Raw genomic sequence first — 57671 nt, 5'->3', positions numbered from 1 at the left:
TCTTGTCTTGTTCAAAGAAAAATTTTGCATCAGACAAACGAGGGCGTACGACGCGCTCATTGCCTTGGATGATGTGTTCTGGTGTATCAGTCGCTAAGTTAGAGACGATCAAAAAGCGTGAGCGCAATTTACCAGCAGCGTCGGTGACGGCAAAATATTTCTGATTGGTCTGCATGGTCAGAATCAGACACTCTTGCGGCACTGCCAAAAATTCTTCTTCGAAATGACACTCGTAGACGACGGGCCATTCTACCAAAGCGGCTACTTCATCCAGCAAGGATTCAGGCATCAGAACTTGATCGCCATTGGCTTTCGCTTGTAATGCGGCACGAATTTTTTCTTTACGTTCGCTGACGTTAGCAATCACTTTGCCTTGCTCAGCTAAGTCTTGGCTATAGTTGTCAGCGTGAGCAATGGAAACTTCGCCAGCGGATAAGAAACGATGGCCGAGTGTGATACGACCAGCAGTTAAGCCCAGTGCCGCTAAAGGTAAAACATTCGCGCCATGCAAGGCGATGATGCTATGTACCGGACGCACAAAATGCACGGTTTCCCCATCAGGACGCTGGTAGCTCATGACTTTAGGAATCGGTAATTTGCTAATCGATTCTTCGAGTGCTAATTGCAAGCTGTCAAGCAAGGCCGTGCCAGGTGCGGTGTAGCTGTAGAAAAAACTTTCAGCTTTGCCATCTACTGCGCGTTCCAGATCTGCTACTTGCAAATTGGGGAAGCCGAGTGCAGCAAGTTTTTTTGCCAATGGTGGTGTGGCATTACCGCTTGCATCTAAAGCGACCGATACCGGCAATACTTTTTCGCGCATTTGTTTGTCGGGAGAAGTCGCTCGCACTTTCGTAATGCTGACCGCCAATCGACGCGGTGAGGCAAAGCTGGTAGCGACAGAATCCGCCTCCAAAAAGTCACGTGACTTTAAGCCGTTGATGATGCCAGCGGCGAAGGCTTCACCGAGTTTGGCGAGTGCTTTTGGTGGTAGTTCTTCTGTAAATAATTCTAGTAAAAGTGTTTGATTCATTTCGATCTCGATTCTGTTCTTTTATTCTGGCTTAAACGGCTTCTGCTGCAGCGATTGCAGGCTTATGCTTGTCATCCGCGGCGCACATCGGGAAGCCGAGTTTTTCGCGGGAAGCATAGTAAGCAGCGGCGACAGCGCGCGATAAATTACGAATGCGACCGATATAGGCCGCACGTTCCGTCACAGAGATCGCACCACGCGCATCGAGCAAGTTGAAGGTGTGCGCAGCTTTTAGAATCATTTCGTAAGCAGGTAGAGCTAAAGATTTTTCTTCGACGTTTTCTGTAATTTCCAATAAACGCTTCGCTTCGGATTCGTAGTTGGTGAACAAAGAAAACAAGAAATCGGTATTCGAATATTCAAAGTTGAAAGTCGATTGCTCAACTTCGTTTTGATGGAACACATCGCCGTAAGATAAACGAACGGTTTTGCCGTTTTCTTCGCGCTCAGTCCAAACCAGATCGTAGACGTTTTCAACGCCTTGCAAATACATCGCCAGACGTTCGATACCGTAGGTGATTTCACCGAGGATAGGTTTGCAATCGAGACCGCCGACTTGTTGGAAATAAGTGAACTGAGTCACTTCCATGCCGTTCAACCAGACTTCCCAGCCCAGACCCCATGCGCCAAGTGTTGGATTTTCCCAATCGTCTTCGACGAAGCGGATATCATTTTGTTGCAGATCCAAGCCCAAGGCTTTTAAAGAGCCGAGGTAGAGATCCAAAATATTTTCTGGTGCTGGTTTCAATACGACTTGATATTGATAATAGTGCTGTAAACGATTCGGATTTTCACCATAGCGGCCATCTTTTGGACGGCGTGACGGTTGTACATAGGCCGCGCGCCAAGGCTCTGGTCCAATTGCACGTAAAAAAGTACCTGTGTGCGAAGTGCCCGCACCCACTTCCATATCAATCGGTTGTAACAGGGCGCAACCTTGTTTGTCCCAATAGTCTTGCAATGTCAAAATAATTTGTTGAAAAGTGAGCATAGCTCTTCTGCCTTTTTTGCTGGATTTTAGATTAGGTGCTAACTTAAGTTCGCTCGATCAATTTAGAAAATTGCTCTTAGGAACTAAGGATTTTATAAACCTTAGATTTTAACCTTTTTTTGGGGGGCTTCGACCGCTTTAGCTTTGCTTTTCACTCTAAATTGATGGTTTTTGTGGGTTTCGCCTTATTCCAAACAGAAGGCGCTAAATTTTCAATCACTTCCTCTATACTTTCGAGCAAATTTGTCTGCCTGAGGTTTGTGTTTGGCAGTAACACTGCAGGCTTTAATTTCATTTCTTGTATAAAATTTTTAGTGAGACTTCTTATGTTATCGCCACGTGATTTTCTTGGGAAAACGACAGTGCTCATGTTGATGAGTGTGATATGTGCGGGTTTCACCGCTGCGCAGGAGCCAGTTTTGGAGGTCAAGAATGGCGATCAGATACAAAGCTGGACTCGTTCTGCGCTGTTAGCGCAAGCTAAGGAAGTTCAGATATCAAAGGATTCTGCGTATCAACGCAGCATGACCTATCGTGCGGTATCCGTCGCACAGCTATTGCCGCAAGCGGACAAGTATCAGTCCGTGCAATTCGTCGCCTCCGATGGCTTTGTTGCTAATATCGCAGGCAAGGATCTTGCCGGTAAAGGTCAGCCTTATTTGGCAATTGAGCCTGAGAATCAAAGTTGGCCAGCGCTTAATCCAGATAATCCGGCAAAAACTGCCAGCGCGGGGCCGTTTTATCTGGTCTGGCTAGCGCCCGAAGCGGGCAATATCAGTAATGAACAATGGCCTTACCAGGTCGCAAAAATCAGTGTCGAGGCGCCTTTGCCTCAACGCTACCCGCAGATAATCCCTGTTGCAGCCGTGGGCGGAAATACTCAACAGGCCTTGCGTGGCATGCATATTTACATCAAAAATTGTGCTGTTTGCCATACAATAAATGGCGGCGGCGATGCGGCTATAGGTCCTGATTTGAACCTGCCATTTAGTCCTACTGAGTATTTTCAGGAAAAGTTTTTACGACAATTGATACGCCAGCCTGCCTCAGTGCGTAGCTGGAAGCAATCGCTGATGCCTGGTTTTGATGAAAAGACTATTTCTGCTGCGGACTTGGATGACCTCATCGTCTATTTGAAGAAAATGAAGCAAACACGTAAGTCTTCTGGCGGCGTAAAAGCAAGCAAACAATAAATCCGGTAGGAACTGACGCTCTAAACCCCTTTTTTTGCATTCTGTCGCAATCCGCTGGTGAGCTTGAATCGACTTGCTTACACTGCAGCCATCAGAGAAGCACATCTTGTTGAAACAAAGTTAAACACGCACTTAAACTCAAACTTAAGCTCACAAAGGGGAACAAAATGAAAACGAATACACGAAATATCTTTATTGCGATCGCCATTATCTTCAGCCTGTTATTGATCAGCTTTTTTTCTATGGATCCTTCACATATCGTGATCGATGGTGAAGAGATTGGTGATATCGGTGGCTTTACTGGTTTTGTGCTGGCATGCCTGATCGGTTTTGTGGCCCTATTCTTCGCCTTGAGCGTCACTGGCTTAGTGTTGGCGATGGTTGCTGTGGTGCTGGTCGTAGTTTTAGGCGCGGTCTTGGGTTCATTCGCGATCGCTTTGTTGCCGCTCATGATTCCATTCTTAATTTTGTACGGTTTGTTTGCCCTGTTCTCACGCAAAAAAACAGCCTAAGTCAGCAGTAAGAATTTATAAATTTACTATTGCTGTATTAAATCGGAGACTATCATGAACAAACAAACAATACGTCGCAGCTTGCTCGCCACTGCCTTAGTTCTTACTGCGCTACCAGCGTGTGCTGATTGGGGAAACTGGTTTGGAAAAAGCGTAGAAGGTTCTGGCAAAATCCAGAAACAAGATCGTGCTGCGAAGGATTTCCGTGCAGTGCAGGTCTCTGTCTCAGGCAAGGTAGAATTGAAGCAAGGCACGCAAGAGGGTGTTTGGATAGAAACTGACGACAATATTCAAGCGATGCTGGAAGTCGTGGTTGAAGGTAATACCTTGAAAATACGCTCCAAAGAAAAAAATGTTTATCCTAAAACACGCACTTTAAATATTGTGGTCAATTTTAAGAACATCGACGATATCGCCTTAGAAGGTTCTGGCAGCCTGAAAAGTGATAAATTACAAAGTACGGATTTGAAATTGCGGATTGGTGGCTCTGGCGATCTGGAGATTGCTGATTTAAAAGCAGATACTTTGAAAGTTACTATAGGCGGTAGCGGCAGCTTTACTGCACGTGGTACCGTACCTCAAGTATCTGGTGCTATCGGTGGCTCTGGTGAACTCGATATGGCAAAACTGGCGGCAAAAGATGTGCGTATCAGTATCGGTGGTTCTGGCACAGCAAGTACCTGGGTCACTGAGAATTTAAATGTCAGTATCGGTGGTTCTGGTAATGTGAATTACTATGGTGACCCGCGCGTCACCAAGTCGATTGGTGGTTCTGGTAGTGTCAATCGTAAGGGCAGTGCTCCATAAGTTTTAACAATTAGTGAATAATCAAGGCGGCCAACGGGTCGCCTTTTTTTATGTTCATCCTGATTTAGGTATCCTTCACAGAAACGACCGATTAATTTACCTCGTTGCGCTTTCTGCAATGCCTCACTATCATGGCGGCTATGCACCTACTTTTCCCAAATTCACGACACGCTTCATTGCACGCAATTATTCTCCCATTAAGTGAAACGGAATCGTCATGAATTTGCTGGATAATTTTTGGCATGCCCTTCGACTCTTGCTCACGGCAGATGCTGATTTGTGGCAAATCATTGGCTTGTCGCTGCGAACCGCCATGCTCGCTTTAATGATCGCGACACCAATTGCACTATTTTGTGGTTACCAATTGGCGACTTATCGTTTTTACGGCCGTCGTTTTGTCATTTGGCTGATTCAGGCCAGCCTATCTTTTCCTACTGTATTGATCGGACTTTTGCTCTATCTGCTATTGTCACGCCAGGGTTATCTTGGCACTTGGCATTGGTTATTCAGTAGTAAGGCGCTGGTATTTGGACAAGCTTTGATCGCGTTGCCAATTTTGATTGCATTCATTTTTACCGCGGTGCAGGCTTGCGATCAACGCATAGCAGAAACTGCCATTAGCTTGGGTGCTTCTCCTTGGCAAGTTATGTGGACGGTATTACGCGAAGCGCGTTTTGCGGTGATTGCGGCGGTGATTCATGCTTTTGGCCGTGTCATTTCGGAAGTGGGGTGCGCCATGATGGTTGGTGGCAATATCGCCGGTGAAACGCGTACTATGACGACAGCGATCGCCTTGGAAACCAGCAAGGGTGAATTCGCACAAGGCATTGCTTTAGGGCTAGTCTTGCTCGTGACCGCCTTAGTGATGAACGCGATTTTATTGGTTCTGCAAGGCGATGCAGGGCAATCTGGGCGGGCCCTATGAAATCAGAATCCTTGGTTTTAACGCCTTTATTGACGATTGATATACTAAGTAAATCGTTCGGCGATAGGCCATTGTTGGCGATAGAAAATTTCCAATTACAGCAATCCAGCGCTTACGTTTTGACTGGCATGAATGGCGTGGGAAAAACAGTGCTTTTGCGTATTTTGGCTGGCTTGGAAAAAGCAGACATTTTGGCGTGGCATTTTATGGGACAGCCTCAAGTGACCCGAGCTTATCCTGCTGTCATGCGAGAAGCCATTGTGTATGTGCATCAGCATCCCATTATGTTAAACATGAGTGTTGCCCAAAATGTTTCTTATGGATTGCGGGTGCGACGTTATGCTAAAGCAGAGGTCGCCGAGCGCACTGAACAGGCTTTGTTATGGGCTGGGCTGTGGGACTTGCGAAATCGTATGCCGCAGGGACTTTCGGGTGGTGAGAAACAGAAAATCGCGCTGGCGCGCGCCAAGATCTTGCAGCCGAAATTATTGCTGTTGGATGAACCCAGTGCCAATTTGGACGGCCAGGCGAGAGAGCAGATTATCGCCTTGATACCGACACTAGTGGCGGCAGAGACGAGTGTAGTGATGGCTTGCCATGACAGAGATTTGATTAACTTACCATCGGTACATCATGTGAAATTGCGCGATGGTCGCATAGAAGAACGAACCGCAAACATAAGTAGGAGGAACTCATGACATCATTGAAAATTAGTACCCGATTCATACGTAGTGCTGGGCTCAGTTTATTGACTAGCGTATTGTTTTTAAGTTTGACTGCAGGTGCGCAAGAAACCATCAAGATGTCGACGACGACTAGCACTGAAAATTCAGGTTTGTTGAAAGTCCTGTTACCTGCTTTTGAAGCCGATACGAAAATCAAAGTACAAGTGATCGCCGTGGGTACTGGCAAGGCCTTGGAGTTAGCAAAGAATGGTGATGTGGATGTGGCCTTGGTACACGCGCGTGAGGCAGAGGATCAGTTCGTCGCAGTCGGACATGGCGTGCAGCGACGTGATGTGATGTTCAATGATTTTGTGATTGTCGGACCGGAAAATGATCCTGCTGGCGTCAAAAAAGAGAAAGATTTGGTCGCCGCACTAAAACGTATAGTAGATAGTAAGGTTCGTTTCATTTCACGAGGCGACAATTCAGGCACCGATGTGATGGAGCAAAAATATTGGAAGCAACTAGGTGACAAACCAAAAGCCGCTGCCTATGTGTCAGCCGGCTTAGGCATGGGTGAAGTATTGACGATGGCGGCAGAAATGCAAGCCTACACGCTCAGTGATCGCGCTACCTACGCCGCCTATAAAGCCAAAACAGGCTTGCAAATAGTATTGGAAGGCGATAAGCGCATGCTGAATCCTTACGGCATTATTGCAGTCAATCCTGCCAAGTTTCCAGAAGTACATTACGCCGCAGCCATGAAATTAATCGAGTGGATAAGCTCCGAACCAGGTAAGAAAAAAATCGCTGCGTTTAAGGTAAATGGTGAACAAGTGTTCTTTCCGTATTAAGGCCTGTTTTAAGGCCTGTTAACATTGAAATCGAGCGAAAGCTTGAAGCCTGAGATTGATTGGAAAACATGAACGATGATTTGGACGTGAGTCAGGATTTGCCCGCATATCCCGGCATCGATATGGAGAAAATATGCCTAGTCCAAACGACTAGTCAATTGGCATTTGCCGAAGAGCAGTTATTGCAGGCGAGGGTACTTGGTTTTGATACGGAGTCCAAACCTATTTTTAAAATTGGACAAAGCTCGGATGGGCCGCATTTGATTCAATTAGCGACGACCGAATATGCATTTTTGTTTCCCATTTTGAATGGTGCGCAAGTGGAATTTGCTACACCGGTATTGAAAGCCGCCTTAGAGTCGAAAACTATTTTGAAAGTTGGCTTTGGTTTGGGTGATGACAATCAGAGACTGCTGCATAAACTAGGTGTGAAGATTGCTCATGTTCTGGATTTGTCGCGGGCGCTTAGTGATAATCGCAAAAAGCAAATGGGCGCCAAACGTGCGGTGGAAAAATATTTTGGGCAGGTTTTACAAAAATCAAAACGCGTATCCACTTCTAATTGGGCAGCGGAAAGCCTAAATGAGCGCCAGCTCAAATATGCAGCTGATGATGCGCAATCCGCTCTCCTGGTGTATCAGGCTTCACCTTTGGCAGGTAAAGAGAAGTCCTAACATGAACATGTCCTACGTGAGCTTCATTATCTATTGAGATCGATTTTAGTGAATCGTGGAACTAGATATCAAAAATTGGGTCTGAGCAAATTACGCATCAGATTCACCTTGGGCTGTATTGCTCATTAAATAAAAGGAATTCTATGCAAAATGCTAAACAATTGATCCAGCGCAGTATGAATCGAGCACTAGCTCCTGTGATCGGCTTGGGCTTGGCTATTTCACTTGTTCTGATTAGTGGTGCGGCGCATGCTGATGGTTTAAGCGATTTGAAAGCGGCATTAGCGCGGCTGCAAGGGCAGACTCCTCTTAAAGCCGTGGTCGAGGCAAGAACCTGGAATCGGCAGGGCGAGGGTAAAGAGTTGGAAGAAACACACGGTGCCGCCAGTGTGTCGGTAGAAGATAGTGGGCGTGGCTTGCATGTCTTGTACAGCAAAGAAATGCTGGCAAAGTTGGAAGCAGAAGAACGGTCAAAGGAAAAAGATAGCAAGGCCAAGACGCCGACTCTATCTGCTTTAAATGAAGTGAATTCGTCTGCGCTTAGACCTATGATTTCTGCTACTGGTAGCTTGACGCGTAGCATCGAAAAAGCCACGTATAAAAGCGAGAAGCTAGACAGCTTCAATGGCAAACCGGCACGATTGTTGAATTTTGAATTGTCGATTGATAAGTTGTCAGAAAAAGATCGTAAGTATATGAAGAAGTTTGATGGCAATCTAGATATCTGGATCGCTGCTGATGGCACACCACTGGCTAGCCGTCAGACACAAGCCATATCAGGGCGCGCTTTCATCGTGATTAGTTTTGAAATGAAAAATGAAGAAGAGTGGGTCTATAGCACTTTGGGCGATCGTTTGATCGCGCTAAAAAAAGAGAGTAAGAATAGCGGTTCCGGTATGGGTGAAAAAGGTGAAGGTAAGGTCACAAAGACCTTGCAGGTTCAAGCCCTATAAGACTAAATAAGACAAAAAATAAAGGAAGCAAGATGAAGCGTACTATGCAAAATTCAGTGCAAGTTGCAGGAAACTTTTTAAACTCAAATTGGGTGTTGCGTCCAGCGACTGCCTTGGTGTTGGTGCTAGGCTTGCATGCTGTCAGTGTGCCGCAAAGTGCCTTGGCACAGAATGCCAACGATAAAGCGGTGACTAGCTCGAATGCGACTCAAGCAAGCAAAAAATTAATTACGCATGATGTATATGCGAACTGGCGCAGCATACAAAATAGCATCTTGAGCCGCGATGGCCAGTGGGCTGCTTATGCGTTGGTAGGTCAAGAATCGGATGGCGAAATTGTTGTTAAGAACTTGCGCGATGGCCGCGAGTGGCGTGCGCCGCGTGGTAATGCACCGGTGTTTAGTTTCGATGGTAAGTATTTAGCCTTTGCTGTTGCACCGACTCGTGCTGATTTAGAAAAGGCGAAGAAAGCGAAAACCAAGGCAGAAGATGCGCCAAAACCGGGCGTGGGCGTGATTGATCTGGCGAGCGGTAAAGTGGAAAGCATAGAACGCGTCAAACGTTTTAGCTTTGCAGAAGAAGGATCGAGTCTTTTGGCAGTGCTATTGGAGCCGCCAAAAGAGGTGAAAAAAGAGGTTAAGAAAGACGAAGCACCAAAAACTGACGCTATCACAGAAGATGGAATCGCTACGTCATTTGATGCCAACGACGAAGATCAGCAAGTTGCGCCTGGTGCATTAGCAGCGGCTGCAAAAAAGAAAGAGCCTGGCACTGAACTGATCGTTTGGGACTTGGCAAAAAATAAAAAGACTTCGATCAAAGAAGTAGCTGATTTAAGCTGGAATAAATCAGGAAGTTTGTTGGCGTATGCGGTTTCTGTGAAAGAAGTCGCAAAGGATGCAACTAAGGACGCAACTAAGGACGCCGTCAAAGAACCAATAAAAGCTGATCAAAAGGAAGTGGCGCAAGAGCAAGTGAAGGAGCAAGCAAAAGAAGCTAAACCAAATGCTAAATTAATCGCTGCGGCTGCGGCGCCAAGTGCGACAGAGGGTGTGTATTTGTGGTCCGCTGAAACAAGTGAATCCAAAGCAATCTTGCAAGGTGCAGGTAGCTACAAACATTTGCGCTTCGACGAGGACGGTAAACAATTTGCGATGCTCAGTAATCGCGATGAAGTCGCAAAGAAAAAAGACGCAGCTAAGGATGCCAATAACGAGACCAATGTTTATAGTCTGTTCTTTTGGCGTGCAGGCGATGATTATGCACGCTTGTTAGTCAACGCAGACTCTAATGGTATGGCGAAAGGCTGGACGCCTAGCGAACATGCGGACTTAAGCTTCAGTAAAGATGGCCAACGCTTGTTTTTGAGTACGGCCGAATTGCCTAAACCTGCTGTGAAAAATGCGCCAGAGCCGATGAAGGTAGATCTTTGGCATTGGAAAGATCCAGAGCTGCAGTCAGTGCAGAAAGTCAATCTAGAACGTGATAAACAAAAATCCTATCGCGCGGTTGTTCACCTAGCGGATGCTAAATTTGTTCAATTAGCCAATAAACTCATCCCACAAGTGATGGTCAATGACAACGCTCAATTTGCGATGGGTATTAGTACTTTACCGTATCGTCATTTGATGTCATGGGATAGTTTGTACTACGACGCCTACGCCGTCGATTTACAAAATGGTCAGGCTAAGATGTTGATCGAAAAGACGCGCTTTATGCCGCAATTTTCGCCTGCGGGTAAATACATCATTAACTTTGATGCGGACAAGAGTGTGTGGTGGTCTTACGCAACGGCTGATGGTAAGAAAACCAATTTAACTGGACACATCAAAACTCATTTTGAAGATCAACAACGTGATACACCGGAACCCAAAAATGCGTTTGGTGTGGCAGGCTGGTCAGCCGATGATGCGAATGTGGTCTTGTATGATCAATTCGATTTGTGGGAAGTCAATTTGCAAAGCAAAGCTACTCGTAATTTGACTGCAGGTTTTGGACGTAAGAACCTATTGGAATTGCGTTACGTGCATTTAGGCGATAGCCGATACTCACCGCAAACAAAAGCACTGCCAAGCGACAAACCGTGGATACTTTCGGCGACTCACGACATCAATCAATCGACTGGTTATTACAGCTTGAATCCACAAGTGCAAACACCGGTCGAGCCCAAGCGTCTGGTACATGCCGATAAATTGATTTCCGGATTGGTTAAGGCGAAAGATAGCGACACGACCTTATTCACGCAGCAGACTTTTACAGAGTTCCCTGATTTGTGGAGCGCGGATTTGAGTTTTGCCAATGCCAAGAAAATCAGTTATGCCAATCCTCAGCAAGCCCAATACAACTGGGGTACGCAAGAGATGATTGAGTATACCAATGGCGATGGTAAAAAAATGAAAGCTCTGGTTGCAAAACCAGAAAATTTTGATCCTAAGAAAAAGTATCCGATGATGGTCTACATCTACGAAAAGATGACTGACAATATGCATCGTTTCGTATCTCCATCGCCCGCGCAAAATATTAACGTCACTCGTTACGTCAGTAATGGTTATATCGTCTTGCGCCCAGATATCGTGTACAAAACAGGCTATCCAGGCAAGAGTGCGTTAAATGCGGTAGTGCCTGCAGTGCAGCAGGTGATTTCAAATGGTTATGTCGATGCAAAACGAGTCGGTATTCAGGGGCATAGCTGGGGCGCTTACCAGATCAACTACATCATCACGCGTACTAATATGTTCCGTGCTGCGGAAGCGGGCGCGTCAATGGCAAACATGGTTAGCGGCTATGGTGGTATTCGGTGGGGCGCGGGTGTCAGTCGTGCTTTCCAATATGAACATGGTCAAAGCCGTATGGGCGGTACACCGTGGAATAGTACGGCAAAATATGTAGAGAACTCTCCGATATTTGCCATCGATAAAGTGCAGACTCCGTTCTTAACTGTGCATAACGATGACGATGATGCGGTACCTTGGTATCAGGCGATTGAGTTCTTCTCCGCTTTACGTCGTTTAAATAAAGAAGCTTACTGGTTTAACTACAACGGCGAAAAACACGGTCTTCGTGATCGCGATAATATCAAGCATTTCACCGTCCATATGAGCGAGTTTTTTGACCATTATTTGTTGAATAAACCGCGTCCAGAATGGATGGAAAAACCGATTCCTTATCTGGAGCGTGGTCAGCGTGATGTGATGGGACAGTTTGTGCCTGCCAAAGTGACAGAAGACAAGAAGTGATCTTTATTTGATTTTTTGAGTGATGAGTAAAAAAGCTCGCAAGTTTGCACTTGCGAGCTTTTTTTCTTTCAACATAAAGAGCAGTTTTTCCTCTCAGATTTTTAGAGACGAATTAGCTTCGTAATATCTTTAAAGGGGCAGCCAGTAATTCATCACCACTATGCGCGAAATACCACATGATTGCAATCAATGCTGCGGCAGTAAAGACGTACCAAACACTGGAAAAAATTTGTCCATAGCGATCGAGTGGCAGTAAGTGGCTTTGATGACGCATACGCCATTCGAACACAATTTCCATACTGCCTATCAGTAGGAAGAATGCCATGAAACTCAAACCCATCGCGTAACAACCGAGAATGCCTAGAACGGAACCCGTGACCATGGCGAATAAGCCAAATTTACCATTGGCTGAGAAACCAATACTCTTCAAAATATGCCCGCCGTCGAGAGGTAAGATAGGCAATAAGTTAATCAGATTAAGTAGCGCATTAAAATTGGCGAGGCCGGCGAAGAAAATATTTCCTGTGACCCAGTACAGCACCAATAAAATTAAAGACAAGAAAAGGCCGAAAGTGGGGCCCATAATTGAAATCACGACATCCTGCCAGCGTGTATTAATCTTGTCGTCACTCAGTGCCAAACCTCCCAAAAAAGGAATCAGGTAAATACCCTTGGTTTTTAAGCCAAAGTACTTCATAGCGCGGATGTGCCCATACTCGTGGATCACCAGACAAGCGATCAGTGCCGCAGCAAATTTAAATGAAAATAGCCATGAATAGGTTGCGAGCGTGGCGGTGGCCAAAATAACTTTGATAGCCTTTGCACTTTTGAGTAATTTGAAGGCCAGCGACGCCAAGCCGATTAGGCTAGGTTTTTCATTGTTACTTACCGCAACTTCGGGTACCTGGCGCTCTATATCTTTGGTATTACGTTGACCTTGCGTGACTTCTTCATTATTGATCAATAAGCGGTATTGAATCAAAAATGGTTGCCATTGCAATTGGGTCTCGAGGCGGATGGTGAAAAGTTGTACCGGCTCAATCACCGATCCCAAACTAGTCTCTGCGTTTGTGCCTGAAGTCGTAATGCCTTGATCCGCGGATTGCGTGTTGGCGGGCACTGGACTAAATTTCAGTTCGAATTCATGCGTGTGGGCACCTTCATTGTCCGCACTGGCGTTTTTTTGTGATACCAGATTATTGTCCCAGAAAAGTTGCTGCCAACCCGCAAGTGAGCCTTCTAAACGTAGTGCTTTGCCTAGGCAATCGATGTTAAGTAGTTCCAATGTCGTTCCAGTTGATTTTCAAGATGGGATGAAATATTTTGACGTCAGTTTTTGTCTTTGGTAAGTGATTTTAATCAGCTTGTGCTGTATTGATAATGCCGCCGCCTAAGCATACATCGCCATCATATAGAACTGCTGACTGCCCCGGTGTGACCGCCCATTGCGCTTCATCGAAATGCAGTTGGAACAGTTCATTATTGCCACTGAAGTGACAGGCCATGTCAGGCTGGCGATAGCGGGTTTTGGCAGATAATTTTTCTAGATCAGGTGCATGACCTGCGACCCAACTGACTTGTGCTGCTTCCAATGAATTTGAAAGTAACCATGGGTGATCATGGCCTTGCACCGCATACACGCGATTATTCTCTACATCTTTCCGTGCTACATACCAGGCATCACTGCTGCCGTCTGCATTTTGATGTGACTTGATGCCGCCTATACCTATGCCTTTGCGTTGGCCTAAGGTATAAAAACTTAGGCCAACATGCTTGCCTATAATCTCTTCATCCGGAGTACGAATTTCTCCAGGCGCATAGGATAAGTAGCGATTTAAGAATTCGCGGAAAGGACGCTCGCCGATAAAGCAAATGCCGGTTGAATCTTTCTTTTTTGCATTCGGTAAATTGATTTGTTCAGCGATTTTACGCACTTCGGTTTTATTGATTTCACCGAGCGGAAATAAAGTATTCTTGAGTTGCGCCTGATTTAATCGATGTAAGAAATAGCTTTGGTCCTTGCTGGCGTCAAGCGCCTTCATCAACTGGAATTCACCATTCATTTCGCGCACGCGTGCATAGTGACCAGTGGCGATATAGTCGGCCCCAAGTTTCATTGCATGGTCTAAGAAGGCTTTGAACTTAATTTCTGCATTGCACAGTACATCGGGATTTGGGGTACGTCCGGCTTGGTATTCGCGCAAGAATTCCGCAAATACACGATCTTTGTACTCGCTGGCGAAATTGACCGTTTCGATATCTACACCGACCACATCGGCTACACTCACGGCGTCGATTAAATCTTCGCGGGTTGAACAATACTCGGAGTTGTCATCGTCTTCCCAATTCTTCATGAAAAGGCCGATCACCTCGTAACCTTGTTCCTTTAAGAGCCAGGCAGAGACCGAAGAATCTACACCACCAGACATTCCGATGACTACGCGTTTTTTACTCATGAATATTCCTGCTTATTTTTAAATAGCCTCGTTACCGTCATGCCGGATCAATACCGGTATGGCGAGCAATGGGACTTGTGTTGCCCAATATTTCAACATTTCAAATATGTGCGCATAGAACAGTTAGCTTGTGGGAGAGATCCAGGACGAGCTATTGAAAACTGACTTTAGCGCTTTAAACATCCGTCACACTAGGATGCGTATACATCAATCCCAAAGGCGCTCTTTGCCCCGCCAAATAATCCTGTAAACACTTCAAAATCAAAGGGCTGCGGTGCATGTCTTGACACGCCAGGATCTCTTCATACGTCATCCATAAAGCACGCAAAATGCCATGATCCAAAGGTCTGTCATGCTGGGCAATTGCTTTGCCACAAAAGGCAAAACGCAAATAAGTCACTTCTTTACCTGAACTCGGTGAAATAAACTTCGACATATAGGTACCGACCAAGGCCTCCGGCACAAATTCATGTGCGGTTTCTTCCATGGTTTCTCGAATCACTGCTTGCTCTAAGCTTTCATTGGGATCGAGATGGCCTGCGGCTTGATTCAAACGCACGCCATCGGGCGTTGTTTCTTCTATCATCAAAAATTCTAAGCGTTCGCCGTTTTGGCGCGGGACGATAGCAGCGACAGTGACCGAAGGTTTCCAAATGTCAGACATAGGTTTTGATCAATGATAGTGGAGAGTGGAAGCTAAAAAACGAAACCGGGCGTCATTTTACCTCTTTAGCGCAGATTTCACCGTCATCGCGGCCTAATCACGATTCGAATTTACTAATAAAGATTCTATCTATAAGAAAATCTATCAATCTTGTTGGTATTTTGAAATGAAAATTGTAGCTTGGCCAATGTTGGTTTAGACCCAGTTTGTTCTTGGGAAAGCCTTATGCCATCAGGGTTTGAGATAGAAATGTGTCTGTGTGAGTAAGAATGTTCTTGCTTTATGCTGGTGCAGTGGTATTAGATAAGTGGCACTTTAGAGTGCTTAACACGTGCCAGTATGGTGCATTTTTCGTGTAATATCGTTGTCGAATATCAAATGTAATATAGGAAGCGCCTCTCAATTCTTCCCAAAAAGGAAGTTTTGGAGGATTTCTAACCTCCAGTTCGATTTAAGTGTTTTGAACGCCGTGGTGAGATAAATCGAAATATCAATCATCTTGTTTGTCTTTTACCCAAGGACATGCAATTCGCGCAACATGAAATACCTGAAGTAATCGCTTTAGAAATTGAACCCAAGGGTATCAAAAATAAAAAGGAGTATCTTTATGAAAATCGGCATTCCCGCCGAAACACGGTTGGGCGAGACGCGCGTTGCGGCGACCCCAGAAACAATTAAGAAATATGTGAGTGCCAAGCACGAGGTCATCGTGCAAGCTGGTGCTGGTATTGCTTCCTCGATTACCGATGAAGCCTATCAAGCGGCTGGCGCGACGATAGCTTCCGCGGCAGACGTTTTTGCCGCAGATTTGATTTTGAAGGTGCGTGCACCGTCTGCGGAAGAACGCAGTTTGATCAAATCAGGCACAGTGATCGTCGGCATGCTCAACCCTTTTGATGCGGAGAATATTGCAGCGATGGCAGCACATGGCATCACCGCATTTTCGCTAGAAGCTGCGCCGCGTATCACACGTGCTCAGTCATTGGACGTACTATCTTCACAAGCCAACATCGCTGGTTATAAAGCAGTGATGCTGGCGGCGAATACTTATCAGCGTTTCATGCCTATGTTGATGACGGCAGCTGGTACGGTCAAAGCTGCGCGCGTCTTGATTATGGGTGTTGGTGTCGCAGGTTTGCAAGCGATCGCCACCGCGAAACGTCTAGGCGCAGTGATTGAAGCGTCTGACGTCCGTCCTCCTGTCAAAGAACAAGTTGAATCTTTGGGTGCGAAGTTTATCGATGTGCCCTACGAAACCGAAGAAGAACGTGAAATCGCCAAAGGTGTGGGCGGCTACGCACGTCCTATGCCGGCTGCATGGATGGCACGTCAAGCGGCTTTGGTACATGAACGCGCTAAACAAGCGGACATTATCATTACCACGGCTTTGATACCTGGACGTAAAGCGCCGATTTTGATCTCTGAAGAAACGGTCAAAGCGATGAAACCGGGTTCTGTGATCGTCGATATGGCGGTTGAACAAGGTGGAAATTGCCCTTTGTCTGAACTGAACAAAACTGTCACCAAATACGGCGTCCATATTATCGGCGAACCGAATCTGGCAACGCTGGTTGCTGCCGATGCATCGGCTTTGTATTCACGCAATATTCTCGATTTCTTGAAATTGATCATCGACAAAGATGCAAATCTGGCGATCAATAAAGAAGATGAAATCGTCGTCGCTACCATGATGTGTTCTGGCGGCGAAGTGTTAAAGAAATAAATTTGAAAACGATGAAGATCACTTGAATCGCAGAAGCGCAGCGACTCTATAGTTTTAAAGAGAGAAATCTCAGCGATCCCTGCGCCTCTGTTACGAAAGTAGATTTTGATTCGTTTTTAATCAGTAAGTTTTTGAATATCAAGTAGTTGAGGAAATTATGCAAAGAAATATGTTACGCGCCAAGATTCACCGTGTTTCAGTTACCCAATGTGATTTGAACTATGAAGGTTCATGTGGCATCGACCAAGATTTACTCGATGCTGCCGACATTAAGGAACATGAACGCATTGAACTCTACAACATCAATAATGGAGAGCGTTTTGCAACCTACGCGATTAAAGGTAAGCGCGGCAGTGGTGAAATTTCATTAAACGGTGCTGCAGCACGTCGCGTACAACTGGGTGATTTAATGATTATTTGCACTTACGCACCGATGGATGATGAAGTCGCGGAAAATTTCAAGCCAAAAGTAGTGTTTGTCGATGCAAAGAACAAAATCACTAGTTTGAAAGAATATTGAACTGTGTAGTTTCTTAGACGTGATGAATAAAGAACTACGGACGTCTGATGCTACTCAGTGAAGCCCAACACTTTGATGTGTCATTCCCGCGAAGGCGGGAATCCAGTGGTGTAGAAGCCCAAAGCTACTGGATCCCTGCCTTCGCAGGGATGACGATTAAAAGAACTAAGCTTACCTGCACAGCATCACTACTGAAGTCCCTTTTAACGTAAATAAAGAGAGAACGTCATGGATGTAGTAAGTCATACACTCACTAACCTGATCATTTTTGTACTGGCAATTTATGTCGGTTATCACGTGGTCTGGACCGTAACACCCGCATTGCATACGCCTTTAATGGCGGTGACCAATGCGATCTCCGCCATCATCATCGTCGGTGCGATGTTAGCGGCAGGTTTGACCGAAGGTGTCCTCGCGCAAGTGATGGGCACGCTGGCAGTCGCACTGGCGGCGGTCAATGTCTTTGGCGGCTTCTTAGTCACGCAAAGGATGTTAGAGATGTTTAAGAAAAAAGAGCCCAAAGCCAAAGTTGAACAGAAGGAGGCGCAATAATGAGTATGAATCTCGTGACGATGCTATACCTGATTGCATCGGTCTGCTTTATTCAAGCGCTAAAAGGCTTGTCCCATCCATCGACTGCACGCAAGGGTAATACCTTCGGCATGATCGGTATGGCGATTGCCGCTTTCACGACAGTCGCTCTGATCGTTAAGTTGAAAAACGAGGCGGGTGGTGCGGGTCTTGGTTATGGCTTAGTGATACTTGGTATCGTGGTGGGTGGCGGTATTGGTGCCACATTAGCTAAACGCGTAGAAATGACTAAGATGCCAGAATTGGTGGCAGCGATGCATTCACTGATTGGTTTGGCCGCGGTATGTATTGCGGTTGCAGTGGTTGCTGAACCATGGATCTTTAGTATTACTACACGTGATGCGGCGATTCCATTTGGTAACCGTATCGAGTTATTTATCGGTACTTTCGTTGGTGCGATTACGTTCTCTGGTTCGGTGATCGCGTTCGGTAAATTATCGGGCAAATACAAATTCCGATTATTCCAAGGCGCGCCAGTGAGTTTTGCTGGTCAACACATGTTGAACTTGGTCTTGGCCATCGCAATGATAGGTTTGGGTTTGGTATTCTGTTTTGATGGTGGCGTCGCTCCTGCTTGGACACCGTTCATCCTGATGACGGCGATTGCATTCGTGTTGGGTGTACTGATCATCATCCCTATCGGTGGCGCGGATATGCCAGTGGTGGTGTCGATGTTGAACAGCTATTCCGGGTGGGCGGCGGCAGGGATTGGCTTCTCACTCAATAACTCCATGTTGATTATTGCCGGTTCCTTAGTTGGTTCTTCTGGCGCGATTCTTTCATACATCATGTGTAAGGCAATGAATCGTTCTTTCTTCAACGTGATTTTGGGCGGTTTCGGTGGCGCTCCGGCAGAAGCCGCAGCAGCGGGTGGCGCGCAACGCACGGTCAAATCGGGTTCACCTGATGACGTCGCTTTCTTGTTGGGTAATGCGGAAACGGTCATCATCGTTCCAGGCTATGGCTTAGCGGTAGCACGTGCTCAGCATGCGTTGAAAGAGTTGACTGAGAAACTTACGCACAAAGGCATCACTGTTAAGTACGCGATTCATCCAGTGGCAGGTCGTATGCCGGGACACATGAACGTGTTGCTGGCCGAAGCGGAAGTGCCGTACGACCAAGTGTTTGAGATGGAAGATATCAATAGCGAATTCGGACAAGCTGATGTGGTCTTAGTTCTCGGTGCAAACGACGTTGTTAATCCGGCCGCTAAAGATCCAAAATCGCCTATCGCTGGTATGCCGATTCTGGAAGCCTACAAAGCTAAAACGATTATCGTGAACAAACGTTCTATGGCGTCTGGTTATGCTGGTTTGGACAATGAGTTGTTCTACATGGATAAGACCATGATGGTGTTTGGGGATGCTAAGAAGGTGATTGAGGATATGGTTAAAGCTGTGGAATAGACGGTTTTTCTATGTTTTGATTGCTTGTGAAAAAGCCCGCAAATCTTTGGATTTTGCGGGCTTTTTTTGTTGCTTAGTATTCTAAGAGTTTGAAGGTGCGATTAGCATCAGAATATTCCAACTATGTTGAATGTTGCTTTCTTCGAGTGTCGATTAATTTACTGCAATGATGTGACAATTTTGGAAAATCGTTAGCGATTCTGTTGAGTACATTCTCCATCTGAAGTTGGTCTTCGAACGGAAAAATTTCATTCATTAACAATGCAATTTCAATCTTCTCGCTATCATTCCCAAGTAGCCAAGCCTCTATTGTTTCCATGATTTGTCTATCGTTCTCATCCAAAATCCATATTAAACGATCAAAAATTTCTGCAAGAGCTATAGCTGGTAGGTTTTTAGCTCTATGTTCATAGAGATATTCAGCGAGGTTTTTCATTCTCGTTTCTCGTTAGTTTGATTGGCGAATTATGTTTGTACAACCTATGGTTTTTTTTCTCTGTTGTATCGTAGTGTGTAGGTCGGGTGTGGCCTGACAGCCACTCACTTTCTTTGCTTCGCCAAAGAAAGTAAGCAAAGAAAGGCGATCACGCTGCCACTGCCCTTCGGGTTCCCAATTGTGCAAGACAAAAATGGGGAGAGTCAGAAACTCGCTACGCTCAAACATCTGACTCTCTTTTACCCATTTCTGCCTAGCACAATTGGCAGTGTCAGAAGTGGAACAGCGTTAAAGTCAAAAGCAACGGCAACTTCAAAACAATCAATACCGAAGGACACTCAATTTTCTAATAGCTGTTGTAGGTCGTTGCTTTTGAATTTGCTTTTGAATTTGCTTTTGACCTACCCCCGTTTGAGACCATGTAATTTGTGCTTCACAGAAAATGGATAAGAAAGTGTTGTTGTCTGAGCGTAGCGAGTTCCAACACTTTCCCATTTTTTGTGATGCACAAATTATGCTGAAGCGAAGCGTAAGCACCCCGAAGGGGCGAGTCTACGGTCGCCTTTTTTTGCGAAGCAAAAAAGGTAATTGGCTGTCGGGCCACACCCGACCAACAGAAGCTTGAGAAAACGAAAAGGTCGAATCTGCAAGATCGCAAACACGCACCAATTTATATCAAAAACTTCCCAACCTTATCCTTCAAAATCGTAACCAACGCAGAATCCATGTATTCGTTATACATCAGCTTACAAGACGTCAGTCATAATGTAACGGAAGAAGGATTTTCAAATTCTAGTTCAATAAAATTGAGCACATACACAACAATAACATTAGACATCCATCTTGAAATGCAACCAATCAAATTATGCTTGCTTTGCGCCAAATTTAGTGGGTTAGACCGCTTGTGTCTGTACAACTCAGTTGAATAAAAATGATGATTAGCCATCGACGTTTCCAAAATGAAGACGTGTCTAGTCTAAATCTTGTTTAGCTGCACGGAGGGCTGCCATTGTTCTGTGAATTGAGTTTGTGATTTAACGGATGTACTTCGCTCAATTTTACAATTTCAAAATTGGACTCCTTGGCTGAAAAATCCCATTGCTCTATGTGGCAGCCGCCCATCTTGGCGTGGACTCCCCAGCGTAAAATATTTACTGAATTCGGCACACCGGATCGCACTCGCGATGAGACTGCGGTGCCAGCCTGTACTGCCCACGTTGGTCTAGCTAGACCAGCAAGTGGCAGCACGTAAGGTAGATGGATGTGCCCACCCATGACAAGATCGGCACCAGCGGCAGACCAAGCGGGTAAGGCTTCAGAATGACCGCGAAGTAGATGGACTTTATGTTTAGCGCGCGTCACAGCGATTGGTTGGTGGACGACGATAATGCGTAATTGCTCGGCACTTGCTTGTGACAATAAGTCGGTAACGCGCGCGATTTGTTGTGCGGATAATTCACCGTGTTTATGACGCCATGCGCGTGTGGTGTTGACGCAGATAATCATCATGTCGGGCGATGAATAGAACGGTTCCAACTCCGATCCAAAAGCGGCGATATGGCGAGCGTAGGGATTGCTTAGGCGCGACCATATATTTAGTAGCGGGATGTCGTGGTTGCCCGGAATTGCCAGGAAGGGGACGTGCAGGCTATCCATAAAGCGACGTGCTGCGTGGAATTGTGCTGGCCTCGCGCGTTGCGTGATATCGCCGGATAGTACTAAGAGATTCGGTTTCTGCTGTTTCACCAAAGACGTGAGCCCCGCCATCACTTGTGGCTGTTCGGTGCCAAAGTGAGGATCGGAAATCTGCATGATGACGCTCATGCGTCGTGACTTTCGTTTGACACCTCGGCGCTGGCAGCATTGCTTGTCGGCGCTGGTTTCAACAGATACAAAGGTTTCGATAGCACTTGAAAGTGAAGTGGCGCGCGCAGGCGGGTGACTTCGCCATCGAACGCGACCTTGACCCCGCGACGACCGGGACTTAGTGTGGGGCGAACCACTAAGTGGTTGAAGCTAAAGTGTTCGATATCCTCGGCTGTACCAAGATTACCCATTGCACCATGCCACATCAGTCGCAACATCGCTAAGGTGCCGATGGGGCGTAACATGACCGCGGTCAAATGGCCTGGTGTATCGGGAAGTGTTAGGCGCGGCGGTACGCCCAATTGTTCTAGCTGTAAGCGATTGTTACCAACAAAGAGCGTCAGGGCTTTGACATTGCGCACGGCGCTTTCTTGTTCGATGCGCATGCGCAGTCGTCGTTGTGCGCGCAGTAGGGTGGCGCTTGCGGCCCAGAATGCGACCCAGCGACTGCGTCCAAAACGCGCTTTGTAAGCTTCGCGATCTTCGAGTAAATCGGGGTAAAGTCCGAGACTGGCATTGACCAGAAACACATGCTCATTCACAGCGGCGACTTGCACAGGCCAAGGCGACCATTCCAGAAGTTGTCGAGCAGCGATGGCTGGATCGTCTGGAATTTCATGGGTACGGGCAAAGTAATTGAAGGTGCCTTGTGGTATGACTCCCATCGGGCAGCCTAACGCGTGCGCGGCTTGTGCCACGGTATTGATCGTGCCATCGCCGCCAACTGCAATGACCGCGCTGTGATTGGCGATTGCCAAGTCGGCGGCTTGTCGCGCCACTTGTGCCAAGTTGGCGGGGCCACTAAAAATTAAATTGCCCTGACGTTGTGTTGCCTGTAGCGCGTCTTCGATGAGTTGACGTTTGGCGTCTGCTGCACTACTACCTGCCGCCGCATTGATCACAAACTGAAGCGGCGCTTCAGGGGCGATGTGCGGGGCAGGCCAGTTCGATTTCACTTAACGCTGCCGTAATAAGTCGCCAAACACGGTATGCTCACCCTCTTTGCGATCAGCACCTGGCGCGTCGTATAGTACCAACCAACTTGCTTTACCATCCGACAGCTCAACTGGTAAATTACAGATGGCTTCAGCGCGATTGGTACCGCGTCCATGTGGCAGCGAGATGGATTCAGTCAGACTAGATTCAAAACGAGCTGGTTCGCGGTTGGCCGTTAAAAATGGGCGCGCGGCAGGCCATTTAAAAATACGGATGTCGCCATTGAGTACCATGGTCGGGCCAGCCAAAATATAGAGATCCTCGCCAGAAAAATGCAGGTCACGCACACCTAAACCGTCAAGCTGTAAAAAGTGCTTGCGCATCATTGCACCGGTTTCATCCAATGGCGCTATGCGGAGTTGATCACCGCGTGCTTCGACGGCAATTTCGATTAAGGCTGACCAACCGCGCAGCACGGGGCCACGCAAGCCGAGCAGTAAGCGATTACCGTCAATCGCCAGACCCTCAATGTCAAAGCCATTGTCTTTGCCCGGGATCGCCATGTAAGGACCAAAGTGCGGATCGTCTGCTAACAAGCGGGTCAATTGATTGTGCTCGGCATCGCCTTTGAGGCGTTTGGCACGGCGCCCATCTTTCGCCTCTTTGACCAAACAAGGTTCACCTTTGGCATCTGGCTCGATGGGAAAGCAAGCCAGCAAGCGACGATTGCCATCCAAGGCGACCTTTGCTAGTCGCTTGGCGTTGTCCGCATGACTGCGTTCCGGTTTCGCATTTTTTCGTTTGAGTCCATGCGAACCAACTACCCAGAGATAGTCGCCAGCAACGGCCATGCCTTCAAGATCCGCTTCTTCGTCAGCAGCGCCAGGGAGGTCCAATAAGTCGGCTAATGGAAAATCGCGTACCTCACCAAAACGCAGAGATTCTCCACCGACCGAATCAAGCTTGCGCAAGCGATCCAAGCCGCAGGCTTCATCGCCCGCCACCCACAGCCAATTGTCTGTAAAAGCGGCCCCCGATAAGTTGGATTGCACTAAGGAGCCGGGTGTGAATTCCAGTCTGACAGCATTTGCAGATCGATTATTTGGCATTTTGGTGCTCTTCCTAAGTCGAGATGGGGCGAACGCTTATGTTTTGTCGTGGGTGAGTCGTTCTGCAAACGAGATACCGATGGCCGACAAGACAAACAAGAAGTGGATGACGGCAATCAAGGTCACCATTTGAATGTTCTCCAAACTGAGATCACTACTCAAATACGTCTTCAACGCGTGCACGCCAGAGATAGAGATGATGGCAAACGCGAGTTTCAATTTCAGGTTATAGGTGTTGACGTGATCCAGCCAGTCGGGTTTTTTCATATCGGTGTTGTCAAAGTGCCCGGTGGTCACGAACAGCGATACACCTGCCAAAGCAACGACCCATACTAGCTGTGCCACCATGGTCATGTCGACCAATTCGAGTACCTTAATGATCAAGCCAATTTTTTCGAGATTGCCAAACAGCAAGGTGTTCATCAGCTTGTATGTCTCGTACAAAAATTTACCCAAAATCCCAACAATGATGCCTACCAGTCCCATATAAAACAATAACATCATGATCCGCATGCCATATAGCATTGAACCTACGCTTGCCAGTAGCTTTTCCATTTTTTTCCTTACAAAATTTAAACCCAAAGGGCGATTAAAAAGATTCCTAGCATCATAAACGCAATCACAATCTTGGCAATCATTCCCAACATAATACCCAACCAAGTTGCAAAGGCCACCCGGGCTGCGCGCTGGTGGTTTTTTTGCGCCCAATACTCGCCAATTGCCGCCCCAACGAGCGGCATAAACAGCACGCCAATTAGACCCATAAATATCCCCACAACGGTGCCCACCGCTGCGCCAACTAAGGCTAGCTTGCTCGCTTGCGCACGCTTTGCCCCCAGTAGACCAGCCACAAAATCAAGTGACGAAGCGAATACCGCTAAGAAAGTGATGAACACCATGGTGCCAACACTGACACGAGAAAAATCCTCGCTCCAAGCACCCAAAAGCAAACCTAGCCACACCAGTAAAGTACCTGGCAGCAAAGGCAGCACCGAGCCCGCTAGCCCCAAAAACACCAACACCGCGCTAACAATCCACAAATAATGACTATCCATAGTTCGCTTTCGAGATGATTAAAGACCTTATTTAGCAGGGCGTGCAACGCTTCTCTATTGCTATGTGCTTTCACCAAAATGTTACTCACCACTAAGTGGTGACTGCTAAAAAAATTTCAATATTATTATTTTAGTTCCCGCAGTGTACCTTCAACCTAGAAAAGAATTTTCACTCGGTTCGACTCAGGTTTACATCAAAAACTTCCCAACTTTCGCTTTCAAAATCGTAATCAATAACGGATCCATGTATTCGTAATCATCCGGAATATCCAAACAAATAATCCGTTTATTGCTGAGATAAGGTCGAAATTTTTTGGATAATTTTGTGCGATGCGCTTTCTCCATCACGAAGATAATCGTCGCCCATGCGATTTGTTCGGAGGAGAGTGGGGTTGTGGCATCATTACCTAAACCCGCTGAGTCAGTTTCGACGTCAGGCCACGAGGCAAAAATTTGTTCTGCGGTTGGGCTGCGCAGCCGGTTTTGGGTGCAGATGAAGAGCGCGCGTTTCATTTTGATATGTGGGTTTTCAATTGTGTTCTTTAATATCGGTTATTGCTGGGTTGATGACCGTGAATTAGCGACTGTAAGCTTGTTCTTTTACATAGGCGTGGGCATCAGCATAAAGTTGGTCCGGTGATGTGGATTGTTCGTCTTTATCTTTAACTTTGACTTGATCTAACTTTATTTCGAAGTGCTAGAAGTGCCTGAGCCGCGTATAGTTTTTAATTGTTCCAGCAACCAAGTTTTACTTTCCATTGCTGGATTATTACCGCATTTGACTTGATAGGCCTTGCCGCTAGTACTACTTACGGAGGCCGCATGTGTAATGAAATCCTCTGTGTTTTTGATCATATTCTTATTCTCGAAATATTCTAATTTCTTGGTTAAATGTGACTGTGCTTCAGCCCCTGAATACCAAGTGCCATTGCGATTGAATTGGCAACCTGAGGCTTGTAGTTGTTTGAACAGCATGTCAATTTCTCCGCGCGTTGCGCTTGGCGCTTGCGTTGCTAAGCTGTTGTGGCAGAAGCTGACCAAAAGGACTGAGATAAAGAAACGCTGAAACTTCATATGAAAATTCCTGAGGTTTGTTTGCAAAAGCGGTGGAAAATCATGTGTGGCGAAATAGATTTTTGACTCTAAATTTCTAGTATGCGCACTTGTAAGACATTGCCTTCTGGGTCGTGTCCATCGCAGGCTCGAACACCTCTAGCTACCCATTCGTGCTCTGTTGGCTTGATTAGACCGCCTAGTTCGCTCGCGGTTTGGCGGGATGCAGCGATATTTACGACTGGCAAGCAGAGTTTAGTGTAAGAATCTTCGCGTACTAGAACGGTGCCTGCTGAGGGAATTCGAGGTGATGGCTCTCCATATAAAGCATGAATGACTAATTCGAAGCCTGCTATGTTTAAGATGGCGTAGGAAGCTTCTTCATGCAGAATCTGCATCGCGGCGATAGTCCTATAGAAATTCGTCATGCGTGCAACATCGGTGACAAAAAGAACCATGCAAACGCTAGGTGAGGATGCCATTGTAGTTTCCTAGTTTCTCGATTTGTTATGAATACCGGATGTAGCCGCTTAAGTAATGTATAAAGGATAAATTCTATCTCACATTATCCCATGTCTTTTTCTAGCACTTCGGTTATAAACTCGCGGGTCACAGAAGCCAGTTTGAACTGTATAGTAAAGAATCGAACTACAATACTTAGTACATCAACCTGGAACATAAACCGGAGATTCAGTATGCTACGTCAAGTCTGGACTTTTCGAAAATGCTTACAGCGCAGCGCAGTGGGTCTGATCTTGTTTGGTGTCGCTGCATCGCCTTCAATCGCCGCTGATCGTTATGTCATCGATCCTACCCACACGTATTCTATTTTTGAATATTCACATTGGGGACTGAGTTTGCAGCAAGGTCGTTTCGAAAAAAATAGCGGTTTCATTGAACTTGATTTGGAAAAGAAAACGGGTAGCGTGCAACTTGATATTGACGCTGCTTCTGTGAGTACTGGAAATAGTATGTTTGACAGCGCGTTACGTTCTGGTAATTTTTTTGATACAGAGATATACCCAAAGATCAGTTTTAAATCAACTTCTGTACAGTATGATGAAAAGGATAATCTGATTGGATTGGAAGGTGATTTGACGATTAAAAATATCACAAAGCGAGTCAAGTTTACTTTGACGCAATTCCGTTGCCGATTTATGCCTTTGTATTTTAAAACGGCCTGCGGTGCGAATGGTAATGCAAAGATCTTGCGTAGCGACTTTGATGTCGGTCGTTACACACCATTTGTTAGCGATGAAGTGACGTTGTATTTTAGCGTTGAAGCGATTAAGGAGTAGGTTAGGGTCACAGATCCTAGTGAGCTAACTTGATTTTTATCGCATTCAGCGCCGTGGATATCAAATTGCGGTAAGGGTCTGTATTGGCTAGTTCTTCAGCGCTGAGCTGACATGCAGTGACGGGGATACGTAGACATGCTTCTATAATGAGTTGCGCATTCATGGTGTGCAGAATTTCTTTAAGCGCCGCATCAGCGTGTTCTGCGCGATGTGATGGATTAAATACGGCAACTGGTTTTCCGGTAAAGGGCATGTAGCCTACCAGCCAGTCTAAGGCATTTTTTATTGTGCCTGTAATGCCATGCGCATATTCGGGGCTAGCAATGATGATTGCATCCGCATCATCTATCGCTCGCCACAAAGCTTGTACCTGAGCAGGTATATCGTGTTCTAAATCTGGATTGAATAAGGGCAGATGGCCTAGACTGCTGAAGATGGAGAATTCAATTTTGGACTCTCCTAAGATCGCACTCGCCTGAAGCAAAGCAAGGCTCCTGGAGTGTTGGCGTAAGCTACCGCAGAGGGCGAGTACTTTCATCGATGTTTAAATTTTCTTAGTGAAATGGGGGCTTATCTTAACTCTTTGCGAATAACCAGTTTTAAACCCGACCTGATTTCCTTGACCGAGCAAACCTTGATGTCGACTAAGCCCAGCGGCAATGCTAATTCCCGTACCGTATCTTATGTGATGTCGGTGGGGATCTTGGACGCCTTTTGGGGCCATGAAACCTATATCACGCCCTTGGTCTTAATGGCACTTCTCAGCGCTATCAATTCCGCATGTAGGGGTATCTTTTGTTCGGCAAAAACATGCACGATATCGGTGGATGAATCAGGCTTCACTTTGAATAGAACACCGCTAGGAATTGGCGCAAGTAGTTCCAAGTAATCATTAGGTGCATGCAAGGCACATACCTCGCAGTTTTCTGTAAGGCCTAGTTTTTTTGCAAGTGATGCACCTGAATAACCGGAGCTTTGTGTATTCATGTCAGCCTCAAACTCTATTAATTCGCCTAGGCTGATGTTTTAACATGGGCAAGATAGGCATGCAGTGAGCTCGCTTATACCTACTTTCTGCGTCTGACCTTATGGCTATCTAAAAAATACAGCGTGTCTAAGGGAGTATGCTAGAGCCAGCGCGGACTTAATGATACTGCTTAAGGGATTGATTGGTTTTCAGACGCTGTATGATTTTTTCTACATTGCCAGCAATGCTGCCAGCTTCGCATACAAAATCCCACGCCAAACTGCTGTGCTGTTTATTGACGCCTTTGTTGCTGATTTCATCCCATTCATTGCGACGGGAGGGCGACCAAGTACCATCGGTACGACCAAATGCGAACAGACGTTTTTCGTAACTATCACAACGTATGCCTTCGTAACTGACGTTCTTGGCACCTGATTGGCTGGTGGATACGATGGTGTAGCGTAAGCTACCGTCCGCTACGATACTGAGGGATTTACTATCGATGAAGAAGCTTTGGCTTTCGTTACTATAAAAACCTAGCAGATTTTCTGTCACAGGTGCGGCGGGGAACTGTATTGGGCTATCCACCCAAGTTTTTGTCGGTTTGTCGCTGGTCTCTTGTGCCGTAGCTACAAGAATAAAGCACAAGCTCAGACCGCAGGCACGCAGGACTTGTTGCGCTGTGCATGAGAATGAATGAAGCGGTGTGAGCTGGTGCATGGTCAAGTTTCCTTATCTGGCGTCGATGTGCTGGTACTAGTATCCGCAGCTTCCCTGGTGCTGTTCTGCGCGCTGTCCGGCGGCACTTCTGGCGCTCGCCGCGGCCCACGTTGATGGTAAGTTTTACGTTGACTATCGGGGCGATTAATGAAGCGCGATAACTCTTGCAAAGCCATTTGGTATACACCGCGCTTAAATTCGATCACGGTATCAAGCGGCACCCAATAATCATGCCAACGCCAAGCGTCGAATTCTGGATGCGTACTAGCACGTAAATTCACGTCGCAATCGCGTCCAACCATACGCAGCAAAAACCAGATCTGTTTTTGACCACGGTAATGGCCACGGATTTCACGTTTGATGAAATGATCCGGCACTTCATAGCGCAACCAATCGCGAGTGCGACCGATAATTTTGACATGCTCAGGGAGCAGGCCAGTTTCTTCTTCGAGCTCGCGGAACATCGCTTGTTCCGGCGATTCGCCGTATTTAATGCCGCCTTGTGGAAACTGCCATGAGTGCTCGCGCACCCGCTTGCCCCACCAGACTTCATTATTGGCGTTCAGCATAATAATGCCTACGTTAGGCCTGAAGCCTTCACGATCCAACATGGTATAACCCCAATTATTTCTTGGGAATTCATTCACTATCGTTCAGGTGGGTGCTCTAAGTTTCTTTGTAAATTACTAAAACTAGTCGCGCCAAAAAATCCCCGCACGAATATAAATCGGCGAGAATTTATCTGTCCCTAAACGAATTGTTAATTATTCCCAAACGTGGTCAGGGCTCATTCTTTATTTTAACAGGCGAAGTTTTTAACGCTGAAAACTGGGAATTTTGCGGAAATAACCGTCAAAAATCCGAATTCGGTCGGAAAAAATGCAATTAAGCAGTCGAAACCATCATCAAAAATGCAAAGAGTGAGCGCATGAGCCAGCATATCCTTTAAAATTGAGTTGATTATAACCTAGGACTTCAACAAAAAAGTTCAAGCGTTGTTGTTTCATAAATCATGGCACTCAATGTCTAAGTTCTGCCTGAGTATTCATGCAATGCGCTGGCAACATTTTGATGTCATTCCAAACCTTCATTATTGAAAAGAAATAAGTTATGCGCGCTACACGTTTTTTCATTTCCACTTTAAAAGAAGCTCCAGCTGATGCCGAAATCGTCAGCCATAAATTAATGATGCGCGCTGGGATGATCAAGCGTCTCGGCTCTGGTATTTATAATTACATGCCTATGGGTTTGCGCGTCATCCGTAAAGTTGAAAAAATTGTACGTGAAGAGATGGATCGTTCTGGCGCAATCGAGATGTTGATGCCTGTTGTGCAGCCTGCTGAATTATGGCAAGAAACGGGTCGCTGGCAAAAATACGGCGCAGAACTGATGCGCGTAAAAGACCGTCATGGTCGTGATTTCATTATTCAACCGACTTCGGAAGAAGCGATTACTGACGTTGCGCGACAAGAAATCAAGTCTTATCGCCAGTTGCCGCTGAACTTTTACCATATTCAAACCAAGTTTCGCGACGAGCGTCGTCCACGCTTTGGTCTGATGCGTGGTCGTGAATTTACGATGAAAGATGCTTATTCCTTTGATCGTGACTTAGATGGTCTAAAGAAGTCCTATCAAAACATGTATGACGCCTACGTGCGTATCTTCAATCGCTTTGGTTTGCAGTTCCGCGCGGTGGCAGCTGACAACGGCGCCATCGGCGGCACTGGTTCGCATGAATTCCACGTGATCGCCGAAACCGGTGAAGACGCTTTGGTATATTGCCCGACTTCTGATTACGCCGCCAACATGGAAGCAGCGGAAGCCTTGTCTTTATTTGATGCACGCCAAGCAGCAACACAAGCATTGACGAAAACCGCAACGCCAGGCAAAGCCAAGTGCGAAGATGTGGCTGAGCTCTTGAATATTCCTTTGCAAAACACGGTGAAGTCGATTGTGCTGACGGTAGAAACCGAAGAAAAAGAAAAGATTAGCAAGCAAGTCTGGTTGTTATTATTGCGCGGCGATCACGAATTAAATGAGATCAAAGCGAGTAAAGTACCAGGATTAGCAAACTACCGTTTCGCAACAGAAGATGAAATCGTCGAACACTTTGGCACTAAGCCAGGTTACCTCGGCCCAATTAATACTAAGCTGCCGGTCAAAGTAGTCGCAGATCGCACCGTCGCGATGATGGGCGACTTTGTCTGCGGCGCGAACGAAGAAGATTTCCACTTTACCGGTGCCAACTGGGGACGTGATGTGGCGGAACCACTGGTTGCTGATCTGCGCAATGTGGTCGCTGGTGATCCATCACCAGATGGCAAAGGTGTATTGGCAATCCAACGCGGTATTGAAGTTGGTCACGTATTCCAATTGGGTACCAGTTACTCGGAAGCGATGAAAGCGACTTTCCTCGATGAAAATGGCAAACCACAGACCTTGCAAATGGGCTGCTACGGTATCGGCATTACCCGTATCTTGGGTGCGGCAATTGAGCAAAATTTCGATGACAAAGGCATCATTTGGCCTACCGCGATTGCGCCGTTTGAAGTCGTGATTTGTCCTATGGGCATGGAGAAAAGTCCAGCGGTGAAAGAGCAGGCAGAAAAACTGTATGCAGATCTATTGGCTGCTGGTGTCGACGTGTTGTTGGATGACCGTGACTTACGTCCAGGTTCGATGTTTGCTGATTGGGAATTGATTGGCGTCCCACATCGCGTCGTGATCGGTGATCGTGGCTTAAAAGAAGGCAATCTGGAATACAAAGGTCGCCGCGACGCGGAAGCTAGTAATGTCGCGGTCGCTGATATGTTCAGTTTCCTCACCGCTAAATTGCAGGCGAAGTAATCCCAAGAATGAAGTTCATTTTGAACGCAATAGCGCGAGTTTGTTTCTTTAAAAAACGAGCTCGCGTTTGTCTTCTCGCGCTGCTACTCACTGCACCATCAGTCACGAATGCTGGCAACCAAAAGGAAGAAGCGATAGCCGATTCCGTCAGACTGGCGTTAGCCAAGCTGGTTGCTGACCCACGCCCACCGAAACCGACTTTCGACAAAATAGAAGAGCGTATTAAGTATTTGCATTGGCTTGGTGAAATGTCAGACCGCTTAAAGCGCCGAATTCCCGACAAACAAACCCGCATAGAATTTTTAGAAACAGTGTGGTATGAGTCCAAACGTGCGGGTTTAGATACCGGATTGGTGCTCGGCTTGATGCAAGTCGAATCAGGTTTTAAAAAATACGCAGTATCCATAGTTGGCGCACGAGGCTTCATGCAAGTCATGCCATTCTGGTCGCGCGTGATTGGTGATGGCGATCCGAAGAAGCTATTTCAAATGCAAACGAATCTGCGCTATGGCTGTTCGATTTTGCGCATGTATATCGATATGGAAGGCGGCAATTTGTATTTGGCTTTGGGGCGCTATAACGGTAGTCGCGGCCGGCCGGAATATCCTAATGCGGTACTTGCCAATTGGAAGAATTGGGAATTCAAAGGGTAATCAGGTGTGCTGAATTATTCGCATACAAAAGATTTGATCGCGACCAATAATAAATTGATGACGTATGACTTTCACTGAGGATACTTTATGCCAAACTTCGTAGTGCGTTTGATGATCATGCTTGCACTCTTGCTTCCTTTTTGCAATGTATTTGCAGCAGATAAAGATGTAGAAGCTAAGATAGGGGCAAAGGCTATAGCCATCCCAGTTCCCAAAGATTTTTCCGACCCGTCTTTGATGTTTCCCAAATTGCGTCAATTAGGCGAAGCTATGACGCCGCCCTCAAATCGTCTGCTTGCGTTCTTTATCAGCGATGATGATGCGAAAGCGATGCTGGCACAGGCGGAGCCGCAATTGCATCGTTATTTCCTGGTACAGACTTTGCGTGCTAAAGAAGATTCAACCATGTCAGCACAAGTATTCGCTGGTGTTCGGGATCAACTAAAGAATCAATATAAGAAGATACTAGATGATAATGCTGCGCGCATGCAGTCAGAAATGAATAAGGCGGTTGAGCGTTTAGATCAAAACGGACAAGTCAAGAATATTTCTATGAAATTGGGTGAGTTGCAAGTGCGCGAGGTGATCGATGATGAGAGATTTGTTGCCTTAATCGCCAAGACCTTGGTGCAAGTGATGGTGAGCGGTGAAGCAAAAGAAATTCCTATGGTGCTGGGTTTAACCACCACCATGATAGAAGGAAAAATTGTTTATTTTTTCTCTTATTCTAGGTTCGATTCAGATGAAGATATGAATTGGATTAAGACAAAAAATTTAGAATGGCTAACTTTGTTTTTTTACGCGAATAAAGCGAAATAGAAAACGAGTGCTTTATGTAAGCATTAACTATACTTTACCAACGCATCTTCGCCCAAGCCGCTTGTTGAACTGGATTGAGAAAATTCCAGGCAATAAAGCGGCTTTGTTTTTGTCCTTGCTGCATATCGATCGTTTTGCTTTGTTGAACGTGCGCGCGTTTTAATGCGGCATTGATGGCGGGCAAATTGCTCGCTTTGGATACCAGGCTAGTGAACCAGAAACAGCGCGTCGCAAACAATTGGCTTTCCTGAATCATCTTTTGAATAAAAGCGAGCTCGCCGCCATCGCACCAAAGCTCCGCATGTTGTCCACCGAAATTGAGCTTGCCGGTGTTCTGTGATTGCCCTAAATTCTCCCATTTTCGCTTAGAGCCTTCTCGTGCCTCGTCGGGTGAACTGTGAAAAGGTGGGTTACACATGCTGAAATCAAACCAGTCATCTTCTCCAATAATATTGCGGAAAATAGCGTCATGATTGGTTTGTAGACGTGTTTGAATCCTGCTGGTTAGCTGTGGATTGGCGAGCAAAATGCGATTCAGGTTGGCGATTGATTCAGGGTTGATGTCGGTAGCAGTAAACTTCCAATGATAACAACTGGCACCGATTAAGGGATAAATGCCATTGGCACCCGTGCCGATATCAAGTGCTTGTAAATTGGATTTTTTTGGAATCCTTCCTTGATTGCTAGCGGCCAATAAGTCTGCTAGACAGTGAATATAATCAGCACGACCCGGTACTGGTGGACACAAGTAATCGTCGGGAATACCCCAGGCATTGATTCCATATTGATGCTTAAGCAGGGCCCGGTTCAGCGCTTTGACCGCTTTTGGATTGGCGAAGTCGATACTCAGATCACCGTAAGGATTGGTGTTGACAAAATGGCCCAGCGCGACAGCGCCAGCATCCCGGTCTGCATCGATTAGTGCGGTGAAATCATATTGTCCCTGATGTCGGTTGCGTGGATGGAATTCCGCTTGCGTAGGCTTTTTTTGAGGGTTGTGGCGAGGACTAGACATAAGGGAAATTTGTATAATGCGAGGCAAGTGAGAGAAGCTTGATCGGTTTTAAGATCTTAGCAAACAAAAACGCCCGCGCGATGCGGGCGTTTTTGTTTGGGGTTTGAGTAGTAAAATTTACGACCCAAGAATTGCCCAAAGCAATATAGACATCTGATCCGATTAAGACAGATGACCTGAAATGAGTTTCGTCATTTCAAACATGGAGACTTGTGCTTTTCCACCGAAAACGGCTTTCAACTTGTCATCCGCATTGATATTGCGTTTGTTAGCTTCATCTTGCAGTTTGTGCTTTTTGATGTATTCCCAGATCTTCTTCGTCACTTCAGTACGTGGAATTGGTGCTGCACCGATTACGGCTGCCAATACTGGAGACAAAGTCATAGGCTTCATGAAAGCTGCATTTGGCTTACGCGCTGCTGCTGGCTTTGCTGCTGCTTTAGCTGGTTTTGCGGCAGGTTTAGCTGCTGCTTTTGCTACTGGTTTTTTTGCTGCCGCTGGTTTAGCTGCTGCTTTCGCGGCAGGCTTTGCTGCTGGTTTTGCTGCTGCTTTTTTTGGTGCTGTTGCCATATCGAGGCTCCTTCACAATTGTCTTGGAAAATGCGCCATTTCACGCAGTGCTTATAGTGGTGCTGTTTAGAGAGTGATGCAAGTGTTTTTTTTTGCTTTTTACGAAAAAAGTGTGAGAAATCATGAGAGACGTGGTTTTCAGAGGGAAAAATGTCGTTTTTCCTCTGCAGAGCGGGGGAAATGATGGGTTTGTTGCTGATGAAAATGCTTGGAGAAAAACATAAAAACTAAACCTCTCAACGCGGAGATGCGGAGATGTACAGGAAAAACAGAGGGTGTTTTTTGTGGTAAGTGACGTGGTGTTTGAAGAAGAATTTAGGACTCGATGTAAGCGAGTCAATCAAACTATTTTGGGCTTCACTTCGTTCAGCACCAACCTACAATCTCGGAAGACACTGTGAACATGGTTTTGTTTTGTTCGAAAAAACAGCAAAGCGATTTGCCTGCAGAAATTCAATTATAGGGATACAGCGCTAGGCGCCAAGCAAAGCAATACATTGATATCGAGAGGATGTTGATAAGTCGATTGGACATCCTGGGGAAATAGGCGGCTTTAGAAATTCAATTATGGGGATGCAGTGCAAGGCGCGGTCCACAGCAATACCTATGTATTGCGAGGAGGCGCAACGCCGCAATGCGCCCCAAAATTGGATTTATATGACGCCTATCGCATCATGCCTTTTAAGCCCCGCATCATTTTCATCATACCGCCACCCTTGAGCTTTTTCATCATACTTTGCATTTGATCAAACTGTGCCAGCATGCGATTGACTTCTTGGATCTGCACGCCCGCGCCAGTTGCAATACGACGTTTGCGCGAGGCTTTGATCAGATCAGGTTTGGCGCGTTCTAGTGGTGTCATAGAGTTGATGATGCCTTCCATACGGCGCATTTGTTTCTCGGCGTTGTCCATATTCGCGCCGCTGGCAGCTTGTTGGAACTGTGCTGGGAGTTTATCCATCAGACTGGATAGACTACCCATATTTTTCATTTGAGCTAGTTGGGCTTTGAAGTCGTTCATATCGAACTTACCGCCAACCTTGATCTTTTCTGCCAGCCCTTTGGCGGCTTCAATATCCATGCCTTTTTGCGCGGATTCAACTAAGGCGAGAATATCACCCATGCCAAGAATACGATTCGCCATACGGGTGGCGTCAAAGGCTTCGAGGCCATCAAGCTTCTCTGATACACCGGCAAACTTAATGGGTTTGCCTGTGACATGGCGTACGGATAAAGCCGCGCCACCGCGTGAGTCGCCATCGAGTTTGGTCAGTACCACACCAGTTAATGGCAAGGCATCGTTAAAGGCTTTGGCCGTATTAACCGCATCTTGACCTAACATCGCATCGACGACGAATAAGGTTTCGATAGGTTTGACTGCCGCATGTACAGCCGCGATTTCCTGCATCATAGCTTCATCAATACCAAGGCGACCGGCGGTATCGATAATCAAGACTTCATGATGGTGTTTCTTGGCCCAATCAAGTGCGGCTAAGGCGATGTCGACAGGTTTATCATTTATGGTGCTTGGAAAGAAATCTGCGCCTGCTTGCGCGGTGACAGTTTCTAATTGACCAATCGCTGCAGGACGGTAAACGTCAGCGGAAACAGTCAAGACCTTTTTCTTTTTCTTTTCGCGAAGATATAAAGCCAGCTTACCAACGGTAGTCGTTTTACCTGCACCTTGCAGACCTGCCATCAAAATGATCGCTGGCGGTTGCGTCGCGAAATTTAATTCAGAGGCGCTGTCACCTAAATCTGCTCCGATTAAGGACGCCAATTCTTTTTGTACCACCCCAACCAAAGCTTGACCTGGTGTCAAAGAGCCAATGACATCTTCGCCCATTGCTTTTTCTTTGACGCGGGCAATCAATTCGCGCACAGCAGGTAAAGCGACGTCGGCTTCTAACAGAGCCATACGTACTTCGCGCAGCATCTCGGCGGTATTCGATTCAGTTAAACGCGCTTCGCCGCGCATGGTCTTGACGACTTTGGCGAGACGTTGGGTTAAATTGTCGAGCATAGTAAACCTTCTATTTGTCTTCTTTTTGAGAATGAGTGTGATGCAGAACTACAGCACCAAAGAATTTTTTGTAATCGGATCGCATGGGTTGATCCGATTTAGATAAGCCCGTATTTTACTCGAAATGAGGGCGTTTCCTCAGGTGTATAGCGGGATTTAACGCCAGATTGCCCACTTTTATGGTGCTTGTGTAAAGAAAAAAGCCACGTTGAACTTAATCAACGTGGCTAGTTTACAGCTTTAAACTGACTTGCCGACTTGGAACTGGACAGTTTACTCCGCGCCCATTTCCTTCAACAGGTTGTCTGCCTTATCGACATGTTTCATTTGCCATAACATGTAGCGCAAATCGACTTGGATAGAACGGCTAGACGCTTTGTTGTAATCCCAGTCAGCGATGATGGAATCTAAAGTGCCGTCAAATGCTAGGCCAATGAATTCGCCCTTAGCATTGAGGGCAGCAGAACCAGAATTACCGCCAGTAATATCCAAAGTGGCTAAATAGTTGACTGGTACAGTCTTCAAGATAGGATCAACATATTTACCGAAGTCTTTAGTTTTGATCGCAGCCAATTGATTAGCAGGGGCATTGAATTCACCCGTACCAGTTGCTTTGGCTGTAATGCCCTTAACTGTCGTAAACGCAGTCCAAGTCGTACCATCCGCGCCGAATGGACGACTTGCGACTTTACCGAAAGTCACACGCAAAGTGCTGTTGGCATCTGGGTAGACCGCTTGACCTTTGCTCTTCATGTAAGCGATTTTCGCTTTCATGTAGCTGGCATAGGCTTTTTGCATGTCGCCAGCTGACTCTTGATCCGCGACTTCACGTTTCATGCCTTCGTCAAACATGCCAACAGCCGCTTTAATAAAACTATCGTTGCTGGCTTTGAAATCATCTACAGATTTTTCTAACCAGGAAGCGCGGAAAGCTTTGTCGCCAAACTGGCTGCCAGCATACATTTGATCTAGCAATGCTTTCAGTTGATCCTTGCTCATGCCGTCTTTGATGCCTAAGGCGCTATCGAAGTTGGCATTGCGTTCTGCAGCTGGCGCTGCAGCGTACTTCACCAGACTATTTAAGACCAATGCTTTATCGACTTTTTCATCGTAGCTGCGTTCTACGCCATCAACTGTGGCTTTGAAGCGTGGCAAATCACGATTTTGGAAACCCGCGCGACGTTCTGCGTCTGGTTTGGCTTTTTCATGTGCCAAGCGATACAAAGTACGTGCTGTGCCAAGGAAGCGAGGATATGAGGAAGCTAAAAAGGATTCTTTTTTCGCCGTTGCATCACGCTTTGCGTAAATGGCTTCGATCTTGTCGATGTCCGCAGCGTATTCTGCTTTCGTCTTAGGATTTGAATTGACCCAAGCTTTCAAGTCAGCGTGTTCTTTAGTTTTGCGCTCTAAAATATTGCTACCCGCATAGCTATCCAACATACCTTGACGGTTTTTGTAATAGTTATTGATGCCTGCAACCATGCCAGCGTATTTCAAGTTGGCATCCTTATTGTCTTTAGTTTCATTGGCAATAATTGCCAATGATTCAGCAGAGCCTTTGACGAAATTGGGATACTCAAAATCAAAGGTATAGGAAATTTCAGATGGCAGACGATGACGGTTTGTGCGGCCTGGGTAGCCGAGGACCATCACGAAGTCGCCTTCTTTCAAACCATCTTTCGCCAATTTCAATACATGCTTAGGCACGTAAGGGACATTGTCTTTGCTGTATTCCGCCGGTTTGCCGTCTTTGCTGACATAGGCGCGATAGAAACCGTAATCACCTGTGTGGCGTGGCCACATCCAGTTGTCCGTGTCGCCGCCGAATTTGCCGACGCCTTCCGCTGGTGCATGGACCAAGCGCACGTCTTTGATTTCCATTTGCTTAATCAAATAAAATTCTAGGCCACCGTAAAAGGAAGGAATGCTGCAACGGAAGCCAGCTTCTTTTTCACAAGCGGCGATGATTGTTTTTTGGTTTTTTTCTATGGCATCGACGCGCGCTTTGCCGGTCAACTTGGCAGTATTACTATCAATAATCTTGTCGCTGACATTGGTCACCTCAGTCGTAACGAAGATGCGTGAGCCAGGACCTGCAGGCAATTCTTCTGCCAAGTTTTTGGCCAAGAAGCCGTCCGCGAGTAGATTGCGTTGTGGCGTGGAGTTGCGGGCTACGCTGTCATAGACGCAGTGGTGATTAGTCGCCACCAAGCCTTGTGGGGAAACGAAAGAGGCGGAACAACCACCTAAGCTGACAATCGCTCCCATAGGGAATTCGGTCAATTTAGTCAGCGAATTCGGATCTAATTTAAGACCTGCTGCTTTGAGTTGTTTAGCTACTTGTGGCAACTGTTGTGGCATCCACATACCTTCATCGGCTTGCGCATAGCCGCCGATAAGTGTGAGTGCGGCTAAAGCGAAAAGTGATTTTTTCATTTTAATTCCTGCGAAAAGATAATCTGATTGCCCGGATACAGTTTGCTTAATTTATTTTGCAAATTGAAATGACTGACGGTATTTTGATAAACATTGTGTTTGCAAGTAAGCGGACTGATTCCGAGTGTTTCGCAGTATCCAGAAGCCAATACGCTTAGTCAAGCGCTTGACCCTGTGATTTTGGGTCAAATTTCTTTCTTGTTGTAATTGTGCTTATCTTTGCAAATTATGCCGTCCTCCTAGCACGCCAGATGTTTCTTTGGAGGATTTATTGCTTCGTTAGTGAGTGCTTTGCTTAGATTTTGACTTGTCTCAGAAACTCGACGAAAGCAGGAAAAGAATAGCTGACTTAGTGTAAACTTAATGTATGTTAATGAACTTCTCTTTGGCGGCAGCGTTACTATATGTGATCTGCCCATTTATCCCTGCTAGTCGGCATCTCTTAGGTTTGGGCTTGACTGCGTTGGCTTGGTGTTTGCACGGCTTGGCTCTGGCTTTAAGTGTGCATGAACCCGGTGCGCTACGCATTGGTTTTGCCGTTATGTGGTCATCGGCGATCTGGATTTCAGTTTTGGTCTATCTGGTCGAGAACCGTAATTTTTCTCTGGATGGCTTACGTATTTTGGTATTGCCACAGGCCGCGATCACAGCGGTCATGCCCTTGTTTTTCCCAGGTAGCATAATTGCGCTGGCGTATAAACCCGCTATGTTTCCTTGGCATATCGGCATCGCCTTGCTTGCGTACGGCACGCTGACGGTAGCCGCATTTCATGCCTTAGTCATGTATGTACAAGATTTTCATCTGCATCGCAGACGCGGTGCGCAACGTGGCGCACAAACCCAATCGTGGTTAGAAAAAGCGTTAGATAGGCTGCCCGCTTTGTTGAAGATGGAGCACATATTGTTCTTACTCGTGTCGCTTGGTTTTGTATTCCTGAGTCTGACCGTATTGTCGGGGGTTATTTTTTCTGAGCAATTTCTCGGCGTCGCATTTAAATGGGATCATAAAACTATCTTATCCTTATTGTCTTGGTTGTTGTTTGCCATTTTGCTGATAGGGCGGCATTGGCGCGGTTGGCGCGGTAAGTCAGTATTAAGAATGACGCTGTTTGGTTTCCTGAGTTTATTATTAGCTTATGTCGGTAGCCGTTTTGTGTTGGAAGTATTGTTGCATCGGAGTGTGTTATGAGGCTATTGATGTGGTTGATATTGGCCGCTCTGGTCTATTTCGCGGTCAAGAAAAATCTGCGCGCCAGATCGAACAAGATGAGGTCCGAACAGACTGCTTCAAATGATTGGGCTGACGCGAGCTCGACTTATAGCGCAAACCGGAAAGAGAGCGAAGCGATGCTTAGCTGCGCACATTGCCAGGTTTATTTCCCAGCATCGGAAGTCGTTGTACGCCATCAGAAAAATTTCTGTTGTATCGAACACGCCGATCAGGCGTCCGGCAGTTCTTCAAGCTAAATGATTACATCACAGCATCAAGCTAGTGTTAGCGCGACATTGTGGCGCTCATTGCAGACCCTAAATGCCTCACGTGTTCTGATGGCGCTGGTTTTGTTGATGTTGTTGAATTTTAAGTCACTGCAAGATAGCTGGTCATTTGATGTTAGTTCTTTACGTATTTTGGGTGGTAGTTATCTCTTTATTGCAGTGTTGTTTGTAGTACTCAAAGTGCGTTGGCCGGTGCATTTTTTCTTCCACTTGGTCGCCCAAATTGCGATTGATCTTATCGTTATTTCTACTTTATATGTAGGCACTGGTGGTAGCAAGAGTGGCTTGGTCATTTTGTATTTGTTCCCATTAGCTGGCGCAGGCATTTTGGCACCCATGCTGCTGGCATTGTTTTTTGTGTCCGCGGTCTCTTTATTCATGTTATTAGTGAATACCTATCAAGTCTTACAAAACGATGATAGTCAGTTAATTTCGCGTGCGGGCTTGTATGGCGCTGCTTATTTTGCGGTGGTGTATGTTTTGAACCGCTTGGCAAAAAATTTGATCGGGCAAGAAGAACTGGCAATGCAACGTGGTTTTGAATTAGCCCTGCAGCAGGCCATTAATCGCACGGTGATCGCGGATATGGATGATGGCGTTCTGGTGATAGATCAAGAAGGGCAATTATTTGAATCTAATCCTGCCGCTGACCGTATGCTTGGGGTCAATCCAGAGAATTTTGCTGCTGGGAGTAAGATTCGTTTGGAACAAATCCCCGGTTTGGAACCCATCGCATCAGCTCTCGAGCTTTGGAGTGCTGGTCGTCGCCCTGATAGTACAACCTGGTTGAGAAATGAAGGTGCGTCCTTCGTTGTCCTGAGAAATTTTACCGATGATAAGCACCGGTCATCTGAATATTCATCGTCAGAAGAGGCGCATGAGGCGGTTACCCATCTTAAGTTACGTTTTATTCGTATCGAAGAATATGATTTCGAACATCTCGGTGGCGAGGTCGCTCCCTGTACGATTATTTTTATCCAGAATGTGTCGGATATAGAGAATCAGGCGCAACAATTAAAGTTGGCGTCGATGGGGCGCCTGACCGCGAGTATCGCGCATGAAGTACGTAATCCCTTATCTTCGATTTCTTATGCTGCCTCATTATTAGGTGAAGACGTGCATAACGAAGTTCAATCGAAACGTCTACTGAAGATTGTGGATGATAATGTCACGCGTTTAAATCAATTGATTGAAGATATTTTAAAGCTGTCGCGCAAAGCGCAAATGAACTTGCGACCTATTTTGTTGATGGACGCGTTACGCGAAATTGTGCAGGAGTTTGTTGAAACGCGCGGTATTTCCGATCAAATTATTCATGTCACTGATACAGGTCGGTTTCATATCGTGTTTGATCCAGGTCATTTGCACGAGGTTGTCACGAATTTATTATCTAACGCACTGCGTTACGCCAGCAATAAACCGGGCAGTATTCGCCTGATTATCAAGATATCGTCTGGCAACCGGCGAGAGTTACACATACAAGATGATGGACCGGGTATTTCTTCATCAGTCCGGGCGCATTTATTTGAACCATTTTACACGACGTCGAGTAAGGGCACGGGTTTAGGGCTCTATATGGCTCGCGAACTTTGCTTGAATAATCACGCTTTATTGGACTATGAATATAGAAATGATGAAACAGCGAGCTTTGGCATTGAACCCGGCGGCCGTTTTGTGATTAACTTTTCGTCTAATGAAAAATCATGAATGAGAAAGTAAGAGTGTAGTCATGGATAATTCCGGTAACGCAGGTTCGGCAAGAATTCTGGTCATCGATGACGAAGCGCATTTGCGTGAGCTATTAGAGATCACTTTGATAAAGATGGGATTGGAGGTTGATAGTGCGGAGTCACTGGAAGCTGCTCGTCGTTACTTAAACAAGCATAGTTATTCTTTGATTTTGACAGATATGCGACTACCGGACGGCTCTGGCCTGGAAATGGTAGAAGAAGTTAATGTACGTTATAAGAATACACCAATCGCAGTGATTACTGCATTTGGCAGTACTGATAATGCGGTGGTCGCCTTGAAAGCCGGCGCATTTGATTACGTATCTAAGCCTGTCGCCTTAGATCAATTACGCAAATTAGTCCGTTCGGCCTTACAAATACAAAATGTGAAGCCAGTCGAAGAGGTGGCTATCGTGGCTACCAAGCCTTCCAGTCCTTCTTTCTTAATTGGTCAATCGAGTGAGATTCAGCAGGTCAGGTCTCAAATAAGTCGTTTGGCGCGCAGTATGGCACCCGTCATTATTACCGGCGAGTCAGGCAGTGGTAAAGAATTGGCCGCCCGCGAGATTCACAGAAGTAGCCCTCGTGCTGAAAGAGCTTTTGTTGCAGTCAATTGTGGTGCGATCCCAGAAATGTTAATGGAGGCCGAATTTTTCGGCTACCGTAAAGGTGCTTTTACAGGCGCGAACGACGACAGAGATGGTTTCTTTCAAGCAGCGAATGGCGGTACTCTGATGCTTGATGAGGTTGCGGATTTGCCACTAGCGATGCAGGTAAAATTATTGCGCGCAATTCAAGAACGTAGAGTGCGTAAAGTGGGTGCAACTTCCGAGGAACCTGTGGATGTCAGGATTTTGAGTGCAACCCACCAGAATTTGGAAAGCTGCGTCAGTGCAGGAAAATTCCGGCAAGATCTTTATTATCGTTTGAACGTTATTGAGTTGGTCTTGCCGCCACTGCGCCAGCGTTTGAGCGACGTGCCCGAGCTGGCAAAAAGTATTTTATTGAAGCTGGCCAGTCCTGGATATCTGATCACATTGAACCAACAGGCAATGGCTGCGCTCCAGCAATATGATTTTCCGGGCAATGTACGTGAGTTAGAAAATATTTTGGAACGTGCAGCCGCTTTTGCCAATGATGGTTGTATCGATGTGATAGACCTTGGATTACGATCTGTCGCGCGTCACGAAATGAAACCGACAGCAACGCCAGTAGCTGAAGTGCAGGAATTACAAGAACACTCGTCAATCGAACGGCATCCAGAACTGAGTAACTTAGATGAAATTGCATTAGTAGATACTGCTAACTTCGTCGACGAACACAATTCGGATTTGCCTGCGCCGACAGCTGAATCGGTATTTCTGGCGCCAGCTTTGCCATGTAGTTTGCCGCAATATCTTGAGCGAATAGAGTCCGAAGTTATTCGCAGCGCTTTAAAGCAAACGAGAAATAATCGCACTCAGGCCGCCGAATTGTTGGGTGTCAGCTTCCGCCAATTACGTTACTCAATTCAAAAATTGAAGATTAATGATGTTGAGCCGGATTAATCCATTCGTATTGCCGCCGACTCAAGCAGATGCTTGGGAAATGGATGGACAGGGTTGGTGCTTGCAAGTTCAGCAGCTAGTTTCCCCCAATTTTGGTAAGCGTCCAGAGCAGATGGCGATTTCCATGCTGGTGATTCATAATATTAGTCTGCCTGTCGGGCAATTCGGTAATAACTATATAGAAGAGCTGTTTCAAAACACGCTCAATTGTGACGCCCATACAAGTTTTGCTAGCCTAAGAGACTTGCGTGTTTCTAGCCATTTTTTAATATTGCGTGATGGGCGCGTACAACAGTTTGTGTCTGTACTCGATCGTGCGTGGCATGCAGGCCTATCTCATTTTCAAGGACGAGACGGATGCAATGATTTTTCTATAGGCATAGAGTTGGAAGGTTGCGATAGTCAACCGTTCGAGGATGCTCAATACATGAGCCTGCTTAAACTTAGTCAGGCTTTGTTACGTCATTCCCCGATTGAACATATCGTTGGACACGAAGAGATTGCACCGGGACGCAAAACAGATCCAGGCCCTTATTTTGATTGGGCTCGTTTTCAGCAGGCCTTGGGTGCATGGCGTATTACGTAATTGATATAAATGCTAGTGTCGATTCGTGCTGTTCTTATGATGTTTGAAAATCGAGGTCTTTGGTTTTCTCCAACCACACTTCCTACAATTTAACTTCGTCAGCCAAATTATTTTCATTAGTCTTGGCCCTAGCGTTCTTCTCCGTATTTTTTCGTTAAAGAATAAATACTCTTCAAAAAATTTCCGCTGAGATCACATGTGCACAAAGAATTAGCAAGCCATGTTAGTAGTCACTCACGTGCAAATCCGCATTCTTTTGTCGACTGTGTAATGTCAAACAGAACTGCACAAAATCAATGAAATAAAACTAGTCTAACTTTTAAAAAGCGGTTGCGTACTTGCAGTCGAGACACTAGAATTAGTGCAAATAAAAATAAACGCACTAGATATAGTGTTTTTTGGAAAGTTTCCGAAAATTATTTTTTTAGCGTTTTACCGTTTGATACGCTTGAATGACTGAGAAAAATAAATGGTTTGGCGCTTTTAAAGGCGCTCAGACCGAACTGTAGGATTCACTTACTTTGCTCATATCAAATTGGTCGTTCAAGTTTTGTGCATCATCAATGAATTGCAGCACCGCATTAAACCAGCATCAGCATCGCATTACATGATCAGCAGCAAAATCAGCAGAAAAAATCGCAAATTTATATTTAATTTACATTAATAAGACCCTGAACCTGGAGGCGAAATGCACTCTTCACTAGAAATATCCCCAGCAACACCTTTTGACTCAAATTTTGCTCATGCCGGCACATCTGCACAAGTGCAGGCGCAGCCTACGGCTGGATTTGGCGATTATCGTATTATTCGCCGCAACGGTGCGGTTGTTGGGTTTGAACCATCAAAAATTTCTATCGCGGTAACGAAGGCATTTTTAGCCGTGAACGGTGGTCAAGGTGCTGCATCTGCGAGAATTCGTGAGTTGGTAGAGCAGCTCACATCTACTGTGGTGAATGCATTGATGCGCCGTCAACCGAATGGTGGCACGTTTCACATTGAAGATATTCAAGACCAGGTTGAATTGGCGTTGATGCGTTCAGGTGAACATGATGTGGCACGCGCCTATGTTTTGTACCGTGCCAAACGTATGGAAGAGCGTCGTCAACAGTTGGAAGCGCAGGCTGCTGGCAAGCCAGACGCCGCTGTGCCACAAATTCATGTGATCGTTGATGGCCGTCCGCAGGTGTTGGAGATCGCACAAGTTCGTGCCTTAATTAAAGCAGCTTGTGTAGGTTTAGAAAAATTAGTCGATTCAGAAGCGATCCTGATCGAGACGCTCAAAAATCTGTACGACGGCGTACCCGTCGAAGAATTACATAAGTCTGCTATTTTGGCAGCACGTGCGATGATGGAAAAAGAGCCAGCGTATAGTCAGGTGACTGCACGTTTGCTGTTGCATACAGTGCGTAAAGAAGTGTTCGGTAAAGAAGTCGCGCAAAAAGACGCCGCTGAAGAATATGGTGAATACTTCCCTAAATTTGTCAAAAAAGGCATTGAAGCTGGATTGCTGGACGCCAAATTAGCGCAATTTGATTTGAAGAAAATGGCAAATGCGTTGGTCGCAGACCGCGATTTGCAATTTGGTTACATCGGTTTGCAAACTTTATATGACCGTTATTTCTTGCACATCCGCGATATCCGCATCGAAATGCCGCAGGCTTTCTACATGCGTGTGGCTATGGGTTTGGCCTTGAATGAAATCGACCGCGAAGCGCGCGCGATTGAATTCTACAATTTGTTGTCTTCATTTGATTTCATGAGTTCCACGCCTACCCTATTTAATAGTGGTACACAGCGTTCGCAATTATCTTCTTGCTACCTGACGACAGTGGCGGATGACCTCGACGGCATCTATGAAGCGATCAAAGAAAACGCGCTGTTAGCGAAATATGCGGGTGGCTTGGGTAACGATTGGACGCCAGTTCGTTCTTTGGGTGCGCATATCAAGGGCACGAACGGTAAATCACAAGGTGTGGTGCCATTCTTGAAAGTAGTCAACGATACCGCAGTTGCAGTCAATCAGGGCGGTAAACGTAAAGGCGCGGTCTGCGCTTACCTCGAAACTTGGCACATGGACGTCGAAGAGTTCTTGGAACTCCGTAAGAACACTGGTGATGATCGCCGCCGCACGCACGATATGAATACGTCCAACTGGATTCCAGATTTATTCATGAAGCGCGTGATGGAGAAGGGTGACTGGACTTTGTTCTCGCCATCAGATGTACCTGATCTGCACGACAAGTTTGGTAAATCGTTTGAAGAAGCCTACACCGCATACGAAGCAAAAGCGGCGAGTGGCGAAATCAAGCTGTCCAAAAAGGTTGCGGCCCTAGATTTATGGCGCAAGATGCTGTCTATGTTGTTTGAAACAGGTCATCCATGGATCACATTTAAAGATCCTTGTAACATTCGCTCGCCACAACAACACGTGGGCGTAGTTCATAGTTCCAACTTGTGTACAGAAATTACACTCAATACGAATGACAGCGAGATCGCCGTATGTAATTTGGGTTCTGTGAACATGCCAGCGCATATGAAAGATGGCAAGTTGGATCACGACAAACTCAAGCGTACCATCACGACAGCGATGCGCATGCTCGATAACGTGATTGATATTAATTACTACGCGGTGAAAAAAGCACGTGATTCGAACTTGCGCCACCGTCCGGTTGGTCTCGGTATTATGGGCTTCCAAGATTGTTTGCACATGATGCGTATTCCATATGCATCGATGGATGCAGTGCAGTTTGCCGACACGTCTATGGAAGCAGTGTGCTATTACGCTTATCTGGCATCGAGTGAATTGGCGAAAGAACGCGGCCGTTATAGTTCTTACACTGGCTCATTATGGGATCGCGGCATTCTGCCACAAGATTCTGTGAAGTTGTTAGCAGAAGAGCGTGGTGGTTATTTAGAAGTTGATAGTTCGGAAACGATGAATTGGTCTATCGTGCGTGATCATATTAAGCAATATGGCATGCGTAACTCCAACTGCGTAGCGATCGCACCGACCGCGACTATCTCGAATATTATTGGTGTTGCCGCTTGTATTGAACCTACTTACCAAAACTTGTACGTGAAATCGAACTTGTCCGGTGAGTTCACGGAGATCAATGAGCATTTGGTGCGTGATTTGAAAGACTATGGTTTGTGGGATGACGTCATGATCTCCGACTTGAAATACTTCGATGGTAGTTTAGCGAAGATCGATCGCATTCCTGAGGATTTGCGCGAACTGTATGCAACTGCATTTGAAGTTAGCCCGACCTGGTTGGTGGAAGCAGCTTCCCGTCGTCAAAAATGGATAGATCAGGCTCAGTCTTTGAATATCTATATGGCAGGTGCATCCGGTAAGAAATTGGATGAAACTTATAAGTTGGCGTGGTTGCGTGGTTTGAAAACGACCTACTACCTGCGTACAATAGGTGCGACCCATACCGAGAAATCGACTAGTAAGACAGGCGCATTGAATGCCGTAGCTGTTGACGGTGGCAATAGTGGATATTCTGCCGGCCCAGAAGTGGCAGCAGCATCTGCTATCGAGGCAGACGGCGCAGCTTGCTATTTGCGTCCAGGCGATCAAGGTTTCGAAGAGTGCGAAGCTTGCCAATAAATGTAATGTTTGGTCTCTGTGCTGTACCTGCGCAGAGATCGAATCTGTTTAATTTATTCAGCTTGTTCATTTTCTTGGCGCTTTTTTCGTTTTACGCTTAAACGTATTAACTAATAAGCGCCAACTCATCAACAGTACATAGTAAGGAAAATCACATGCTTTCATGGGATGATGAAGTAGCTCCAGCCGCGCCAGCACCACGACCAGTTGCGCAGCCCAGTGCACAAACACAAACCGCGTTTGACCAGTATCAAACGCGTATGCAAACCCAAGACGTCGCTTTGAATCCTGCTTTGGTGACCAAACCAACGGTCGTGACACCAGAAGAAATTGGTCGTCGTGTGAATGCAGCGGACAAGCGTATCATCAACGGCCAAACGGACGTGAATCAGTTAGTCCCATTCAAATATAAATGGGCTTGGGATAAATATTTGGCAGGTTGCGCGAATCATTGGATGCCACAAGAGATTAATATGCAGCGCGATATCGAGCTCTGGAAAAATCCAAATGGCTTGACTGAAGACGAACGTCGTTTGGTTAAACGTAATCTTGGATTCTTCGTTACTGCTGATTCTTTGGCAGCAAATAATATTGTGCTCGGTACCTATCGTCACATCACAGCGCCAGAATGCCGTCAGTATTTACTGCGTCAGGCGTTTGAAGAAGCCATCCATACGCATGCATACCAGTATATCGTTGAGTCACTCGGTTTGGATGAAGCTGAGATTTTTAATGCGTATAACGAAGTCGAGTCGATACGTGATAAAGATCAGTTCTTGATTCCATTTATCGATGTGCTGACAAACCCGGAATTCAAGACGGGCACTATCGAAGCGGATCAAACGCTATTGCGCTCGCTGATCGTTTTTGCATGTTTGATGGAAGGACTTTTCTTCTACGTCGGCTTCACACAAATTCTTGCGCTCGGTCGTCAGAATAAAATGATGGGTGCTGCTGAACAATACCAGTACATCTTGCGTGATGAATCGATGCACTGCAATTTCGGAATCGATTTGATCAACACAATCAAAATGGAGAACCCACATTTGTGGACCGCAGAATTTCGCGATGAAATTAAATCGTTGTTTTTACGTGCGGTAGAGTTGGAATATCGTTACGCAGAGGATACAATGCCGCGAGGAGTACTAGGCTTGAATGCGCCAATGTTTAAAGGTTATTTGCGATTCATCGCAAATCGACGCGCACAACAAATCGGTCTCGATGTTTTGTTCCCACATGAAGAAAATCCTTTCCCGTGGATGAGCGAAATGATCGATCTGAAAAAAGAGCGGAACTTCTTTGAGACCCGTGTCATCGAATATCAAACAGGTGGTGCTCTCAACTGGGAATAAATTTTTTGTAGTCGAAAGTGTTCAAGACAAGAAATCGTAAAGACAGTAAAATGCGACCAAAGTGATTGAACAAGAAAGGCTTCACAAAACTGAATGAACTTTTTTAGACTCATTCGATGTGGTAGGTTTAAATAGCGCGACCCCGGCGAGGCTGGGTGTTGCGCTTTTGTGTTTGGAAATTTTGCAAACTGGATTTCTAGTCCGAATATCACGTGTAAGCTGATTTAAGCATTAAATAGTAGAGAATTCCGACGCTAGTTTTTACAAGTAGCGTTTTGGCTGTTGTCATAAATCGTTAAGGTCTGCCTGTCATTAAGAATAAAAAGGGGCAAACGACAAAGCCATATGACCATCTTATTAGCCTGTGGGAGTTAATATGAGGTCGGTGCCGAATTCATTAGCGCAACCAGAATTCATGTTTGTGCCGATGAATAATCCGCTTACCAGAAAGCGAGCGGATTTTAACTTTAATCTGATTTTTTTCCGACTAACGTGAAGGAGAAACAAAATGGCAACAGCACCAGAAGCCAAGAAAGCAGCAGCTAAGCCTGCGGCGAAACCGGCGGCAAAGAAAGCAGCAGCGAAACCTGCAGCGAAAAAAGTAGCAGCTAAACCAGCAGCTAAACCAGCGGCTAAACCAGCAGCTAAACCAGCGGCTAAACCAGCAGCAAAGCCAGCAGCTAAAAAAGCAGCAGCTAAACCAGCGGCAAAGCCAGCAGCTAAAAAAGCAGCGGCTAAGCCAGCAGCTAAAAAAGCAGCAGCTAAGCCAGCAGCTAAACCAGCGGCAAAGCCAGCAGCTAAAAAAGTAGCAGCTAAACCAGCGGCAAAGCCAGCAGCTAAAAAAGCAGCAGCTAAACCAGCGGCAAAGCCAGCAGCTAAAAAAGCAGCAGCTAAACCAGCGGCAAAGCCAGCAGCTAAAAAAGCAGCGGCTAAACCAGCGGCAAAGCCAGCAGTTAAAAAAGCAGCAGCTAAGCCAGCGGCAAAGCCAGCAGCTAAAAAAGTAGCAGCTAAACCAGCGGCAAAGCCAGCAGCTAAAAAAGCAGCAGCTAAGCCAGCAGCTAAACCAGCAGCTAAAAAGGTAGCAGTTAAGCCAGCGGCTAAACCAGCAGCGAAGCCAGCGGCAAAACCAGCAGCCAAGCCAGCGGCAAAACCAGCAGCGAAGCCAGTAGCGAAGCCAGCGGCAAAACCAGCAGCGAAGCCAGCAGCAAAAAAAGCGGCGGCTAAGCCAGCCGCAAAAAAGGCCGCAGCAAAACCAGCAGCGAAAAAAGCAGCAGCTAAACCAGCGGCAGCTAAACCAGCCGCAGTAGCAGCACCGGCTCCAGCAGAAGCAAAGACAGTTGTCAGCCCAACGGCAGCTTGGCCTTTCCCAACTGGAACTCGTCCAGCGTAATATTCTTACTTGGACGCCTGGTTTTATTCAGGCACAATACCCACTGTGTGTTAATCACCCAGTGGGTTTTTTTTTGAGGACATATACATGTTGTTTGAAATGTTTAGCTTCGTTATCGAAATCGTCGCCGGTATTTTCGCTGGATTCTTGTTGTTACGGTTTTGGATGCAAGCCTTAAGAATTCGTCCTCCTAGTTCGCTAGGGCAGGCCATTTTTCAAATAACTGATTGGTTGGTAAAACCGATTCGACGTCTCGTACCTGGATTTCTTGGATTAGATTGGGCAAGTTTAATTGCGGCCTTCCTTGTATCCGTTTTGTCTTTTATGCTGGAGTCGCTCTTTAGTGGACAATTTAATGTCGCATTAATACTGTTATTGTCGGTGGTTCGTCTACTGCAATGGATTATCTATGGCTTGATGGCGCTCTTGGTGTTTGAGGCTATATTGAGTTTCGTTAACCCTTACGCACCATTGGCACCTGTTATTAGAGCTTTGAATCAGCCCTTATTAGCGCCTTTACGCCGTCTTATTCCTCCTGTCGGGAACATAGATTTCTCCCCATTAGTCGCTTTAATCGTATTACAGCTATTGAGTCGTCTACTTATTTCCTTGGTGCCGCGTTTATATATGTATGTGGTGTAGTTGCGAATTATTGCCGAGCTAGCACCGTCTTTGTCGTGAACTCTCAGTAAGGATTTCTATGTATTGTCCATCTTCTTGTATTTCTCTATTGCTCGCTATGAGCGCAGCCACTAGCCTCCCACTGTATGCACAGGAAGTCGAGCAACGAACAGGCTTAGCTGATCAGCGTGAAGTTGCGGTGACTATCTATAACGAGAATCTGGCCTTGGTTAAAGATACTCGTAAGCTAAGTTTAAAGCGTGGCGTGTCGAGCCTGGCGTTTCGTGATGTCAGTGCCAGAATGCGCCCAGAGACAGCCTTATTGCGTAGCATTTCAGCGCCTGGTAGTTTGTCGGTGCAAGAGCAAAATTTCGATTTCGATCTGCTGACCCCTCAGAAGTTATTGGAAAAGTATGTAGGTCAGAGCGTCAATATTATTCGCACGAATCCTGCTACCGGTGTCGAAACAAGCGAAGTCGCTCAGGTACTGGCAGCGAACGATGGCGTGGTTTTGAAGATAGGCAATCGTATAGAAACTGGCTTACCTGGCCGGATTGTTTATAACGATGTGCCAAGCAATTTACGTGACCGACCGACGCTGGTCATGTCGCTTAACAACACCAACAATGCGCCGCAAGACGTCGAATTGAGTTATCTGACTGGCGGCTTGGCTTGGAAAGCCGACTATGTGGTTGAGCTCAATTCTGCTGAAGATAAGTTGGATATTTCAGGCTGGGTCACTTTAACTAATACTAGCGGTGCCAGTTATCGGAACGCCAAGTTACAGTTGGTGGCAGGTGATGTGAATCAGGTTAAAGAAAGAGTCGTGGTGACTGGTTCGAGCGTAAGGGCGATGGCGGCAGCGCCGCTTGCGAAGATGGATAATATGGCAGAAGAATCCTTGTTCGAGTACCACTTATACACTTTGAACCGCCCAACCACGATTGCCGAAAATCAAACTAAACAAGTGTCTTTGCTCAATGCCTCCGCGGTACCTGCACGTAAAGAGTTCTTACTGAAAGGTGCTGATTACTACTATCAAGGTAGTTACGGCGATCTGGGTCAGAAAATGAAGATCGGTGCCTTTATTGAGTTTGAAAATAAAGAAAGCTCACAGCTCGGCATGCCTTTGCCTAAAGGTGTGATCCGCGTGTACAAGAAAGATAGCAATGGTAACGCACAGTTTATCGGCGAAGATAGTGTCGATCACACACCTAAAAATGAGAAAGTAAGACTTAAATTAGGTGATGCTTTTGACGTCACCGCTGATAAGAAACAAACAGACTTTAAGAAAATGGCAAGCTCTTCCAAGTACGTTTATATCTTTGAGAGCGCTTATGAGATTACCTTGAAAAATGCGAAGAAAGAAGCGGTCACTGTGACAGTGCAAGAGCCTATGCCAGGCGATTGGCAGATATTGAGTTCTAGTCACCCGTATGTAAAAGGTGCGAGCAATACCGCGGTGTGGAAAATTAACGTGCCGGCAGAAGGTAGCACTAAATTGGTGTATCGTAGCCAGGTTCGTTATTAAAAAATAAGCGTAAGAACTGCGATCATCTATTTTGTTGGAATAGTTTGCTCTATCGTGATCGTCGTGATCGCAGAGTTGATTGTAAAAACCTCCATAGAAATTGATGGAGGTTTTTTTATACTATTTTTTGTTTCATTTTCTTTGCAATAGTTGTCGAAATCCTGAAAGCTTTGAGTTAGACTAGAAACTCCTTCTTGCATAGAGGTGTGAAATGTCTGCGGAATCTAAATATCGTTTAATTACACGTAGTGATTTTGATGGTTTGGTTTGTGCCGTTTTACTCAAACATCTGAATTTGATCGATGACATCAAGTTTGTTCATCCTAAAGATATGCAAGACGGTAAGGTCGAGGTCAATGAAAAAGACATTACGACCAATTTGCCGTATGTACATGGCGTGCACCTAGCATTTGACCACCACTTCTCCGAGACCTTGCGCAACCCTGGAGAGCGGACTAATCATATTATCCATCCAGAAGCACCCTCTGCTGCACGAGTGGTGTACGACCATTATGGTGGTCATTCCGCTTTTCCGGCTGATTGGGATGAGATGATGGCGGCCGTCGATAAAGGCGATGCAGCTCAGTTTAACCGGGAAGAAGTACTGAACCCCGAAAAATGGGATTTATTAAATTTCTTAATGGATGCGCGTACGGGTTTAGGGCGTTTCCGTGAATTTCGCATTTCTAATTACAACTTGATGATGGATTTGATTGATTATTGTCGTAATCATCGTATTGAACAGATCATGGAACTTCCCGACGTTAAGGAGCGGGTAGAGATCTACCAAGAACATGCGGCAAAATGCAAAGAACAAATTCAACGTTGTTCCCAATTACACGGTAATCTGGTGGTACTCGATTTACGTAATGAAGAGGTGATTTTTGCAGGTAATCGCTTTGTTATCTATGCGATGTATCCCGAAATTAATATCTCTATCCATGTCTTATGGGGATTGAAACAGCAGAATACGGTTTTCGCGACTGGTAAATCGATATTGAATCGTAGTTCAAAAACCAATATTGGTGCCTTGATGCTGGAATATGGCGGCGGTGGTCACGAGAATGCAGGTACCTGCCAGGTCGATAATGATAAAGCGGAACAAATCTTGGCGACTTTAATACAGCGTATCAATCAAGATGGTTAAGTGTCGACAGCGGTGCAGTTGGAAAATTACCTTAGACTAAACAAAAGAGACTGTTCTTGAACAGTCTCTTTTGTTTGTAGCCTGTGATATCGCCAAAAATCACAGTTTCGCCAGAGCCTTTGCCCCTTTCAAACTACAGCCACTTTGCGGAAATGGGCGCTGCGCTTGTTCCGGATCAAATGCGACTAAAGCAGCTTTGGCCAACTCTAGATCTTTCGCGAATTCTCTCAAGTGACGAGTGCGTTCTTCCCCGTTCCATTCTGCGTCTGAAAAACTCTTTAAAGTATAGTTCTTACTGACATGTGCGACGCCTTCCATGCGCGCTATCAAAGCACGATCCGGATCGATATTTTCTTTGAGTAGATAGCCGTCTATGTCGCGTAAGCTCATAGGGAAAGCGGCTTGATTATCTCTTAGTAGATTGCCCGCCGCACTCAGGCGGATTTCACTGCGTCCGAGTGGCAAAACCTCATTAAAATTGAGTAGTGCAAATGGCGCGGCTTTGGCATCATCTAATCTCGCATTGACAATGTAGCGTCCGGCTTGCTGTACGTCGATCGGCAGATAAAAGACTAAGTTACCATTTTCAATGACTTCACGAATCTTACCCGCCCAGATTGCTGGTAATTCAGGTGAATAGATCACATCAAAATACACAACACCGACTTGCCCATTGACAGTGAAATTAACCTCGGTACGTATCGTTCCATTAAACCCAGCAAAGCCATTACTGCCTGGACTAAGTGTGCCGCCTGCTATGCCGTCGTTCGGGATAAGGTCACCATCGCGACCATTGTCGGCTAATGCCATTGGGATTTGAGTGGGGGCCGGATGATTATTGAAATTCAGTCCAGAAGCGACCGCGCGATTAACGAAAACCGGTATCATTTGCAGATCTTTATCGAGCGCTTGTATGCTGAAAGTGACCGATTCACGTGCAGCCATATAGACCCGCGACTGACTGGTCGAAATCTGAATTGATGAATTGCTGCTGCCATCTTTATTGCGCATGGCATGCGATTCCTTTACTGCCTGATTGGGATAAACTTGGTCAGGATGCTCTGAGATTGGTCGCGAACTCAAGGGATATTTGCTACTCTCACGATAGCTGCATAAGGTGTGATCCACTTCCTCTAATTGGCGCACCAGATTTTTATGAATTGTTTCCCGGCTCGGAAGCGTTGCCGTGGCAGGTACTGGTGTATGAACGGGTTTATCTGTGTTCGTTCCGTTTGATGCAATTGCATTGTTTCGAGTGTGTGTGGCATCTTTGTCGTTGGCTGATACACGCGACCAGATGAAAGTTGCAAGGCATAGCAGTAGCACCGCACTCAACAAATATATCGCAACCCAAGATTTTTTTCTTGAGTTAAGCGTGGGCGATCGTTCGATTCTACTTGTGGTTTTTTTAGAGGACATGAATGTGGTTTGATATGACGATAGCAGGGGGCAGTGGAGCACTCACACAAGAGTTGGAGTCTTGGCGAATGCACCACATATCATTAAGATCGCGCTACAATAGTATCAAAGTGCACTACTGACCATCGCACTTCGAACCACCGAAATAATGCCCTGCCAGTTGCTGTTGGCGTAATGATTGTAGGCCTCATTATCGTCCCGGAAGGCTACTGAGTGGAACGACCACTTCACCGAGCCACCTTCGTTGGCCGCTGTCCCCAAAGTCAGATCATTGCAGAACCAATCACTGGGATTGCACAGGGAGCTGCCAGCAGAACCCGCTACGCCGCCGCTACTATGATAGGCCACCGCTTCATCATCCTGGCCTGGTAAGATGCCTGAATACACGGTACCTTTGGCACCAGCATACATATAGAACCAAACATTCGCCGTATTGTTGTGGTTATACATGGCGCGTGCTGTTGCAGTTTTCAAATCTTTGACCAAGGGCTCTGATACTGCCCATGAGCCAGCATCGGATAATTCTGATCCGCCACCCGCGCCGGATGCAGCGCGTACCCATTTAATATTCCAACCAGTTTGTGCAGTACCGTCGCTATTACCGCATTGACCTGAGGAATTTGCAGAAGCATTTTTCTTCATACGCGAAGTGCTACCGTAGTTGGCGAGCGTATAACCGAGCATTAAATCACCGGCGCTGTGCGTAGCGATATAGCACCAGTTATTGCCGGTACAAAAGCAATCTAATGCGTCGCGGATTTTGCCATTTTGTGAGGCAATACTATTGTAACCATCCCAGTTAACAGATTTTTTATTGACGCCTGCAGCGGTTGTTGCAGGCCCCCAATAAGTGAAACTATTATAGTTGCCAACCACACCGCCACCAGTGCGACCATTGATCCATAAACTGTAATTGTCGGCGCTAGCGATATTTGACATCGCGCTTGCTGCGAGTAAAACCAAGGAAAAGAATAAACGTTTGAACTTCATCATGCGACTCCCATTGAGTACTACTTGAATGAAAAACGAAGAAACTGCTCAGGTTTATTAAAACAAACTAAGACAAGCGAAGGAAGTTTTTGTTGTACCTGACAGCACGCTGAAAACCAGTCTTTTTTAAATATAGTGGTCAACTGGTCTGTTCGCGATTATCAAAATCGTGCTGTCTCAGGTCAATTTGCGATGCAACAAAAAAGCACGCTGAAAAATAGTGTTTGAGATAGGTTAAAAATGCTTTTTGCTATGAGATCGTAGCGAGAATTTATGATTAGAGAATTGTTTCTAATCACAAGAATGCTCAAAAAAGTGTTGGGAAACAAAAACAAATTTCTAATTCAATGGGTGTTGTTTAAGAGGGATACTTGTATTGAAAGCGCTATGTTTTTTTTTGCGGCTATGTTTAGATGGCATCTCACAACGCACTCCAAATCCGATAAAAATAAGGATACAAAATGCCAGTTCAGATTCCATCAAAGTACAATCAAAAATTTTTACAAAAGCCCTTGTTGACTTGTGTATTAAGCCTAGGAATAGGTTTCATGTGCTTGGGCCCGAGTGGGACAGCGCTGGCTCAGCAGTCGATCCAGGCATCGCCAGAAAGTGCGACACAAGCTCGCGACATTCTACGAGATCTGATCGCAGCTAAATCCATACACGCCAATGGTTCTACACGATCAGCGCAAATGATCGCAGATCGCTTAATTGCTGGCAGCTATAGTCACGATGAAGTGCAAGTACTGGCACCAAAAGAATATCCTACTAAGGGCAATGTGGTAGTGCGAATGCGTGGAAAGCGAGATGCAGGCACTCAGGAAAAACCAGTTTTGTATATTGGCCATTTAGATGTGGTCGACGCTAAACGTGAAGACTGGAATTTCGATCCTTTTACGTTGACTGAAAAGGATGGTTGGTTATACGGTCGCGGAACGATTGACATGCTGGGACAGGCTGCGGCCTACGTCACAACGATGTTGCGCCTTAAGAAAGAGGGCTTCATACCACAGCGCGACATTATCCTCGCGCTGACCGCCGATGAAGAAGCAGAAGGTAATGCGAATGGCGTTGCATGGCTGTTGAAAGAACATAAAGCATTGATTGATGCCAGCTTGGTGATCAATCCCGATGCAGGAGAAGCGGCGATTAAAAACGGGCGCAAATTGTATTTGACAGCGCAAACTAGCGAAAAAGTCTTTTTGACCTTTGGCTTAGAAGTGACTGATAAAGGTGGACACAGCT

53 protein-coding genes (2 of these 53 cut by a window edge) are annotated in these 57671 nt (G+C 46.1%); 29 read left to right on the top strand and 24 right to left on the bottom strand.

Features of this window, described 5'->3' with window-relative positions:
• Positions 1–1030 carry the 5' portion of a glycine--tRNA ligase subunit beta gene (gene glyS / locus ACO0KZ_RS03315; protein WP_422992682.1) on the bottom strand. 1055 nt of this gene lie to the left of the window's left edge, so only the first 1030 of its 2085 coding nucleotides appear in the window; the start codon lies at positions 1028–1030; its stop codon lies beyond the left edge, outside the window.
• A gap of 31 nt (positions 1031–1061) precedes the next feature.
• Entirely contained in the window at positions 1062–2021 is a 960-nt protein-coding gene (gene glyQ / locus ACO0KZ_RS03310) for a glycine--tRNA ligase subunit alpha (RefSeq protein WP_395010381.1), read from the bottom strand.
• A 326-nt stretch (positions 2022–2347) separates the two neighbouring features.
• Between glyQ and ACO0KZ_RS03305 the strand changes: the two genes are divergently transcribed.
• The 9 genes from ACO0KZ_RS03305 (at position 2348) to ACO0KZ_RS03265 (ending at position 11840) form a co-directional block, all read left to right on the top strand.
• Positions 2348–3214, top strand: a complete 867-nt coding sequence (locus tag ACO0KZ_RS03305) for a c-type cytochrome (protein ID WP_422992680.1) — start codon at positions 2348–2350, stop codon at positions 3212–3214.
• Between the two features lie 167 nt (positions 3215–3381).
• A complete protein-coding gene (locus ACO0KZ_RS03300; RefSeq protein WP_422992678.1) occupies positions 3382–3726 on the top strand; it encodes a hypothetical protein in 345 nt (114 codons plus the stop codon).
• A 54-nt stretch (positions 3727–3780) separates the two neighbouring features.
• Positions 3781–4533, top strand: a complete 753-nt coding sequence (locus ACO0KZ_RS03295) for a head GIN domain-containing protein (protein WP_422992676.1) — start codon at positions 3781–3783, stop codon at positions 4531–4533.
• A gap of 217 nt (positions 4534–4750) precedes the next feature.
• Positions 4751–5458, top strand: coding sequence for an ABC transporter permease (locus tag ACO0KZ_RS03290; protein WP_422992674.1), 708 nt, complete (start codon positions 4751–4753; stop codon positions 5456–5458).
• Positions 5455–6156 carry an ATP-binding cassette domain-containing protein gene (locus tag ACO0KZ_RS03285; protein WP_422992672.1) on the top strand — a complete coding sequence of 234 codons (702 nt, stop codon included), beginning with the start codon at positions 5455–5457 and terminating at the stop codon, positions 6154–6156. Before ACO0KZ_RS03290 ends, ACO0KZ_RS03285 begins: the two co-directional genes overlap by 4 nt.
• Positions 6153–6977, top strand: coding sequence for a substrate-binding domain-containing protein (locus tag ACO0KZ_RS03280; RefSeq protein ID WP_422992670.1), 825 nt, complete (start codon positions 6153–6155; stop codon positions 6975–6977). The genes ACO0KZ_RS03285 and ACO0KZ_RS03280 overlap by 4 nt, the downstream gene beginning before the upstream one ends.
• Positions 6978–7045: 68 nt before the next feature.
• On the top strand, positions 7046–7651 hold the full coding sequence (locus ACO0KZ_RS03275) for a 3'-5' exonuclease (RefSeq protein ID WP_422992668.1): 606 nt from the start codon (positions 7046–7048) through the stop codon (positions 7649–7651).
• A 143-nt stretch (positions 7652–7794) separates the two neighbouring features.
• Complete coding sequence (locus ACO0KZ_RS03270; RefSeq protein WP_422992666.1) at positions 7795–8604, top strand: hypothetical protein; 810 nt, start codon at positions 7795–7797, stop codon at positions 8602–8604.
• Positions 8605–8636: 32 nt separating this feature from the next.
• Positions 8637–11840, top strand: a complete 3204-nt coding sequence (locus ACO0KZ_RS03265; RefSeq protein ID WP_422992664.1) for a prolyl oligopeptidase family serine peptidase — start codon at positions 8637–8639, stop codon at positions 11838–11840.
• Positions 11841–11952: 112 nt separating this feature from the next.
• On the opposite strand, the gene ACO0KZ_RS03260 is transcribed toward ACO0KZ_RS03265, so the two are convergent.
• The 3 genes from ACO0KZ_RS03260 to ACO0KZ_RS03250 all read right to left on the bottom strand — a co-directional run bounded on the left by ACO0KZ_RS03260 (position 11953) and on the right by ACO0KZ_RS03250 (position 14960).
• A complete protein-coding gene (locus ACO0KZ_RS03260; RefSeq protein WP_422992662.1) occupies positions 11953–13125 on the bottom strand; it encodes a site-2 protease family protein in 1173 nt (390 codons plus the stop codon).
• Between the two features lie 70 nt (positions 13126–13195).
• Positions 13196–14296, bottom strand: coding sequence for a tRNA 2-thiouridine(34) synthase MnmA (gene mnmA / locus ACO0KZ_RS03255; protein WP_422992660.1), 1101 nt, complete (start codon positions 14294–14296; stop codon positions 13196–13198).
• A 175-nt stretch (positions 14297–14471) separates the two neighbouring features.
• Positions 14472–14960 (bottom strand): NUDIX hydrolase, encoded by a 489-nt coding sequence (locus tag ACO0KZ_RS03250; RefSeq protein ID WP_422992658.1) that lies wholly within the window; start codon positions 14958–14960, stop codon positions 14472–14474.
• Positions 14961–15567: 607 nt separating this feature from the next.
• Here ACO0KZ_RS03250 and ACO0KZ_RS03245 point away from each other — a divergent pair.
• From ACO0KZ_RS03245 to ACO0KZ_RS03230, 4 genes are all read left to right on the top strand, one after another.
• A complete protein-coding gene (locus tag ACO0KZ_RS03245; RefSeq protein WP_422992656.1) occupies positions 15568–16683 on the top strand; it encodes a Re/Si-specific NAD(P)(+) transhydrogenase subunit alpha in 1116 nt (371 codons plus the stop codon).
• 157 nt (positions 16684–16840) lie between these two features.
• Entirely contained in the window at positions 16841–17203 is a 363-nt protein-coding gene (panD, locus tag ACO0KZ_RS03240) for an aspartate 1-decarboxylase (RefSeq protein ID WP_186890396.1), read from the top strand.
• A 228-nt stretch (positions 17204–17431) separates the two neighbouring features.
• On the top strand, positions 17432–17755 hold the full coding sequence (locus ACO0KZ_RS03235) for an NAD(P) transhydrogenase subunit alpha (protein ID WP_186921579.1): 324 nt from the start codon (positions 17432–17434) through the stop codon (positions 17753–17755).
• Positions 17755–19200, top strand: coding sequence for an NAD(P)(+) transhydrogenase (Re/Si-specific) subunit beta (locus ACO0KZ_RS03230; RefSeq protein ID WP_422992653.1), 1446 nt, complete (start codon positions 17755–17757; stop codon positions 19198–19200). Before ACO0KZ_RS03235 ends, ACO0KZ_RS03230 begins: the two co-directional genes overlap by 1 nt.
• Before the next feature lie 121 nt (positions 19201–19321).
• Here ACO0KZ_RS03230 and ACO0KZ_RS03225 read toward each other — a convergent pair whose 3' ends face one another.
• The 9 genes from ACO0KZ_RS03225 to ACO0KZ_RS03185 form a co-directional block, all read right to left on the bottom strand.
• Positions 19322–19636 carry a hypothetical protein gene (locus ACO0KZ_RS03225; protein ID WP_422992651.1) on the bottom strand — a complete coding sequence of 105 codons (315 nt, stop codon included), beginning with the start codon at positions 19634–19636 and terminating at the stop codon, positions 19322–19324.
• 987 nt (positions 19637–20623) lie between these two features.
• Positions 20624–21460, bottom strand: coding sequence for a metallophosphoesterase family protein (locus ACO0KZ_RS03220; RefSeq protein WP_422992649.1), 837 nt, complete (start codon positions 21458–21460; stop codon positions 20624–20626).
• Entirely contained in the window at positions 21457–22458 is a 1002-nt protein-coding gene (locus ACO0KZ_RS03215; protein WP_422992647.1) for a diacylglycerol/lipid kinase family protein, read from the bottom strand. Before ACO0KZ_RS03215 ends, ACO0KZ_RS03220 begins: the two co-directional genes overlap by 4 nt.
• A complete protein-coding gene (locus ACO0KZ_RS03210) occupies positions 22459–23547 on the bottom strand; it encodes a DUF3616 domain-containing protein (RefSeq protein WP_422992645.1) in 1089 nt (362 codons plus the stop codon). It lies immediately after the preceding gene.
• A 36-nt stretch (positions 23548–23583) separates the two neighbouring features.
• Positions 23584–24102 (bottom strand): YqhA family protein, encoded by a 519-nt coding sequence (locus ACO0KZ_RS03205; RefSeq protein ID WP_422992644.1) that lies wholly within the window; start codon positions 24100–24102, stop codon positions 23584–23586.
• A 17-nt stretch (positions 24103–24119) separates the two neighbouring features.
• Positions 24120–24602: a DUF456 domain-containing protein gene (locus ACO0KZ_RS03200; RefSeq protein WP_422992642.1), complete on the bottom strand. Its 483-nt coding sequence runs from the start codon at positions 24600–24602 to the stop codon at positions 24120–24122.
• A gap of 189 nt (positions 24603–24791) precedes the next feature.
• Positions 24792–25115, bottom strand: coding sequence for a low molecular weight protein tyrosine phosphatase family protein (locus ACO0KZ_RS03195; RefSeq protein ID WP_422992640.1), 324 nt, complete (start codon positions 25113–25115; stop codon positions 24792–24794).
• A gap of 171 nt (positions 25116–25286) precedes the next feature.
• Positions 25287–25676, bottom strand: coding sequence for a DUF5329 family protein (locus tag ACO0KZ_RS03190; RefSeq protein WP_422992638.1), 390 nt, complete (start codon positions 25674–25676; stop codon positions 25287–25289).
• 68 nt (positions 25677–25744) lie between these two features.
• A complete protein-coding gene (locus ACO0KZ_RS03185; protein WP_422992636.1) occupies positions 25745–26137 on the bottom strand; it encodes a hypothetical protein in 393 nt (130 codons plus the stop codon).
• 213 nt (positions 26138–26350) lie between these two features.
• Here ACO0KZ_RS03185 and ACO0KZ_RS03180 point away from each other — a divergent pair, with 213 nt between their 5' ends.
• Positions 26351–26953: a YceI family protein gene (locus tag ACO0KZ_RS03180; RefSeq protein WP_422992633.1), complete on the top strand. Its 603-nt coding sequence runs from the start codon at positions 26351–26353 to the stop codon at positions 26951–26953.
• A gap of 16 nt (positions 26954–26969) precedes the next feature.
• Here ACO0KZ_RS03180 and ACO0KZ_RS03175 read toward each other — a convergent pair whose 3' ends face one another.
• From ACO0KZ_RS03175 to ACO0KZ_RS03160, 4 genes are all read right to left on the bottom strand, one after another.
• Positions 26970–27491, bottom strand: coding sequence for an NADPH-dependent FMN reductase (locus ACO0KZ_RS03175; RefSeq protein ID WP_422992631.1), 522 nt, complete (start codon positions 27489–27491; stop codon positions 26970–26972).
• A 191-nt stretch (positions 27492–27682) separates the two neighbouring features.
• Positions 27683–27940: a hypothetical protein gene (locus ACO0KZ_RS03170; RefSeq protein ID WP_422992629.1), complete on the bottom strand. Its 258-nt coding sequence runs from the start codon at positions 27938–27940 to the stop codon at positions 27683–27685.
• 157 nt (positions 27941–28097) lie between these two features.
• Entirely contained in the window at positions 28098–28640 is a 543-nt protein-coding gene (locus ACO0KZ_RS03165; RefSeq protein WP_422992627.1) for a CNP1-like family protein, read from the bottom strand.
• 2 nt (positions 28641–28642) lie between these two features.
• A complete protein-coding gene (locus ACO0KZ_RS03160; protein WP_422992783.1) occupies positions 28643–29251 on the bottom strand; it encodes an RNA pyrophosphohydrolase in 609 nt (202 codons plus the stop codon).
• A gap of 499 nt (positions 29252–29750) precedes the next feature.
• Between ACO0KZ_RS03160 and ACO0KZ_RS03155 the strand changes: the two genes are divergently transcribed.
• The 3 genes from ACO0KZ_RS03155 to ACO0KZ_RS03145 all read left to right on the top strand — a co-directional run bounded on the left by ACO0KZ_RS03155 (position 29751) and on the right by ACO0KZ_RS03145 (position 32959).
• Positions 29751–31487: a proline--tRNA ligase gene (locus ACO0KZ_RS03155; RefSeq protein WP_422992625.1), complete on the top strand. Its 1737-nt coding sequence runs from the start codon at positions 29751–29753 to the stop codon at positions 31485–31487.
• A gap of 20 nt (positions 31488–31507) precedes the next feature.
• Positions 31508–32140, top strand: a complete 633-nt coding sequence (locus tag ACO0KZ_RS03150; RefSeq protein WP_422992623.1) for a lytic transglycosylase domain-containing protein — start codon at positions 31508–31510, stop codon at positions 32138–32140.
• Between the two features lie 87 nt (positions 32141–32227).
• The gene (locus tag ACO0KZ_RS03145) at positions 32228–32959 is read left to right on the top strand and encodes a hypothetical protein (RefSeq protein WP_422992621.1); all 732 of its coding nucleotides are present in this window, start codon (positions 32228–32230) and stop codon (positions 32957–32959) included.
• A 34-nt stretch (positions 32960–32993) separates the two neighbouring features.
• Here the strand turns inward: ACO0KZ_RS03145 and rlmF are convergent, their stop codons facing one another.
• The 4 genes from rlmF to ACO0KZ_RS03125 form a co-directional block, all read right to left on the bottom strand.
• On the bottom strand, positions 32994–33974 hold the full coding sequence (gene rlmF, locus ACO0KZ_RS03140; RefSeq protein ID WP_422992619.1) for a 23S rRNA (adenine(1618)-N(6))-methyltransferase RlmF: 981 nt from the start codon (positions 33972–33974) through the stop codon (positions 32994–32996).
• A gap of 162 nt (positions 33975–34136) precedes the next feature.
• On the bottom strand, positions 34137–34544 hold the full coding sequence (locus ACO0KZ_RS03135) for an SWIB/MDM2 domain-containing protein (RefSeq protein WP_314862784.1): 408 nt from the start codon (positions 34542–34544) through the stop codon (positions 34137–34139).
• Between the two features lie 664 nt (positions 34545–35208).
• A complete protein-coding gene (gene ffh, locus ACO0KZ_RS03130; RefSeq protein WP_422992617.1) occupies positions 35209–36567 on the bottom strand; it encodes a signal recognition particle protein in 1359 nt (452 codons plus the stop codon).
• Positions 36568–36840: 273 nt separating this feature from the next.
• The gene (locus ACO0KZ_RS03125) at positions 36841–39003 is read right to left on the bottom strand and encodes a S46 family peptidase (RefSeq protein WP_422992615.1); all 2163 of its coding nucleotides are present in this window, start codon (positions 39001–39003) and stop codon (positions 36841–36843) included.
• 367 nt (positions 39004–39370) lie between these two features.
• On the opposite strand from ACO0KZ_RS03125, the gene ACO0KZ_RS03120 reads away from it, so the two are divergent.
• The 11 genes from ACO0KZ_RS03120 (at position 39371) to ACO0KZ_RS03070 (ending at position 54017) form a co-directional block, all read left to right on the top strand.
• Entirely contained in the window at positions 39371–40192 is an 822-nt protein-coding gene (locus ACO0KZ_RS03120) for a cytochrome C assembly family protein (RefSeq protein ID WP_422992613.1), read from the top strand.
• Positions 40189–40470, top strand: a complete 282-nt coding sequence (locus tag ACO0KZ_RS03115) for a PP0621 family protein (protein WP_422992611.1) — start codon at positions 40189–40191, stop codon at positions 40468–40470. Before ACO0KZ_RS03120 ends, ACO0KZ_RS03115 begins: the two co-directional genes overlap by 4 nt.
• Complete coding sequence (locus tag ACO0KZ_RS03110; RefSeq protein ID WP_422992609.1) at positions 40471–42207, top strand: two-component system sensor histidine kinase NtrB; 1737 nt, start codon at positions 40471–40473, stop codon at positions 42205–42207.
• 22 nt (positions 42208–42229) lie between these two features.
• Positions 42230–43777, top strand: coding sequence for a sigma-54-dependent transcriptional regulator (locus ACO0KZ_RS03105; protein WP_422992607.1), 1548 nt, complete (start codon positions 42230–42232; stop codon positions 43775–43777).
• Complete coding sequence (gene ampD, locus ACO0KZ_RS03100) at positions 43758–44363, top strand: 1,6-anhydro-N-acetylmuramyl-L-alanine amidase AmpD (protein WP_422992605.1); 606 nt, start codon at positions 43758–43760, stop codon at positions 44361–44363. Before ACO0KZ_RS03105 ends, ampD begins: the two co-directional genes overlap by 20 nt.
• 688 nt (positions 44364–45051) lie before the next feature.
• Positions 45052–47976, top strand: coding sequence for a ribonucleoside-diphosphate reductase subunit alpha (locus ACO0KZ_RS03095; protein ID WP_422992603.1), 2925 nt, complete (start codon positions 45052–45054; stop codon positions 47974–47976).
• 155 nt (positions 47977–48131) lie between these two features.
• Complete coding sequence (locus tag ACO0KZ_RS03090) at positions 48132–49328, top strand: ribonucleotide-diphosphate reductase subunit beta (RefSeq protein WP_422992601.1); 1197 nt, start codon at positions 48132–48134, stop codon at positions 49326–49328.
• Positions 49329–49836: 508 nt separating this feature from the next.
• On the top strand, positions 49837–50718 hold the full coding sequence (locus ACO0KZ_RS03085) for a transcriptional regulator (RefSeq protein WP_422992599.1): 882 nt from the start codon (positions 49837–49839) through the stop codon (positions 50716–50718).
• Between the two features lie 87 nt (positions 50719–50805).
• Positions 50806–51360, top strand: a complete 555-nt coding sequence (locus tag ACO0KZ_RS03080; protein ID WP_422992597.1) for a YggT family protein — start codon at positions 50806–50808, stop codon at positions 51358–51360.
• A gap of 58 nt (positions 51361–51418) precedes the next feature.
• Entirely contained in the window at positions 51419–52870 is a 1452-nt protein-coding gene (locus tag ACO0KZ_RS03075) for a DUF4139 domain-containing protein (RefSeq protein ID WP_422992595.1), read from the top strand.
• A gap of 211 nt (positions 52871–53081) precedes the next feature.
• On the top strand, positions 53082–54017 hold the full coding sequence (locus tag ACO0KZ_RS03070; protein WP_422992593.1) for an exopolyphosphatase: 936 nt from the start codon (positions 53082–53084) through the stop codon (positions 54015–54017).
• Positions 54018–54116: 99 nt separating this feature from the next.
• On the opposite strand, the gene ACO0KZ_RS03065 is transcribed toward ACO0KZ_RS03070, so the two are convergent.
• Positions 54117–55100, bottom strand: coding sequence for a hypothetical protein (locus ACO0KZ_RS03065; protein ID WP_422992591.1), 984 nt, complete (start codon positions 55098–55100; stop codon positions 54117–54119).
• 441 nt (positions 55101–55541) lie between these two features.
• A complete protein-coding gene (locus ACO0KZ_RS03060; RefSeq protein WP_422992589.1) occupies positions 55542–56429 on the bottom strand; it encodes a hypothetical protein in 888 nt (295 codons plus the stop codon).
• A gap of 458 nt (positions 56430–56887) precedes the next feature.
• On the opposite strand from ACO0KZ_RS03060, the gene ACO0KZ_RS03055 reads away from it, so the two are divergent.
• Positions 56888–57671, top strand: the 5' portion of a protein-coding gene (locus ACO0KZ_RS03055; RefSeq protein WP_422992588.1) for a M20/M25/M40 family metallo-hydrolase. Its footprint extends 704 nt past the window's final position; 784 of the gene's 1488 nt are visible here — the first part of the coding sequence; it begins with the start codon at positions 56888–56890; its stop codon lies off the right edge, out of view.

Origin of the sequence: Undibacterium sp. Di24W, assembly GCF_049340325.1 — a bacterium.
GTDB lineage: Bacteria > Pseudomonadota > Gammaproteobacteria > Burkholderiales > Burkholderiaceae_D > Undibacterium.
Note: the sequence above shows the minus strand (reverse complement) of the source record. Positions and strands in the feature narration are given on the sequence as shown.

Bases quoted from the DNA above. Each gene is read 5' to 3' on its own strand.
- glyQ (WP_395010381.1), bottom strand. From the start codon at position 2,021: ATGCTCACTTTTCAACAAATTATTTTGACATTGCAAGACTATTGGGAC.
- ACO0KZ_RS03305 (WP_422992680.1), top strand. From the start codon at position 2,348: ATGTTATCGCCACGTGATTTTCTTGGGAAAACGACAGTGCTCATGTTG.
- ACO0KZ_RS03300 (WP_422992678.1), top strand. From the start codon at position 3,382: ATGAAAACGAATACACGAAATATCTTTATTGCGATCGCCATTATCTTC.
- ACO0KZ_RS03295 (WP_422992676.1), top strand. From the start codon at position 3,781: ATGAACAAACAAACAATACGTCGCAGCTTGCTCGCCACTGCCTTAGTT.
- ACO0KZ_RS03290 (WP_422992674.1), top strand. From the start codon at position 4,751: ATGAATTTGCTGGATAATTTTTGGCATGCCCTTCGACTCTTGCTCACG.
- ACO0KZ_RS03285 (WP_422992672.1), top strand. From the start codon at position 5,455: ATGAAATCAGAATCCTTGGTTTTAACGCCTTTATTGACGATTGATATA.
- ACO0KZ_RS03280 (WP_422992670.1), top strand. From the start codon at position 6,153: ATGACATCATTGAAAATTAGTACCCGATTCATACGTAGTGCTGGGCTC.
- ACO0KZ_RS03275 (WP_422992668.1), top strand. From the start codon at position 7,046: ATGAACGATGATTTGGACGTGAGTCAGGATTTGCCCGCATATCCCGGC.
- ACO0KZ_RS03270 (WP_422992666.1), top strand. From the start codon at position 7,795: ATGCAAAATGCTAAACAATTGATCCAGCGCAGTATGAATCGAGCACTA.
- ACO0KZ_RS03265 (WP_422992664.1), top strand. From the start codon at position 8,637: ATGAAGCGTACTATGCAAAATTCAGTGCAAGTTGCAGGAAACTTTTTA.
- mnmA (WP_422992660.1), bottom strand. From the start codon at position 14,296: ATGAGTAAAAAACGCGTAGTCATCGGAATGTCTGGTGGTGTAGATTCT.
- ACO0KZ_RS03250 (WP_422992658.1), bottom strand. From the start codon at position 14,960: ATGTCTGACATTTGGAAACCTTCGGTCACTGTCGCTGCTATCGTCCCG.
- ACO0KZ_RS03245 (WP_422992656.1), top strand. From the start codon at position 15,568: ATGAAAATCGGCATTCCCGCCGAAACACGGTTGGGCGAGACGCGCGTT.
- panD (WP_186890396.1), top strand. From the start codon at position 16,841: ATGCAAAGAAATATGTTACGCGCCAAGATTCACCGTGTTTCAGTTACC.
- ACO0KZ_RS03235 (WP_186921579.1), top strand. From the start codon at position 17,432: ATGGATGTAGTAAGTCATACACTCACTAACCTGATCATTTTTGTACTG.
- ACO0KZ_RS03230 (WP_422992653.1), top strand. From the start codon at position 17,755: ATGAGTATGAATCTCGTGACGATGCTATACCTGATTGCATCGGTCTGC.
- ACO0KZ_RS03225 (WP_422992651.1), bottom strand. From the start codon at position 19,636: ATGAAAAACCTCGCTGAATATCTCTATGAACATAGAGCTAAAAACCTA.
- ACO0KZ_RS03220 (WP_422992649.1), bottom strand. From the start codon at position 21,460: ATGAGCGTCATCATGCAGATTTCCGATCCTCACTTTGGCACCGAACAG.
- ACO0KZ_RS03210 (WP_422992645.1), bottom strand. From the start codon at position 23,547: ATGCCAAATAATCGATCTGCAAATGCTGTCAGACTGGAATTCACACCC.
- ACO0KZ_RS03205 (WP_422992644.1), bottom strand. From the start codon at position 24,102: ATGGAAAAGCTACTGGCAAGCGTAGGTTCAATGCTATATGGCATGCGG.
- ACO0KZ_RS03200 (WP_422992642.1), bottom strand. From the start codon at position 24,602: ATGGATAGTCATTATTTGTGGATTGTTAGCGCGGTGTTGGTGTTTTTG.
- ACO0KZ_RS03195 (WP_422992640.1), bottom strand. From the start codon at position 25,115: ATGAAACGCGCGCTCTTCATCTGCACCCAAAACCGGCTGCGCAGCCCA.
- ACO0KZ_RS03190 (WP_422992638.1), bottom strand. From the start codon at position 25,676: ATGAAGTTTCAGCGTTTCTTTATCTCAGTCCTTTTGGTCAGCTTCTGC.
- ACO0KZ_RS03185 (WP_422992636.1), bottom strand. From the start codon at position 26,137: ATGGCATCCTCACCTAGCGTTTGCATGGTTCTTTTTGTCACCGATGTT.
- ACO0KZ_RS03180 (WP_422992633.1), top strand. From the start codon at position 26,351: ATGCTACGTCAAGTCTGGACTTTTCGAAAATGCTTACAGCGCAGCGCA.
- ACO0KZ_RS03175 (WP_422992631.1), bottom strand. From the start codon at position 27,491: ATGAAAGTACTCGCCCTCTGCGGTAGCTTACGCCAACACTCCAGGAGC.
- ACO0KZ_RS03170 (WP_422992629.1), bottom strand. From the start codon at position 27,940: ATGAATACACAAAGCTCCGGTTATTCAGGTGCATCACTTGCAAAAAAA.
- ACO0KZ_RS03165 (WP_422992627.1), bottom strand. From the start codon at position 28,640: ATGCACCAGCTCACACCGCTTCATTCATTCTCATGCACAGCGCAACAA.
- ACO0KZ_RS03160 (WP_422992783.1), bottom strand. From the start codon at position 29,251: ATGTTGGATCGTGAAGGCTTCAGGCCTAACGTAGGCATTATTATGCTG.
- ACO0KZ_RS03155 (WP_422992625.1), top strand. From the start codon at position 29,751: ATGCGCGCTACACGTTTTTTCATTTCCACTTTAAAAGAAGCTCCAGCT.
- ACO0KZ_RS03145 (WP_422992621.1), top strand. From the start codon at position 32,228: ATGCCAAACTTCGTAGTGCGTTTGATGATCATGCTTGCACTCTTGCTT.
- rlmF (WP_422992619.1), bottom strand. From the start codon at position 33,974: ATGTCTAGTCCTCGCCACAACCCTCAAAAAAAGCCTACGCAAGCGGAA.
- ACO0KZ_RS03135 (WP_314862784.1), bottom strand. From the start codon at position 34,544: ATGGCAACAGCACCAAAAAAAGCAGCAGCAAAACCAGCAGCAAAGCCT.
- ffh (WP_422992617.1), bottom strand. From the start codon at position 36,567: ATGCTCGACAATTTAACCCAACGTCTCGCCAAAGTCGTCAAGACCATG.
- ACO0KZ_RS03125 (WP_422992615.1), bottom strand. From the start codon at position 39,003: ATGAAAAAATCACTTTTCGCTTTAGCCGCACTCACACTTATCGGCGGC.
- ACO0KZ_RS03120 (WP_422992613.1), top strand. From the start codon at position 39,371: ATGTTAATGAACTTCTCTTTGGCGGCAGCGTTACTATATGTGATCTGC.
- ACO0KZ_RS03115 (WP_422992611.1), top strand. From the start codon at position 40,189: ATGAGGCTATTGATGTGGTTGATATTGGCCGCTCTGGTCTATTTCGCG.
- ACO0KZ_RS03110 (WP_422992609.1), top strand. From the start codon at position 40,471: ATGATTACATCACAGCATCAAGCTAGTGTTAGCGCGACATTGTGGCGC.
- ACO0KZ_RS03105 (WP_422992607.1), top strand. From the start codon at position 42,230: ATGGATAATTCCGGTAACGCAGGTTCGGCAAGAATTCTGGTCATCGAT.
- ampD (WP_422992605.1), top strand. From the start codon at position 43,758: ATGATGTTGAGCCGGATTAATCCATTCGTATTGCCGCCGACTCAAGCA.
- ACO0KZ_RS03095 (WP_422992603.1), top strand. From the start codon at position 45,052: ATGCACTCTTCACTAGAAATATCCCCAGCAACACCTTTTGACTCAAAT.
- ACO0KZ_RS03090 (WP_422992601.1), top strand. From the start codon at position 48,132: ATGCTTTCATGGGATGATGAAGTAGCTCCAGCCGCGCCAGCACCACGA.
- ACO0KZ_RS03085 (WP_422992599.1), top strand. From the start codon at position 49,837: ATGGCAACAGCACCAGAAGCCAAGAAAGCAGCAGCTAAGCCTGCGGCG.
- ACO0KZ_RS03080 (WP_422992597.1), top strand. From the start codon at position 50,806: ATGTTGTTTGAAATGTTTAGCTTCGTTATCGAAATCGTCGCCGGTATT.
- ACO0KZ_RS03075 (WP_422992595.1), top strand. From the start codon at position 51,419: ATGTATTGTCCATCTTCTTGTATTTCTCTATTGCTCGCTATGAGCGCA.
- ACO0KZ_RS03070 (WP_422992593.1), top strand. From the start codon at position 53,082: ATGTCTGCGGAATCTAAATATCGTTTAATTACACGTAGTGATTTTGAT.
- ACO0KZ_RS03060 (WP_422992589.1), bottom strand. From the start codon at position 56,429: ATGATGAAGTTCAAACGTTTATTCTTTTCCTTGGTTTTACTCGCAGCA.